The organism is Collinsella sp. AF20-14LB, assembly GCF_003459505.1.
In the GTDB taxonomy this organism is placed as follows: Bacteria; Actinomycetota; Coriobacteriia; order Coriobacteriales; family Coriobacteriaceae; genus Collinsella.
On record NZ_QRWD01000004.1, the window covers coordinates 57,672 to 115,342 of the forward strand.

Consider the following 57,671-nt stretch of genomic DNA (forward strand, 5'->3'; position numbering starts at 1 on the left):
TGGAAGCACACGGCGGCAAGCCGTGCGAGGAGTTCCGCATTAAAAAGCAAGGCGACTTTGACTGGTTTGGCAAGACGCTGGGCATTGTTTCCATCCCGCGTGCGACCGATCGCCTGTATACCGCTGCGACGCGTTTTGGGCAGTATCCCATCCATAAGGAGTATGTGCTCAAGACCATCGGCGTCATGCACGAGATTGTACGCGAAAACCCCGGCGAGCCCGATCATCCGCCGTATCGCCTGCTAACCGAGGAGTTCTTCGACGCAACGTTTACCGAGGTCATCGAGCTGACCGAGGCGGGATTTGCGGCTCGCGTTGCTGCTTCTGACGTTCCCGCAGTCCCTCTGATCGCTAGCTGCTAGCCGGCCGGCTTAACGGTGAACAATTCATCCCAATTGACCAACAGCTCCCGTCGCAGGGCATCTTCGGCGGTACGCTCCTGATCGGTCTTTGGGATGTAGGGGAGTCCCGCCTTTTTATGAATGAGCTCGGCGATGCTATCAAAGCTCTTCTTGTCCTTGATCTGGTCGTAGGTAATTTGTATGACATCGTAGCCCATGCTGGTGAGCGCGGTGGTGCGCTCCGCATCGGAGAGGCTCGCGGCTTCGCCATCGTGGGCGGAACGGCCTTGGCATTCCAAGATGGCGCCCATGCTGTCGGTGTTGCTCTCTATGAGGATATCGGCGTAGCAGCAGGTTTTGTCATACAGTGAGCGCGCGGCGTCGCTGAGTGGGATGCGCACGTTGTTTGCGATGTTGATGCCCATGCCGCCCTCGTTGCGGGGGAGCGAAACAAGCATGGAGGTCTGTACTTCGAAGGGCGAGGCGGTCTGCCCCGTCATGTGCTCGGTCGCCCAGCGCAGTTGTTTAACGCCGCGCAGGCCTGCGGCCTGCTTGGCAAACGCGGCGATATCCGCCGCGCTGAGGAGCGGTGGGCGCTTCCACAAGTTGGTGCCATTGCCGTTGACATCGTTAACTCGCTCCCAGCCGCAGTTGGGTGGAATGAGCTTAAGCGAAATAGCTTCATCAAGTTGTTGTTGCGTTCGCTCGCAGGGCTTAAACACTGCAAAGGAGCCGCACATCTCGTAGCAAGCCATGAGTAGCTGGTTGCGGGAGACCTGCTTAGCAAGGCTGAGCAGCGTGAACTCCGGTGAAGTGACATCAAACCCATGTTCAGTCTGCCTAAACGACCCAGGAGGCGGCTCTTGGGTCAGGAGGTGCGATTTAAACAGGCTTCGCGACCCGGATTGTGCTCGAGTGAATACAAGCCTGTGAAGCGGTGCATGAAGCAGGTCTTTTACAACTGCATGACTTCCGAGGCCGCAACATCTGCGATCCATATTGCCAAGGCTAATGGCGGGGTAAAGCCCTAATACCTGCGGCGGGATACGGTGATAGTAAAAAGCGGATTGACCGCATAGCGTCAGGTCCATGATATCCTCCTGGTCGAAATGTGCTTTTGGACCGTGCGATGCCAGCGTCAATTCGGAAGTATGCGGCAAAATCTGAACCCTGTGAGCAGACCTGGCTTTTGAGGCCAGTTTATCAGGCATTTTGTTGCGAAAAAACGGGGTGTGCTCGGAGGTCTCAGAATTTGCCGCATACTTCCGAAAACGCGGTCGATCTGGCTCTTGCTAAAACGATTTAGCAGCGTCGGGTAAGGTGTGGTTTCGCCATCGGGCGAACACTTTTAGCGCTTGGGACTTTATTTTTGGGCCTCGAAAGGTGGATTTCGCGCTTTTGGTAAAGAAATGGGTGCGTGTTTTGCCGTGTGCCGGCATTGACACAGAAAAAGGGCCCGGAAGGCGAAGCCTTCCGGGCCCTTTGCAATGCAAACATGCTTGCAAGTACGACTTAACGCACCTGAGCGACGTAAGCGACGTTGGTCGAGGAGACCTTGTCCTCGAGCTGGACGCTCATGCGGGGATCGCCGGCGGTAGCGACGGTCAAATCGCCAGCCTCGACGTAGCCGAGCTCCTTAGCGGTCTCGATCGCCTTGACGATCGTGCCGTTGACGGTGCCCTGGGTAATCTCGGCCTGATGCGGGATAACGCCCCAGTACATGATCATCTGCTGGACGGCCCACTCGTGGCGGGAGAACGCGCAAATCGGCATGTTGGGACGGAAGTGCGAGATCAGGCGAGCGGTACGACCGGTGGTCGTCGGCACGGTGATGCACTTGGCGCCAACGGTGGTAGCCATGTTCACAGCGGACATACCCACAACGTTGTTGACGACGCGGGTGCCGTGAGCATCGGCCGGAACCTCGAGCGGAGCGTGGGCCGGGAGGTACTTCTCGGTCTCGAGAGCAATGCTGGCCTGCATCTTGACGGCCTCGACCGGGTACTTACCGGCAGCGGACTCGCCAGAGAGCATAACGGCGTCGGTGCCGTCGTAGATGGCGTTAGCAACGTCGGCAACCTCGGCGCGCGTCGGGCGCGGGTTCTGCTGCATGGAGTCGAGCATCTGCGTAGCAGTGATGACGGGCTTGTAGGCCGCGTTGCACTTGGCGATGATCTCCTTCTGGATGTGGGGAACGAGCTCGGGCTTGATCTCGATGCCCAGGTCGCCACGGGCGACCATGATGCCGTCGGAAGCCTCGAGGATCTCGTCGAAGTTCTCGACGCCCAGGGCGCACTCGATCTTCGGGAAGATCGTCACGTGCTCGCCGCCGTTCTCGCGGCAAAGCTTGCGGATGCCACGGACGGACTCGCCGTCACGGATGAAGGAAGCGGCGATGTAGTCGATGTTCTCGGTCAGGCCAAAGAGGATGTCCTGACGATCGCGCTCGGTGATGGCGGGCAGCGAGATGTTGACGTTGGGCATGTTGACGCCCTTGCGCTCGCCGATCAGGCCGTCATTCTTGACGACGCAGGTCATGTCCTGGCCGTCGACGGACTCGACCTCGAGGGCAACCAGGCCGTCATCGATCAGGATGAGGGAGCCCTTCTCGACCTCGGAGGGCAGAGCCAGGTAGTCGAGGGAGATGTGCTCAGCGGTGCCGTGGAAATCCTCGGACGTAGGCTGAGCGGTGACGACGATCTTATCGCCGGTCTTGACGGCAACCTTCTTGCCGTCGACCAGAAGGCCGGTGCGGACCTCGGGGCCCTTGGTGTCGAGCAGGATGCCGACGGGCAGACCGAGCTCCTTGGAAATACGGCGGACGCGCTCGATGCGACCGTGGTGCTCGTCGTAGGAGCCGTGCGAGAAGTTAAAACGGGCGACGTTCATGCCCGCCTTGATCATCTCGCGGATGGTCTCGTCGCTATCGCAGGCGGGACCCATGGTGCATACAATCTTAGTGCGCTTGTACATTCAGACCTCCATCTGACATCGTCTTGCGCTGATAGATAAACCATAAGAAATAAAACCGTGTTGATTATAACGAAATGCTGACCGAATACCCCATAAAATCGACCGTATGCCGAATTAGAAGTTCATTTTTTGCGGGATAAACGGTATATGAAAAAATTTACCAACCGCTCTAACCGCTGCTATCTGGGCGATATGTCAGTTTGGCGATGTGCCGAAGAAAAAACGTTTTACCAATGTTGAGCATCACACGGTCTGCACCGTTGCGTGCGGACCATATTTCCAAACCGATTGTTTTGGCTAGACGCGTCGCTTTGGGGTACCATAGCTCCACTATCAACTGCCGCTCAGCACGGCAGCCTTGATGAGCCCTTGCCCTTCTCCTGGGAATTATGATCGGGCATCAATCTGCTGAGTGGCCCGAATCCCAGGAGGGGACTCTATATGCAAAAGGAATACCTGTCCGCCGCGGCGGAGGTGCTCAGCGACCAAGGTGTCGATGAGCACCTCGGCCTGAGCAACGACGAGGCGTCTTCGCGCCTCGCCAAGACAGGCCCTAACAAGCTCGAGGAAGCCGAGAAGACACCGCTGTGGAAGCGTTTCTTTGAGCAGATGGCCGACCCCATGGTCATCATGCTGATCGTTGCCGCCGTCATCAGTGCGCTCACGGGCATGGTCAAGGGCGAGCCCGACTTTGCCGATGTTGCCATCATCATGTTCGTCGTTATCGTCAACTCGGTGCTGGGCGTGGTCCAGGAAGCCAAGAGCGAGGAGGCCCTCGAGGCCCTGCAGGAGATGAGTGCGGCGCAGTCCAAGGTGCTACGCGACGGCAAGCTCGTGCACCTGCCGAGCGCCGAGCTCGTGCCCGGCGACGTGATCATGCTCGAGGCGGGCGACTCCGTCCCGGCCGACTGCCGCGTGCTCGAGAGCGCCACGATGAAGATCGAAGAGGCCGCGCTCACCGGCGAGTCCGTGCCCGTCGAGAAGCATGCCAACGTGATCGAGCTCGCCGCCGGCACCGACGACGTGCCGCTCGGCGACCGTAAGAACATGTGCTATATGGGCTCCACCGTCGTGTACGGCCGTGGTCGCGCCGTCGTGGTCGGCACCGGCATGAACACCGAGATGGGCAAGATCGCCGGCGCCCTGGCCGAGGCCAAGGAAGAGCTCACGCCGCTGCAGGTGAAGCTCGCCGAGCTCAGCCGCATCCTCACCATCATGGTGATCGTCATCTGCGTCGTCATCTTTGGCGTTGACATCCTCCGCCACGGCGTGGGCAACGTCCTTACCGATCCGACTGCCCTGCTCGACACCTTTATGGTTGCCGTCTCGCTCGCCGTCGCCGCCATCCCCGAGGGCCTTGTTGCCGTCGTGACCATCGTCCTTTCGCTTGGCGTGACCAAGATGGCCAAGCGCCAGGCGATTATCCGCAAGCTCTCTGCTGTCGAGACCCTTGGCTGCACGCAGACCATCTGCTCCGACAAGACCGGTACCCTTACCCAAAACAAGATGACCGTCGTCAAGCACGAGCTCGCTGCGCCTAAGGAGAAGTTCCTGGCCGGTATGGCCCTTTGCTCCGATGCCCAGTGGGACGAGGAGCTGGGCGAGGCCGTGGGCGAGCCGACCGAGTGCGCGCTCGTCAACGACGCCGGCAAGGCTGGCCTCACCGGCCTGACTGCCGAGCATCCGCGCGTGGGCGAGGCCCCGTTCGACTCGGGCCGCAAGATGATGTCCGTGATCGTCGAGACGCTGGATGGCGAGTACGAGCAGTACACCAAGGGCGCGCCCGACGTGGTGATCGGCCTGTGCACCCATATTTACGAGGGCGAAAAGGTCGTCCCGCTGACCGAGGAGCGTCGCGCCGAGCTCGTGGCCGCCAACAAGGCCATGGCCGACGAGGCTCTGCGCGTGCTGGCGCTGGCAAGCCGCACCTACACCGAGGTTCCCGACGACTGCAGCCCCGCTGCGCTCGAGCATGACCTGGTCTTCTGTGGCCTGTCCGGCATGATCGACCCGGTCCGTCCCGAGGTGGCCGACGCTATCCACGAGGCGCACGACGCCGGTATCCGCACCGTCATGATCACGGGCGACCACATCGACACCGCCGTGGCCATCGCCAAGCAGCTGGGCATCGTCGCCGATCGCAGCCAGGCCATCACCGGTGCCGACCTCGATCGCATGAGCGACGAGGAACTCGACGCGCACATCGAGGACTACGGCGTGTACGCCCGCGTCCAGCCCGAGCACAAGACACGCATCGTCGAGGCCTGGAAGTCGCGCGACCAGATCGTAGCCATGACGGGCGACGGCGTCAACGACGCCCCGTCCATCAAGCGCGCCGACATTGGCGTTGGTATGGGCATCACCGGTACCGACGTCACCAAGAACGTCGCCGACATGGTACTTGCCGATGACAACTTCGCTACCATCATCGGCGCCTGCGAAGAGGGTCGTCGCATCTACGACAACATCCGCAAGGTCATCCAGTTCCTGCTTTCGGCCAACCTTGCCGAGGTGTTCTCGGTGTTTATCGCCACGCTCATCGGCTTTACCATCTTCCAGCCGGTGCAGCTGCTGTGGGTGAACCTGGTCACCGACTGCTTCCCCGCGCTCGCGCTGGGCATGGAGGATGCCGAGGGCGACATCATGAAGCGCAAGCCGCGCAACGCCAAGGACGGTGTCTTTGCCGGACATATGGGTCTGGACTGCGTGGTCCAGGGCCTAATCATCACCGCGCTGGTGCTGGCGAGCTTCTTTGTGGGCGTGTACTTTGACATGGGCTACATCCACATCGCCGATATGATCGCCGGCAATGCCGACGAGGAAGGCGTGATGATGGCGTTCATCACGCTCAACATGGTCGAGATTTTCCACTGCTTCAATATGCGCAGCCGTCGTGCGTCGCTGTTCACCATGAAGAAGCAGAACAAGTGGCTGTGGGCTTCCGCCGCGCTGGCACTGGTGCTGACGGTGATCGTGACCGTGCAGCCGACGCTTGCCGAGATGTTCTTTGGCCCCGTGACGCTTGAGCTCAAGGGCGTTGTCGCTGCCCTGGGCCTGGCCTTCCTGATCATCCCGCTGATGGAGATCTACAAGGCGATCATGCGCGCGGTCGAAAAGGAGTAGATTAACCTGCCCGGGCCCGCCCCACGCCCTTTCTCCCTCACTGGTCCTCGCGCTTCGCGCTGCGGGATCGTTCGGGAGAAAGGGCTTCCGGGGCGGGCCCTGCGGTGACTCCGCTGCCTTTCCTCGCGCGGATGATAAGGGCTGAGGGAAAGTTTGTGAGCTGGTCGGGCTTTGCCCGGCCAGCTCTTTTTGATTTAAAATACCTGCTCAGTTGTGATTTATGGTGCTGGGAGGCGCTTGTGGGCAAGGCTAAGGCTAAGGCGAAGAAAAAGACGACGGGGGCGCGGGCTAAGCGTGATCGTCGTCGGAAGCTCGCGACCGAGGCTCCCGCATCTGCTGAGGAGCTGCTGGCAAGCGTGCCGGGACTCGACGCGCTGCAGGACGTTCCGGCGTTCGATGACCTGCCGGTCGATGAAGCTCAGCAGACTGCCTTTGATGATTTCTGCGCACATGCCGAGGAGCCCGAGCAGATGCAGCTTGGCGCCGTGGTGCGCTTGGATCGCGGGTTTCCACTGGTGGCGACCGCCGACGATACCTTTCGCGCCGAGCATGCCGTGGGGTTTGCCAAGTCGCGCGGCGAGGACGAGGTCCTTCTGCCTGCCGTGGGCGACCGTGTGGCGGTGCGCCGCGCTCCCGGGCACGATATGGGTGTGATTGAGTGCGTGCTGCCGCGCCGTACGAGCTTTGAGCGTTGGCGCGGCCGAGCCCGCGGAGAGCGCCAGGTGCTCTGCTCCAACGTGGATAGCGTGCTAATCGTGCAGGCGCTCGGTGCCGGCGAGGTTCTGCTCGACCGCGTGGCGCGTTCGCTGGTATTGGCGCTCGACTGCGATGCCGAGCCGGTGGTGGTACTCACCAAAGCTGACCGCTGCGATGCCGAGGAGCTCGAGCGCGATCTGGACCGCGTGCGCCGCCTGGTGGGTCCGGACGTGCGCGTGATCGTGACGTCCTCTGCCGAGGGCCGCGGCCTGGACGAGGTCCGTGCCTGCGTGCCTGCCGGGAGCTGCGCCATGATTCTGGGCGAGTCGGGTGCCGGCAAGTCGACGCTGCTCAATGCGCTGCTGGGCCACGATACGTTGGCGACCGGCGGTGTGCGCGAACGCGACGACCAGGGCCGTCACACTACCGTCGCGCGCGTGATGGTGGCGCTGCCGGGCGACGCCGGCGTGATCGCCGATGCCCCGGGTCTGCGCAGTTTGCCGCTCGTGGGTCACGAGCGGGGTCTGGCACGCGCCTTCCCCGAGATTGTCGAGGCATCGCGTGCGTGCCGGTTTGGCGACTGCACGCATACCCACGAACCGGGTTGCGCCGTTCGCGAGGCCGAGGACGCCGGGCAGATCGACGGCCTGCGTCTGGAAACGTTCCAAAATCTGGCGTCATCCATGCGCGTGAGCGCTCAAATGCTCGATCCCGATGTCCATCTGTAATTGAATTTATCTATGACAGCCGTCTCCCAACTGTTCGGGAGACGGCTTTTTTGCTGCGGAAAAGCCTCGAAACATGCAGTTTGCTGACGTGCTGACCAAAACCTTGTCACGAGCTTGACGGGCTGTTCAGCTTTTGGTCAGCGATTGGTTTGACATTGAAAACCAAGATTGCGATTGCGCCGCTTTGCACTCTGACCGCCCAGACAATGGTGGTACGGGCATTCGCCCGGCACTGCCATGAGAGGAGCGGCCGTGAACAAGAGCAAGCGCATCGCCATCAGTCTGGTCGCGGGCGTGCTCGCTGCTCTGCTCTGCATGGTTTACGGCTCGTCGATCCGCTCGCAAGCCGAACAGGTCCAGGCTGAGACCTTGGCCAAGTACGGTGGCGATCGCGTCGAGGTATGCGTCGCGGCGCGCGATATCGATGTGGGCGAGACCCTCGATGAGACCAATGTCATAACCCAGGAGTGGTTGACGAGTCTGCTGCCGCGTGACGCGGCGACCGAGCTACGCCAGGTGCGCGGCGACGTGACGACTTCGCGTATTCCCAAAAACGCCGTGATCTGCAATGTCTACACCAAGGCCGAGAGCCACATGCTCGAGGTGCCTAAGGGCAAGGTCGCCGTTTCGGTGGCGGTCGATGCCGAGCACTCGGTCGGCGGTGCTGCGGGCGTGGGCAGCTACGTGGACGTGTACGTGCAAAAAGACGGCGTAACCGATCGGCTGTGCGGTGCGTACGTGATCGATACCAGTGAGGATTCCGGTGCCACGCGCGAGGGCAAGATCGAATGGGTGACGCTGGCGGCTGACCCCGAAGACGTCAAGGAACTGCTGGGCGCCTCGGGCAAGGGAACGGTCAGCTTGACGATTCCCGCCACGGCGCGCGGCAAAAAGAGCGGAGGCGACGAGTGATGAAGGCGATCTGGCTTGCGTGCTGCGCGTGCGGCGATTACGGGCTGTTGCAGCGGGAAGTCGAGGGCCGTGATGCGGGTGCACAGGTGCTTCGCGTGGGTGACCTGGACGGGCTGGTTTCCATGGCGCGGGCGTTTCCGTCGCGCCGCGGGGCTGCCATCATCGCGGCGTCTCTGTTTGATACCGAAGATGTTCGCAAGGCTGTTGCGCGCCTGACGGCCGAAGGCCGCGTGAGTCGCGTGGTCGTGTTGATAGAAGCGCTCGATCCGTCGGATATCGAGGGGCTGTTTCGCGCGGGGGCGACCGAGGTCATCGCTGCGCACAGTATATGCGGCAACGGGCGCGCGGGCGAGGGAGCGGTTGATTCCGATCGGCGCATGACGATTGAGCCCGATGCTTTTGTTGATAGGGAACCCGGGGCGCCTCGCGCTACAAGAGGCCCGCGTGTTGATGATTATGGAAAAGCGGAAGCCGAGCATGGTCGGCGCCCCCGGAACCCCCTTGTATGCGATGACGCTGGAGGGCCGGCGCAGCATGCTGGCGACTCCCCGGCTGTAGATATGGGATACGTGCACGGCGTGCATCTGGTGGATGAGCTCGACGAAGTTGAGGGCTTTGCCGGGTGCGGCGAGTTGTCGCTGATGCAGCATGAGCAGATTGCGCAGAACGAGCTTGCTTCGCAGACCGAACAAGCTGCCATGCCGGCTTGGACGCAGCGTGTGGTTGCGGCGGAGGAGACGGGGACGCTGGCACCGACGCCCGCACCGCCGCCTCCGATGCCGCCGGCAGACGCTGCCGCTCCGCAGCGTCGAGCTCCGGTCATCTGCGCCATTTCGGGTTCGGGCGGTTGCGGCAAGTCGACGATCGTTGCCACCATGGCACACACATCGTCGCTGTTGGGCTTGCGTGCCGCCGTGCTCGACCTGGACCTGATGTTTGGAAACCTTTACGACTTGTTAGGTGTCGATGCTCCGCGCGATATGGCGGCGCTTATCGAGCCATCGGCGGCGGGCGCGCTCACCGAGCCGGATATCGTAGCCACATCGATGCGCGTGGCGCCGGGCGTTACGCTCTGGGGTCCCGTCGCGGCGCCCGAGCAAGCCGAGCTCATGGCACGTCCGGTGGAGCTACTGCTTGATGTCCTGCGTCGCGAATCCGACGTGGTCTTTATCGATACCTCGGTCTTTTGGGGCGACGCCGTGGCGGCTGCGGTGGCGGCGAGCGACCGTTGCCTGGTCGTTGGCGATGCTGCGGTGTCGTCCGCGACATCGGCGTCGCGCGTCATCGAACTGGCAAGTCGAGTAGGTGTGCCGCGCACGCGCATGAGCGCCGTGTTCAACCGGTTCGGTGCGCGCGGGGCAGACGAGGACGTCGCCATGCGCTTTGAGATTGCCTGTGCGTTGAGCTCCAAGATTCGTATCGCCGATGGCGGGCAGGATCTCGCCGCGCTCATGGCGTTTGGGCGCGCTGACGAGGCGGTGGGGCAGACCAGTGCTTTTGCGACTAGCATGCGCGAGGCCACGCGCGAGATGCTCGTGGAACTGGGGTGCGCCGTCGGCCCTTGGGGCGATATGGTCGCCGACCGTGCAACGCGTACCGAACGCCCGCGTATCCGCCTTCCCTGGTTGCGCGAGGGTGATCAGCGATGAGCCTGCAAACGAGGATTAAGGCTGCCGGCGCTGCAGCGGCGGCAGCGCCTGTAGATGCGGGGCGTCGCCGCGCGGTGAAACGACGCACCAAGCGCGCCGTGATGGACCGCATGGGTTACGACGAAGTGGCGCGTATCAGCGCCTATATCGACCCGGCACTTGCCCGCTCGGAATTGCGTCCTGCGGTGGAGGCGGCGCTCAATGTTGAGGAGCCGACCGATCTCGCGACGCCCGAGCGCGAAACCATCATCGACGAGATTTTGGATGACGTGGTGGGCTTGGGGCCGTTGCAGCCGCTCATCGAGGACGACACCGTTACCGAGATCATGATCAACGGCTGTCGCTCGGCTTTCTTTGAACGCGGCGGCGTCTTGTACCCCATCGAGCATGCGTTTGAGGATGATGAGCAGATCCGTGTGCTTATCGACCGCATTATCTCGCCGCTCGGCCGTCGTATCGACGAGCGTAGCCCCATCGTCAACGCCCGCCTCAAGACGGGTTATCGCGTCAACGCGGTGATTCCACCCGTGGCGATCGACGGGCCAATCCTCACCATCCGAAAGTTCTCGGACCGTATCTGCTCGCTGGACGAGCTCGTGGGGTTGGGATCGCTGCCGCTTTGGTATGCGCAGCTGCTGTCGTGTGCGGTGTCGCTGCGACAAGACCTGGCGGTTGCGGGAGGCACGGGATCTGGTAAGACCACCCTGCTCAACGCGTTGTCATGTGAGATTTCCACCGGCGAGCGCATCGTGACGATCGAGGACTCTGCCGAGCTCAAGTTTGCGCATCATCCGCACGTGGTGCGCCTAGAGGCGCGCGAGGCTTCAATTGAGGGTGAGGGCGCGGTGACGATCCGCGACCTGGTGACTAATGCCCTGCGCATGCGCCCCGACCGCATCGTGGTGGGCGAGGTGCGCGGTGCCGAGTGCTGCGACATGTTGCAGGCCATGAACACGGGCCACGACGGATCGCTCACCACACTTCATGCGGGTTCAGAACAGGAGACCGTGGTGCGTTTGACGTTGCTTGCACGTTATGGGATCGATCTGCCGAGTGAGCTTATCGAGGAGCAGATTGCCATGGCACTCGACGGTATCGTGATGTCCGAGCGCCACGCCGATGGCAGGCGCTTCGTCTCCTCGTATTCGGGGGTGCGACGCGCCGCATCGGGCGGCGTAGAGCTCGAGCGCTATGTGACGTTCGATGCCGCCGAGCGCACCTGGACGCTTGACCGCGAGCCGCCGTTTATCGCAGAAGGCCTGCGGTCGGGGACGCTCACACAAGAGGAGGTGGACGAATGGAGATCACTGTGCCCCTCGTCGTAGGGGGCTTGGCAGGGCTTTCTGTCGCGACGGCGTGCGGGGCGGAACCTCGTGTGCCGCAGGTACCGCCGGCGGAGCTGGCACGTCAGGCGCTCGAGACGGTGGCAGAGAAGCTGCCGCGTGAGCTGGTGGAAAACGATCTGCTGAAAAAGATCGCCCGTTCGTGGGCATCGCTGGCTCCGGCGCATCGCCTTGGCCTCGTGATCGAAGATGCTTCGGGACGTTTGGCGTTTCTGCTGCTATCGAGCGGTGTCTGCTGCGTTTTACTAACGATGGTGTCGTTATCGCCCCTCGGATTTGCCTTGGGACTTGTTGCTCCGTTTGCCGTTGGTGCCGCTCGGGATGGCTTTGAGAGCCGGCGCGAGCAACACGATGCAGAAGAGGCAATGCCCGAGGCGTTTACCGCACTTTCCATGTCGCTTGCCTCGGGACATTCGCTGGCCCAGGGCATGCGCTTTGTGGGCGCTCATGCGCAAGAGCCAGTGCATACCGAGTTTTTGCGGGTGGCGGCGGCGATCGATTGCGGCATCTCGGCGACCGACGCGCTCGATGACTTGCTCGTGCGTATCGACGCCCCCGGTCTTTCGCTTGTGACCTTGGCGCTTAAGGTGTCTCAGCGCACCGGCGCTCCGCTTGCCGACTTACTGTCCGAGGCGTCGAGCATGGTGGGGGAGCGCATTGAGCTCAAGCGCCGCCTGGATGTTAAGACGTCGCAGGCTCGCATGTCTGCGCATATGGTCGCGGCGATGCCGGCGGGCATGTGCGCGGTGTTGGCGCTGCTTTCGGCAGATTTTCGTCGCGGTCTTGCGACGCCTGCCGGCGCGGGCGCTGTGGTGCTGGGTCTTGCCCTCAACGCCGTTGCCCTGGTGGTTATCCGGCGCATTATGCGGGTGGAGCTATGAGCGCCCCGGTTGCAGTTGCGGCTTGCCTGTGCGCCCTGAGTGTATTTGTCGCGACGGGTTTGGATCGGGCGGATGCACGCAAGATCGCAGGGGCCTGCAAGCGCGAGGCGGTGCTGGTCGCTGCCGCGGGTCGCTCGGTGGTCGATGCTCTGACCGCGCGAGTGAAGGGCGCGGTTGGAGCGGGCGGCCCGGCGCGAGTGTCGCTCGGCGAAGTGTCCGAGATGATCGATGTTGTGCGCTTGGGTCTTTCGGCCGGCCTTTCGTTTGATGCGGCGCTTGAGATTTTCTGCGCCAACCGCCGGTCAGTGCTGGCTCTTCGCCTTGAGCGCGCCTGCATGGCGTGGCAGGTGGGCGTGGGCACGCGTGAGGACGAGTTGTTGGCCGCCGCGCGCGACCTGGACGTGCGAGCGCTCGAGACCTTTGCCATCACGGTGGGGCAGGCGCTCGCCCTGGGTGCCCCACTTGCCGAGACGCTGGCCGCTCAAAGTCGCGAGATCCGTGCGGCTCATCGCGCCGCGGTCGAGCGCGAGATCGAGCGTGCGCCCGTCAAGCTGCTGATTCCCACCGGCACGCTCATCTTGCCGGCGTTGCTTCTGTCCATATTGGGCCCGCTGCTGGGAGCAGGCGGGATGATGTAGGGAGGAATACATGAACACGATGACTGACACTGCTGGCAAGGTGCAGGGCTGGGCGTTTTGCCGGGCGGCACATGTTCGTCAGCGCGCCAAGGAACTATTGCAGGAGGAGAGTGCGCAGGGTACCACCGAGTATGCCATCTTGGTCGGCGTGCTCGTGGTGATCGCGATTATCGCCATCGTCGCATTTAAGGGCAAGGTCCAAGATCTATGGAACGCTATCAGCGAGGGCATCAACAGCCTGTAGAGGGCGAGCGCCCCGTCGGGGTGCTGCTGGTGTTTGCTTGCCTGACCGTGGCGATAGCGGCGGTGCTTTGGGGGCTTAACGCCGCGCGGCAGCAGCGTCCTGGGACCGCCTCCGATTTGGGCTCAGATTCGGCGGTGGCGTCTCAAAAAGATGAGATGCGAGATGCGGACGATTCGGATGTCGCTGTCACGGCGCAAACCTTTCTGCGGACGCTCGACAAGCGGTCTGGCACTGCGACGGATTCGCCTGGGGGCAACGCGATTGTGGTCCGGCTTGCATGGTCCGAGGACCGACCGATGACCGAAGCGGCGGCGGATATGCTGCGTTCCTATCGCGAGGTACCCACGGCGCAACTTGCTCTGAGCGGCTATCTCGACATCAAGGGAAACGTGTGGGGCGCCATCGTGCGTGACGGACGCGGCTGGGTCGATATGGTGACGGTTGCCGCGGATGCTGGTGATACTTCGTGTCGCCTGCGCGCCGTGCGCCTGGTTCCGCAAACAATAAGCTCAAAGGAGGGGTCGTGAAATGCATGGCGTTCTGCGTGAAGAGGTTGCCCAAGCGACTGTGGAATACGCCATCGTCACGGTGGCGCTGTTATCGATCGTGCTGGCGATTGCGGGGCTTTGGCGTGCTGGCACCGATGGGCGCTTGGCGGCGCTGGTCGAGCGGGCGGCGTCTCACGGCGTCACCTCGACATCGGTTGTCGACGCTGCTGCGGGTGCTGAGGACATCGCGCTGTATTGATATCGCGCGCGAGGACCGGGCGCAGTCTACGGTCGAGGCCGCTTTTTTGCTGCCGACGTTTCTGACGCTCATCCTTCTCGCACTGCAACCGGCGTGTCTGCTCTATACGCGCGCGGTCATGGAGTCTGCCGCCGCCGAGACCGCGCGGCTCATGACCACGACGACGGCGGAGGACGACGATCTTAAGGAGTTCACCCGCCGCCGACTTGCCGCAGTGCCCAACGTTTCGATCTTTCATGCCGGCGGGCCGCTGTCGTGGGATATCGAGCTTGGCCGGGTCGGTGCGGGTGGCGCCTCGTCCGTGTCCGTTTCCGGCGAGGTCAAGCCGTTGCCTGTGATCGGTGCGTTTGCGCAGGCTATGGGTGGTACCGCCGAGGGCGGCTACGTTGAGCTCAAGGTCGATGTCTCGTATCAATCGCGTCCCGAATGGCTGGAGGGAGATTATGATTCGTGGATTGCTGCATGGGATTAAGCGTTTCTGGTCTAGACGCGTTTTGACGCACCGTCCGAGCTGCCATCGCAAGCGAGGCGGCTTTATGGGTCGAGCCGGTGTCGATCTGTTTATCGAAGACGGCGCCTATACCACGCTTTCTTCTGCCGTGGTCATCCTAGTGGTGCTCACATTGTTGTTTTCGTCGACCGCGGCGATATGGAGCATGTCGCGTGCCGGGGACACCCAGGTGGCGGCCGATAGCGGCGCGCTGGCGGGTGCCAACGTAGTGTCGTCCTATCACACGGCTGCCACGGTGGTTGATGCGAGTATCTTGAGTCTGGGGCTGGCGGGGTTTGCCACGATCGGGACGGGCCTGGTCGCCATCCTCATCCCGGGTGCCGAGCCGGTTGCCGGCAATATGGTCGACACCGGGATCGAGATCATTAAAACGCGCAACAAGTTTGCCAAAAGCGCATCGGAAGGCTTACAGAAAATCGAGACGGCTCTGCCGTATCTGATCGCCGCGCGTGCCACGCAGGCGGTGTCGGCGCAGGATACCGATAGTGTGACCTATACCGGTACGGCGCTTGCCGTGCCCAGGACATCCGAGTCGGACTTTGCTGCGCTCAAAGGGTCAGAGATCTCGACCGATACCATTAAAGACACATCAGATGATTTAGAGCGTGCGGCCGAGGAGCTGCGGAAGGCCTCGGAGGAGACGGCGAAGGCAAAGGAGCGCGCTTGGCTGGCGGATTGTGGTGGGTCTGACAAGGGCTCGGTCGGCAGCTGTTCTTGCATGTGGGAGCGTGCGAAAAGCCTAACGGATCTCTCCGGTGTTCAAAATCCGCATTACTCATCGAGCGTTACGTGGGAGCCCCAAGTTGCCCTTGATCGCGCGAAGGACTACTACCATTGGCGTCTGACAAATGAGAGGCCCCGCGGCTCGAGTGTCGAGATGAAGGCAGAGTCTGCGGCGCGTAAGGCGTTTTATACCTATGCGAGCGCGGAGGTCGATCGGGCACATATAACCGAGAACGGAGACAGGGTTTCCTCTTATATTCCGCTGCTGCCGCGCAACTCTGATGAGGTTCGGGCGACGGAACTCTATACCGATGCGGTGTGGCCGACTAGCGTGAACGATGACAAGGCGTATCTGCATTACGGGACGACCTGCCCCAACTATAAGAAAGGGACGTCGAGCGGATTTGCTTCGGTTGCCGATTACGATGGACAGGATAAATGCAGCAAATGCCATTTTGGCGTTTTGTCGCTTGGTGCTGTTGCGGCGCCTTCAAGCTCTATCGAAAACGGCTTCGAGTATCACTTTGACAAGTTTAAAGACGCCCTGGAGGACTACGTCGACTGTCGCAACAAGGAGCTCGAGCTCGAGCGTCAGACCGAGGACGAAGCCGACCGTGCGGGCAATGCGTTTGACCAGGCCATTAAAGCGCTTTCGGGCGAGCGTCCGCGTATCGCTCCGCCCGGTCGCAACGGCGTGGTTGCCTTTGCGGTTTCGGGTGCCATCTCGAGCCCCGATGAGCTCAACTCTTCGTTTAACACGGCAGTCAGGCTTGGCGATCGCGGTGCCATCTCTGCCGCGGTGCTGGCGCCCGATGAGGCGACGGCGCAAAACAACGTGCTTTCGCGATTTTTCTCGACATTGAAGGAACGCTCGGGTGGCGTTGCCGGCGTACTCGATGGCGTCATGGATGTCTGGGGACGGCTGCTTGTGGGATACGGAGACATCCAAGGTTCGGCCGACGAACTTATGGACGAGATGATTAAAGGCCTAGGAGGGGGCAGCGGCGCGTTGGGCTCCATCGCATCGTGGCTCGGCGATACCGTTTCGGCGTCCGTGGCGGCGCTGGGTTTGGAACCGTGCGACTTGCGCCTGCGAAAGCCGGTGCTGACTGATTCCGCCAACGTCATTAAGAGCCCGGGGTCTGACATTGCTGGTCTCTCTCAAGCGCAAGACAAACTGCGAAGTATTCCGTTGGGCGTGACCGATCCCAAGGCGCTTTGCGAGGCGTTGGAATATCAAGTCGAACGCACCATCAGCGGTACGGTGTTCACGCTTGCGGAGATTCCTCTGCCCGGCGGCGGCTCCATCCCGCTCACCGTCGATGTCGCCACGCTGGTTGGCGCTCTGGGCGGTGGGTCGTAATGAGTATCCGCATGCGTCTGCGCGAGGAGCGCGCCCAAGCGACGGTGGAGATAACAGTGGTTACGCCCGTTTTGCTGGTGCTGGCACTCATCGTATACAACGTCATGATCTATGCCAGCGCTGTCGCGCGCTTCGACCGCGTGGTGCCCGACATCGTGTTGGCGCACGCCGTGGCGCCGAGCGGGGAGGGCGACGAAAGCTCTGTCGATGCCTCGGCGACGGTCCGGACTCAAATTCTGAATGCCATGGAAGGCTATGACTTGCAGATCGAAGTGTCGAGCGAGCAAGGCGCGGAGGCATCGGATGGTGGCCTGCTCTCCCTATCCGGTACGTTTAGGACCTACACCTGCACCATGCACTATGAGCCGTGGCCGACTTCTCTCAGCATCGCTGGCGTTCCGCTGGGGGCGCCGACAACGTTGTCGCACGAGCGCGCGGTGACGGTCGACCCATGGCGTCCGGGGGCGGTCATGTGACCGCGGTCTCGTCCTACATCGCCTACGCGCGGGCACTCAATAGGCTGGGCTGGACGCCGGCCGAGTTTGCGGTGGCGGAGTCGTTTGCCGTGCGCCTGCGCGGCATGCTGGGACGGTGTCCGGTTGCCGCCAACGGTCTGCCGCTCGTCATGGCATTTCCACGCTGCTCTTCGGTCCATACGTGTTTTATGGCCTATCCCATCGATATCGCCTTTATCGATGCACGTGGCTATGTCCTCGTATGCTACGAAAACGTACGTCCCTGGCGTATGTGCTCCTGCCCCGGCGCCTGGGCCGTACTAGAGCGTCCTTCAATCATTGTTTCGACCCCTGCTCTCCAACGCGTGCCGGCTTAAGAATTGGCGACAGCGGACTTTCGTCATACGAAATTGGGTAAGATGGAGGAGAAGATGCATGGATGTTGAGATCCATCCCAACGCTAAAAAGCACCTGACGGAAAAGCAGGTGCTTAGCGCTTGGCTTGCGGTTACTGAGTGCATTCGTCGCGAGCCGAAGGACGAGCCGCCGAGATGGCTTGCGATTGGATGGCTCCCAGACGGACGAAGCGTGGAGCTTGTCGCGGTCGAGCTTGTCCGTGGGGGCTTATCATTCATGCCTTGTCTCCAGTCCAGAAGAAATTTTGGCAGGAGATTGAACGGGCTCGGCAAAGGGGTCGATGATGGGCAAGACGTATACGGCCGCTAATGGTCAGGTTGTAACGGATGAAATGATTGACGCGTGGTGCGAGTCGTACGAGCGCGGAGAGTTTCCGGATGGCGAACACACCGTTGGTGGGATCGTGCATGGACGGCCCCCACTCTCGGGTGAGGGGACGGCAACGCTGTCGGTCAAGATTCCTCTGGGAATGAAGGAGGCCATTCGTCGACGGGCGGCTGCCGAGGGGATGACGCCAAGTGAGTTTGCCCGTGCGGCTCTGAGCGAAAAACTTCTTGCTGCCGGCTGATGCCTCTGACGTGCCGATTTAAAGAACCGAGGCTGTGCTCAAAAACTTTTTTGAAATTCTCGGTTGACCGGAACGCGTCCTTGGTTATACTAATCAAGCCTTGAAACAAGGCACACCTCAAATGGCTGGGTAGCTCAGTTGGTAGAGCAGAGGACTGAAAATCCTCGTGTCAGGGGTTCGATTCCCTTCCCCGCCACCTTGAATTGACTAGGACCTCTGCAAAGGGGTCCTTTTCTTTTATGTAGGGTTCTGCGGAAACTGCGTCCCAGAATAAGGGCTCAGAACGGGACACACTTTCCGGTGCCTGCCTCCGGCGCGCGTACACACCTCGTCGCACCATTCCGAGTCCGTCTGCTCCCAGACATTCCTCCCACTTTCGCGTCACTTTGCAGACCGTTCGGTCGCCTGTCCGCACACGCGGGTATACTCAAAACGATACTTATCCTATGCAATACGATGCGGGTTCGACCTGCATGATCCGAAGGGGGCAGTGATGGAGAGGATACTCGGCGTTAATCTCTCTGGCTGGTTTATTCCCGAGCCTTGGGTGACCCCGTCGCTGTACGCGGCGACCGGTGCATCCAACGCGGCTGAGCTACAGGAGGCCATGGGTACCGCCGCCTATAACGAGCGCATGCGCCGCCATTACGAGACGTTTGTGAGCGAGGACGATTTTCGCCGCATGGCGCAGATCGGTCTCAATGCCGTGCGTCTGCCGGTGCCCTGGTATGCCTTTGGCTCACAGGAGTCCGATGCCTCCTACATATCGGTTGTCGATTACATCGACCGCGCAATTGAGTGGGCTGCCAAGTACGACATCCGCGTGCTGCTCGATCTGGCAACCGTGCCCGGTGGCCAGGGCGATTCCAACGATTCGCCCACCACGCCGGAGGCTGTTGCCGAGTGGCATTCGTCCACCAACGGCCGTCATGTCGCACTCGACGTGCTCGAGCGCTTGGCCGATCGCTATGGCGAGGCCGAGAGCCTGCTGGGCATTGAGCTGCTGGACACGCCGCAGATGAGCGTTCGCAAGAGCCTCTTCACCATGACGGATGGCATTCCTGCTCACTACCTGCGCAATTTCTATCGCGATGCCTACGAGCTCGTCCGTTCGTATATGCCCGAGGATAAGATCGTCGTCTTCTCGTCGTCGGGGCATCCCAGCGAGTGGAAGCATTTTATGCGCGGCGCCAAGTACAAGAACGTCTACATGGACCTTCACCTGTACCATTACCGCGACGAGTATGCGCTCGACATCACGAGCCCTCGCGGGCTGACGACGGCGATTTCGCGTAACAAGCGCGAGCTTAAAGAAGCGATTTCGACTGGGTTCCCCGTGCTGGTGGGCGAATGGTCGGGCGCGGCGATCTTTGCCAACTCGTCGGTTACGCCCGAGGGCCGCAATGCCTACGAGCGCGTGTTTATCGCCAACCAGCTGGCTTCGTTTGCGCCGGCTGCCGGTTGGTTCTTCCAAACGTGGAAGACCGAGAAGCGCATTGCAGCATGGGACGCCCGCGCGGCGCTCGGTACGCTCGAGCGCGGCATGATTGAATAGGTTGATATGACGCAAAACAGCGCCCATACGGGCAAACTCTATGTGGTCGGCACGCCCATCGGCAACCTGGGTGACCTGTCCCCGCGCGTTGGCGAGGCCTTTGCCGCTGCCGATGTCATCTGCTGCGAAGACACGCGTGTGACGTCAAAGCTGCTGATGCACCTGGGCATTTCCAAGCCGCTTGTCCGTTGCGACGAGAATGTGATCGCTAGCCGCGCTGCCGGCCTGGTCGACCGTCTGCTGGCGGGGGAGACCCTCGCCTTTGCCTCGGACGCCGGCATGCCGAGCGTGTCCGATCCCGGCCAGGCGCTGATCGAGGCGGCGCGTGAGGCCGATGTGCCCGTCGAAGTTATTCCCGGGCCCTCTGCTTGCGTCACGGCGCTCGTTTCGTCCGGCATTCCCTGCGAGCATTTTTTCTTCGAGGGCTTTTTGGGCCGAAAGCACGGCGACCGTGTGCGCCGTTTGCAGCGCCTTGCCGTGGTGCCTGGCGCACTCATCTTCTACGAGTCTCCACATCGTATCGTGGCGACGCTCGAGGCCGTGGCGGAGGTCTTTCCCCAGCGTGAGGTTGCCGTCTGCCGCGAACTCACCAAGCTGCACGAGGAGGTCTTGCGCGGGCCCGCTGACCAGCTTGCCGAGGAGCTGCGTGCTCGCGGCGAGGTAAAGGGCGAGATTGCGCTGGTCATCGCGCCGCCGAGCGAGGACGAGGAGGCCGGCATCGCGCCGGTTGGCGCTGCGGTAGCGGATCCCGACGAGGCCCTGCGCGAGGATATCCGCACCGCGCTCGAGGAGGGGGAGCCCGCCTCTGCGGTGGCCAAGCGCCTGTCTCAGAAGTATTCGCGCCGCAAGCGCGATGTCTATGCCATGGTGCTCGATATGCAATAGATGGAGGATATCCAGCCCTTGCGCTAGAATCATCCCCTGTATGCAACGTTTTTCTGGAGGACAAACCCCATGGATCAAAGCAAGCCTTCGTTCTTTATCACGACGCCCATCTACTACGTCAACGCCGATCCGCACCTGGGCACGGCTTATTCCACCATCATCGCCGACGTTCAGGCTCGCTATCGCCGCTCCGCCGGCTATAACGTCAAGTTCCTGACCGGCATGGACGAGCACGGCGAGAAGGTCGCCGAGGCCGCAGCCAAGCATGGCATGACGCCGCAGGAGTGGACCGATAGCCAGGCCCCGCACTTCAAGGAGCTTTGGAGCAAGCTCGAGATTTCCAACGACGACTTCATCCGCACCACCGAGCCGCGCCAGCATCATGCCGTGCAGTATCTGTGGGAGCGCATGAAGGAGTCCGGTTACCTGTATAAGGGCAGCTACGACGGTTGGTATTGCGTGCCTGACGAGACCTACTTCACCGATACGCAGGTCCAGAAGGGCGACGAGGAGTACGGCAGCGTCGGCCAGCATCTATGCCCCGACTGCCACCGTCCGCTTGAGCGCGTGCAGGAGGAGTCCTACTTCTTTAAGCTTTCCGCCTTCCAGGACAAGCTTCTCAAGCTCTATGACGAGCACCCCGACTTTGTCGAGCCTGCGTTCCGCATGAACGAGGTACGTAGCTTTGTCGAGGGCGGCCTTAACGACCTTTCCGTGAGCCGTACGAGCTTTGACTGGGGCATCCAGGTCCCGTTTGACGAGGGTCACGTGACCTACGTGTGGTTCGATGCGCTGCTCAACTATATGACTGCCGTCGGCTACGGTGTCGACACCGACGAGGCCCGTGCCGAGCTGGCCTATCGCTGGCCCGCGCAGTTCCATATTGTGGGTAAGGACATCATTCGCTTCCACTGCGTCATTTGGCCCGCCATGCTCATGGCCATCGGCGAGGCCCTGCCCGAGCACGTCTTTGCCCACGGCTTCCTGACCGTGCGCAATGCCGAGACCGGCAAGGCCGAGAAGATGTCCAAGAGCCGCGGCAACGCCATCGCTCCGCAGGATGTTATCGACATGCTGGGCGTCGAGGGCTACCGCTATTACTTTATGACCGACGTGGTCCCCGGCACCGACGGCGCCATCAGTTTCGATCGCATGGAGCAGGTCTACAACGCCGATCTGGCCAACAGCTGGGGCAACCTCATTTCGCGCTCGCTCAACATGAGCGCAAAGTACTTTGACGGCTGCGCCCCGGCTAAACCGGCGTCTGCCGACGCGTTCGATAACCCGCTGGCAAAGATTGCCGATGGCCTGGTCGACCGCTACATGGCCAAGATGGACGTGCTCGATTACGGCGGAGCCAAGGATGAGGTCATGGAGCTCATTCACGCCGCCAACCACTACATCGAGGACTCCGAGCCCTGGGCGCTTGCCAAGGACGAGGCCAAGGCTGACGAGCTGGCATTTGTGATCTACAACCTGCTCGAGGCCATCCGCATCGCCGCCCACCTGCTGATGCCGCTCATGCCCCAGACTTCTGCCGAGGCTCTGCGCCGCCTGTCCTGTGAGGGCGAGGCCGCGAGCGACGACCTCAAGGGCATTTGCACTTGGGGCCTGCTTGCTGGTGGTCAGCCCGTCGAGAAGGGCGATCCGCTGTTCCCGCGTCTGGCGTAGAGACCGCGCGAGCGCCATATCGGCAATTTGCTGTTTAGCTGTAAGGGCATGGCCGCAACGGTCCATGCCCTTTCGTTTCAAGACGCCGCCATCATGCTAAGGAGGCAACTATGACAACTTCGCCTTTGGCAAACCCCACGGCAACAAGGGAGCTGCTGGAGGAGTTTGGCCTTGCGACCAAGCATCGCCTGGGCCAGAACTTTCTAATCGACAATCATGTGATCGAGCGTATCTGCGAGCTTGCCGAGCTTGCAGGTGACGAGCGCGTACTCGAGGTGGGTCCGGGTTGCGGTACGTTGACACTTGCGTTGCTGCAGGAAGCGGCGTGCGTTACGTCCATTGAGGCCGATCCCGAGCTTGAGCCGGTGCTCGACGCCCACGCCGCCGACTATGCCAACTTCCGCTTTATCATGGGCGACGCGCTTAAGGTGGGCCCGGAGCAGATTGAGCAGGCTGCGGGCGGTGAGCCGACGGTATTTGTCGCGAACTTGCCCTATAACGTGGCGGCGACGATCATTTTGCAATTTTTCCAGACGATGCCGGCGCTCAAGCGCGCCGTCGTCATGGTGCAAAAGGAGGTTGCCGATCGCATTGCCGCAGTGCCGGGCAACAAGACCTATGGCGGCTATACGGCAAAGCTTGGCCTGTATGCGCAGGTAACGGGTCGCTTTGAGGTGCCGCCGCGTTGCTTTATGCCGGCGCCACACGTGGACTCGGCCGTCGTGCGTATCGACCGTGTTGACGGTGTGGTGCCCGAAGGACTCGATCGCGAATTTGTGGCCCGCGTGATTGATGCTGCATTTGCTCAGCGTCGCAAGACCATCCGCAATTCCATGAGCGCCAACGGCTTTGCCAAGGACGTGCTCGATGCCGCCTTTGAGGCTTGCGGTATCGCACCCACCACGCGCGCCGAGACGCTCGATGTTGCCGACTTTGTCCGTCTGGCCCGGGAGCTTTCCCATGACGCTTAATGCCGAACGCGTGACGTTTACCAAAAAAAAGAAGACGGTTGCTTGTCCCGTGCCCTTGGCACCGCTTGCCGACACACATGCGCATCTGCTTTCGTTCTGGGGCAAGGATGTGCCCGAGACACTCGTGCGTGCCAAGGCGGCAGGCATCGACCTGTTGGTGACGGTCTTCGATCCCATTGCCGATAAGCGCAGCGTGACGGACTATAGCGACTGGCTGACGCGCGAGATTCTGCCGATGCAGGATATCCCGCAGATCAAGTATCTTGCCGGCGTGCATCCGTATGGCGCGCCGGACTATACCGACGACATTCACGCACAGGTTGTTGCTGCGCTTGATGACCCTTTGTGCGCCGGTATTGGCGAAATCGGTCTGGACTACCACATGGATTACGACGACGACATCACGCCGGCGCCCCACAGCGTGCAGATTGATTGCATGGCACGTCAGCTCGAAGTCGCCATGCGCTGCAATGTGCCGGTGGAGTTGCACCTGCGGCACGAGGACTCGGATGGGGAGCGCACCTCGCATATGGATGCGTACAACGTGCTTCGTGAGGTGGGCGTGCCCCAGGTCGGTTGCGTGCTGCACTGCTTTGGCGAGGACCGCGCCACGATGGAGCGCTTTGTGGAGCTGGGCTGCTATATCGCCTATGGTGGTGCGGCCACCTTTAAGCGCAACGACGACGTGCGCGAGGCATTTGCGGCAACCCCACTCGATCGAATTTTGTTCGAGACGGATTGCCCGTATATGGCTCCAGAGCCCATCCGCGGTCTTGAATGCGAGCCCGCAATGATCTCCATTACGGCAAACGCGCTGGTTAACGACCGTGTCGATCGCACTGGTGAGGACGCCGAAACAATCGCGCATGCCGCTTGGGAAAATGCCTGCAAACTTTTTCAAAAATAGTTCTTGCGTTCGCGGTGGCGCTCCGTTATTCTAATTCCTGCACGCGGGCGTGGCGGAATTGGCAGACGCGTACGGTTCAGGTCCGTATGGGGGCAACCCCATGAAGGTTCAAGTCCTTTCGCCCGCACCATTGATTGAAAGAGCTCCCAGCAATGGGAGCTTTTTTGTTATGGGCCCATCGCAGGGACTTGAACCTGTGAAGGAGCGAGCGTCAAGAAAACGCGGAGCGTTTTTAGCGAGCTGGCGAGTCCGCCGGCAGGCGGGCGAAGCCGGTGCGGATCCGCGCAGCGGATACGCGGACGTCCTTTCGCTCGCACCATGGATTGAAAGAGCTCCCAGCAATGGGAGCTTTTTTGTTATGCACGATCTCCTTGGACGGGTATCCTAATGGCAACGTGTGCCTATCAGAGGAGAGACCATGCTGTTTTCCGGTATCATCGCTGCCCTTACGAGCCTTTTGATTCCCATCATCATCCTGCTGCTGTTGTTTCCCAACGCCTGCTACGTCGTTGAGCAGCAGCACGCTGTGATCATCGAGCGCTTGGGTAAGTTCAATCGTATCGTCAACGCGGGCTTCCACGTGAAGGTGCCCGTGATCGACCGCAAGGCCGCCACGGTGAGCCTGCGCACCATGAAAAACGGTTTTGGCATCGACGTTAAGACCCAGGACAACGTGACCATCGGCCTTGAGGTCTCCGCTCAGTACCACGTGAGCTACGACATGGGCGCCGGCCCGGCAGATTCGGGCATCTACAAGAGCTACTACATGCTGCAGGAGCCCGTCGACCAGATGCGTGACTTCATCACCGACGCCCTGCGCTCTTCGATTCCTGTCTACACACTCGATGAGGTCTTTGCCAAGAAGGATGACATCGCCAAGGATGTCAACGCTACCGTTTCCGAGCAGATGGCCGCCTACGGCTTCACCCTCGTGTCGACGCTCATCACCAAAATCGCACTGCCGACCGAGGTTGAGAACTCCATGAACGACATCAACGCCGCCCAGCGCAAGCGCGCTGCGGCACAGGAGCTCGCCGAGGCAGACCGCATCAAGCGCGTCACCGAGGCGACCGCCGAGGCCGAGGCAATGGAAAAGGCGGGCGAGGGCATCGCCAACCAGCGCAAGGCCATCGCACTGGGTATCAAAGATTCGCTCGAGATCATCCAGGAGACGGGTGTCGGCAATGACGAGGCCAACCAACTGTTCATGTTTACGCAGTGGTCTGAGATGATGACGGAGTTCGCTCGCACGGGTAAAACCTCGACGGTCGTGCTGCCGAGCGACTTTTCGCAGTCGGCCTCGATGTTCGAGCAGATGCTGGCCGCCGGCAAAGTTCAAAACGATTCGAAGGAGTAGGCGCGCGTGAAATACACCGTCGTTTGCGTCGGTAAGCTCAAGGAGCGCTTTTGGAAGGACGCGTGCGCTGAGTACACCAAGCGCCTAGGTGCCTATGCCAAGGTGGATATCCGCGAGGTGGCCGATATCGACCCGGCTAAGGCGGGCGGCGTGGATGTCGCGCGCGACAAGGAGGGGGCGGCGATTCTTACAGCCCTGCCGCCTCGAGCACATGTGATCTTGCTGGCCATTGAGGGCAAAGAGCGCTCGAGCGAGGAACTTTCGGCGCGGCTCGATGATCTTATGCTACGTGGTAACAGCGACATCGCCTTTGTAATTGGCGGATCGGACGGCGTGAGCGATGACGTGCGCGCACGAGCCGACGAGATGCTCAGCTTTGGACGTATTACCTTGCCGCATAACTTGGCGCGCGTGGTGCTGCTGGAGCAGATCTACCGCGCCTGCAAGATTAGCCGCGGCGAGCCGTATCACAAATAGGTCAGCAATACGAAACAATGGCGTGGGACAATAGCTTTCGTTTTGAGGAATGTGTCTGAAAGGACTATGTGATATGAAGATTGGATTTGTCGGTTTTGGCAATATGGCGAGCGCTATGGCCGATGGCTGGATCGCTGCCGGTGTAGCTGCGAGCGACATGTGCGCCTGTGCGGGTCGCTACGACGCACTGGTTGAGCGCTGTGAGGCGCGCGGGATGGCCGCTTGCCACGATGCCGCCGAGGTTGTCGCCGCATCCGATATCGTGGTCGCTGCGGTCAAGCCGTACATGATCGAGAAGGTATTCGCCCCGCTCAAGGATGCTCTTGCCAAAAAGGTCGTTCTGTCGGTTGCCTGGACCTGGGACAGTGCCAAGTGGGAGCAGGTCCTGCCGGGCGTCGCGCATATCTCGACGGTGCCCAACACGCCGGTTTCGGTGGGCGAGGGCGTCATCGCTTGCGAGAAGGCTTCCACGCTTAGTGATGAGCAGAGCGCAGTGGTGCTTGATCTGCTTGGCAAGCTCGGTGCGGTGGTCGAGCTCGACACAAGCCTGCTGTTTGTGGGCGGCACGGTGGGTGGTTGCGCTCCGGCGTTTGTCGCCATGGCAATCGAGGCCCTGGGCGATGCGGCGGTCAAGCACGGTATCCCGCGTGCGGATGCTTATCGCATTGTGAGCCAGATGGTGCTGGGTACGGCAAAGCTGCAGCTTGCAACTGGCCAGCATCCTGCGGCGATGAAGGATGCCGTATGCTCGCCCGGTGGTGCCACCATCAAGGGCGTCGTTGCGCTCGAGGACGCCGGCATGCGCAGCGCCCTGGTCAAGGCAATCGACGCAACCCTCCAGTAAAACCGACCAAAAAAGGGACAGGTTTATGTTGGCAGGTTTTTCCTGCGGTTTTGTCCTTTTAGCGAAAAGTGCCCCGCAACTGGCTCAATTCCAGTTGCGGGGCACTTGCGTTTGCCCAGATAAAACCGACCAAAATAAACCTGTCCCTTTTTGGCAGGTTAGTCCCAGAAGCTGTCTTCTTCGTCCTCGGACTTGGGGCCGCGGTCGACATACATCTTATGGGTGCGCTTCTCCATTACAAAGGCAATAATCGCAAACAGCAGGATGCCGCCGGCGAAAAGGATGGCAAAACCGGTGCGGGTGCCAAACAAAAAGGAAAAAACTGCGTCCATTGGGTGCCTTCTTGCGTAGTTGAGTTGGGTCGTAAACGCTCATAAGTATATACTTGCCCATACATGTACAAGGTTGCAACCTAAATGGAATGTATATCGCCGGAGGATCTAATGCTTGATATCAAGTTTGTTCGCGAGAACCCCGATGCCATCGATGTCGCCATGGCTAACCGCCAGACGTCTTGGGATCGCGAGAAGTTCTTTGAGCTCGACGACGAGCGTCGTGCCGTCATCACCGAGGTTGAGGAACTTCAAGCCACGCGCAATGCCGAGTCCAAGAAGATCGGCGCCCTGATGAAGGAGGGCAAGAAGGACGAGGCCGAGGCCGCCAAGGAGGCCGTGCGCGCCGTCAACGAGAAGATTGACGGTCTGGCCGAGCGCCGCACCGCCCTCGAGCAGGAGCAGTACGACTTCATGGCTCACCTGCCCAACATTCCTTGCGAGGCCACGCCGTACGGCAAGGACGAGGACGAGAACATCGAGCGCCGTCGTTGGGGCACCCCGCGCGAGTTCGACTTCGACTTTAAGCCGCACTGGGATCTGGGCACCGACCTCGACATCCTTGACTTCGAGCGCGGCAACAAGCTCTCCGGCAGCCGCTTCACCGTTCTCGGTGGCGCCGGCGCCCGTCTTGAGCGCGCCCTCATCAACTTCTTCCTCGATACGCACACCAGCCGTGGTTTTAAGGAGTGGTGGCCGCCCATCGTCGTCAAGCGTCAGACCATGTTCGGCACGGGCCAGCTGCCCAAGTTCGAGGACGACGCCTATCACGTCTCGGGCGACAACTTCCTGATCCCCACCGCCGAGGTCGTGCTCACCAACCTGCACGCCGGTGAGGTCCTCGACGCCGACACCCTGCCGCGCCGCTACACCGCCTTCACCCCCTGCTTCCGCGAGGAGGCCGGTTCCGCCGGTCGCGATACCCGTGGCATCATCCGTCAGCACGAGTTCGACAAGGTCGAGATGGTCAAGTTCGCTAAGCCGGAGGAGTCCGACGAGGAGCTCGAGAGCATGACCGCCGAGGCCGAGTACCTGCTGCAGCAGCTGGGCCTTCCGTATCGCGTGATTAGCCTGTGCACCGGCGACTTGGGCTTCTCTGCCCGTCAGACCTACGACATCGAGGTCTGGCTGCCGAGCTACAACGCCTACAAGGAGATCAGCTCCTGCTCCAACTGCGGTGACTTCCAGGCTCGCCGCGCCAACATCAAGTATCGCGACCCCGAGAACTTCAAGGGTTCGCGCTACCTGCACACCCTCAACGGTTCCGGCCTGCCGGCTGGCCGTACCATGGCTGCCATTCTGGAGAACTACCAGAACGCCGACGGCACCATCACGATCCCCGAGGTCCTGCGTCCCTACATGGGCGGCCTCGAGAAGATCGAGCCGGTCGCGTAACTTGGCTGCATAGGCGATATGCAAGGGCGCTCCTTCGGGGGCGCCCTATTTCGTGCGCAGGTCCATACCATGCTGTGCGGACAGCTCAATAGAAAACACACGAACAACTGTTCTGTATGCAGCCATCTACCTGCTATGCTTTTGCTAAATAAGAGCGAGAGAAAGGGGACGCGATGGAGCTGTTTGATGATCGGGTGGTTTTGTTTGAGAGCGACGAGGGCGGGGAGTACCTGCTTGTGACGTGTGAGCCGTCTGGCATGGGTGGCCTGGTGGTTCGACAGACGAGCGAGGGGCCGTTGACGCAATGGTGCTACGAGGAGTCGCCTCATGTGGTTGAGACGTTTGTGGCGCACGAGGGGCTTGTGGCCCTAGAGCATTTCTATGGGGTCCAGACATCTAATCAGGTTGCTCGCATGTTGAGCATCTCGTTTGCCGATTATGATTGTGCCCAGCGGGTGAGATCGCTCCTGAGGGAACTTGATGCTAAGTTTGACGTGATCGAAAAGCCAATCGATCGTACGGGGAATGGCGGTATATGCGGAGCAGCATGACAAGACTGCGTTCCACAAAAAAGTTTGAAATTGTGCTTGACTCCAATAAGCTAAAGTGGTTTTATATGTCTTGCGCTGCGGCGTTACCTCAGCTGGATAGAGGGTCTGACTACGAATCAGAACGTCATAGGTTCGAATCCTATACGCCGCACCAATTGAAATTGAAAGCCTCCGGCAACGGGGGCTTTTCTTTTATGGCAACACCGCATGGATTCGAACCTCGGTCGAGGCACGAACAACTTAATTATCACTCCGTAAAATTTTTTCTAATTGTCGCTTGACCCATCGGGGGCTCGCGTGCATAATAATCCGTGCGTTGCGGCGTTACCTCAGCTGGATAGAGGGTCTGACTACGAATCAGAACGTCATAGGTTCGAATCCTATACGCCGCACCAATTGAAATTGAAAGCCTCCGGCAACGGGGGCTTTTCTTTTATGGCAACACCGCATGGATTCGAACCTCGGTCGAGGCGCGGGCGTCAAGAAAACGCGGAGCGTTTTAGCCCGCGGGCGAGCGCGCCGGCAGGCGGGCGAAGCCGGTGCGGATCCGCGCAGCGGATGCGCGGAATCCTATACGCCGCACCAATTGAAATTGAAAGCCTCCGGCAACGGGGGCTTTTCTTTTATGGCAACACCGCATGGATTCGAACCTCGGTCGAGGCGCGGGCGTCAAGAAAACGCGGAGCGTTTTAGCCCGCGGGCGAGCGCGCCGGCAGGCGGGCGAAGCCGGTGCGGATCCGCGCAGCGGATGCGCGGAATCCTATACGCCGCACCAATTGAAATTGAAAGCCTCCGGCAACGGGGGCTTTTCTTTTATGGCAACACCGCATGGATTCGAACCTCGGTCGAGGCACGAACAACTTAATTATCACTCCGTAAAATTTTTTCTAATTGTCGCTTGACCCATCGGGGGCTCGCGTGCATAATAATCCGTGCGTTGCGGCGTTACCTCAGCTGGATAGAGGGTCTGACTACGAATCAGAACGTCATAGGTTCGAATCCTATACGCCGCACCAATTGACTTTAAAGCTCCCGGCGACGGGGGCTTTTCTTATATCGCGATGCGTCGAAGATCGCGCCAAGCCCTCCAAATGATTAAAAATCAAATTCGATAACTTTTTTTGAAAAAATGCTTGACCATTATTCAGTCCCTGTGCATAATAATCAACAAGTTGCGGCGTTACCTCAGCTGGATAGAGGGTCTGACTACGAATCAGAACGTCATAGGTTCGAATCCTATACGCCGCACCATTTGAGATTAAAGCTCCCGGCAACGGGGGCTTTTCTTTTACGTAAACACCGCATTGATTCGAACCTCGGTCGAGGCGCGGGCGTAAAGCGGACGATTTCCTGTCGACTCGTGTAAGATTCCGAGTAGATGTCGCGACTTATTCGCGACCACTCCTTCTTCAAGCGACCGATCAGGGTGATACTTCGTGGCAGAGCGTCCGACATACAAGCTCAGGTTTCTCGATCCCAAAAAGCGCTTTCCGGCGATGCCCGAGCAGCCTGCGGGACGCTCATATGGCGTGGTCTGGAAACTCTTTGGTGAGGATCAGCATGAATCTTGCTATGTCGTCGAATTCGTTGGCAAAAGTCATGTGTCGCTTTTGGGCTACGTAAGCGTTTCGGGCGAGGTGTACAAGGTGGACCGCCCCGTTAGCGAGACTCCGCTGCCCAACGATCCCGACATGGAACTGGTCCTTGACGAGTCGGACTCCGGTATTGGTGAGATTGTGGTTCGGGGAGCCAACGGCACAATGCGCGCGTGCGCGCGAACCGTCGGCTCTCCCGAAGGCCCCATGCGCGAGCAGTCCGACCACGAGACATGGAATTCGACCCGCTCCCTTCCTTACGGCGAGTTCATGGCATCGATGTTCCTGCGCTACGTGATATTCGCTGACTCCGAAAATGCCATTGCGAGCACGGCGGACGCCGGCGGACTCGACGAGGGTATGCAAAATGTTATCGACAAGATCAAGCTCGTAAAGTTGCCCGAGCCGGTCGAGGTGTTTTTGGGCTTTAACACGGCACCGCTCCCTGATGCTATCGAGACGCTGCTTTACCGCGTTGACCATGCCGAGAATCCGAGCGGTATCGAGCGCTATGCCGCCGCCCTTATGAGTGAAATTGACTTGCCCCGCTTGCGCACCATCGCTGCCAAGTCCGAGATGAGCCTGGCTCGCATTGATCGTTCAAAGCTTTTCTATCTCAATTATGATCGTAGCCTGCTGGACCAGGACGAGATTGACATGCTGCTTGCCATCGAGTGCCGTCTCAACCGCCTCTCCGGCATCCTTGAGCGCATCGGGGCTGGATTGGTCCCCGCGGCCTCGTCGCCGAGCCTTGAGGGCTGCGCGCTCTTTGATGCGTGGCATATCGCTAAGACGACCAACGATGTTCCTCGACTGCTCGATACGGCCTCGAGCGATAACCCGTGGGGCGAACCGGGTACGGTGGCTTGCCAGCCGGGCGGTGAGTGGGATGTGCGTACCCGCTTCGCGCGTATTGTCGAGGCGCTTAACGTGGTCACGCGGCTCGACTATACCTATCGGGCAAACGTTGCCGAGGGGATTATGCTCGTTCGGTTTGGGCAGTCTGTCGTTGATGCCATGCCGCAACGTGAATACGACGCTCAAGATGACGCCTGGCACGAGCTGGACGAGGACACGCGCACGATCTGGGCCGCGGAGCACGATGCGCGCGTGGCACTCACGCTTGCGGCAGCGTGTTTTGCCGCGGGCACCTGCATCACGCGCTGCTATGTGCAGATTGCTGCTCCCGACAGTGAGCAGGGCGAGTGCGTTGTCGCAACGTATTTCTTTGGGCGTGCGGCCTATCTGGCCGATTGCGTGCCTGTCGCCAAGGATCTTGAGAGCATGGACATGGACGATATGCCGTGCAAGCGTGTGCTTGAGGCGTATGAGTCAACCGCTCCGGAGACGATTGAGCCGGCGGAGGTTCATGCTCGTCCGCGTGATGACCATCGCATGCTGCCGCCGGCGCTGCGCGATCTGCTGCTTGCCGATACGGCTGACGAGCTGGAGGTCATGGAAGAGGACGACGACCCATACGTGGCCCGTGTTGTTGAATTGCGCGAGCAGGCAAAAGTCGACCGTACAGGTGCTTTTGAAGGCTTTTCCCGTCTTGTTGAGGAGTTGGAGGCTAAGTGCGCCGTCGCCGAGCTTTTGGCGACAGGTCCGGTTCAAACGCAGTTTTGCGATAACCAGCTGGTGCGCATGGTGCTACCGGTGTTGGAAGAAGACCGCTCTGTGCGAATCCTTCGTGCGCCCGATGCGCTGTACTTTGCCCAGCACGAGATCTGCAGTTTTTACGCCGAGCAAGAGGACTTTGAACGAGCACTGCCCGAGGTGCGCCATCTTTACGATCTGGCGCGCTCGTCCATGCAGTCGCACTTTGCGCTCATCAACGTGCTCGCGCGTCTGGAGCGCTTTGACGAGATTATCGAGGTGGCGCGCCACGGCCTACGTATTGCCAGCGATCGTTCTGCAATCGGCTACCTGTTCTATCGCTTGGCGTTTGCCTATTGGAATTGCGATCAGCTCGACCTGGCGCTGGCTTGTTACCGTCTGGTGCCGCGCGGCGAGGAGTCGGGCAGCAGCGCGCTGGAAGAAATGCAGGGCCTTATGAACGAGATGGGTGTCAGCGAGCCTCCGACGTTCGAGGAAGCGGTCGAGACCATCCGCAGGGCTGGACTCGAATTGCCGCCCGTGCCCGCGGTGGCCAACCAGCTTGCGGATGCCGCCGTGCAGCTGGTCGATAACGGCTTCTTTTTCCTGGCGCGCGGTTGCATCTTCCAAATGTGGCGTACCATGGGCAACGACGAGCTCGGCTCCCTCAACCGCTCGCTGGGGTAGGCGAAGCTTTCAAGAAGGAAAGGCTGCTAGGCAATTAGAAAATTTCCTCTTGCCCATCCTTGGCTGTTTGGTTACTATAGAACGGCTGTTACGGAGAGCTGACCGAGAGGCCGAAGGTGCTCGCCTGCTAAGCGAGTATGCCCCAAAAGGGCATCTGGGGTTCGAATCCCCAGCTCTCCGCCAGTATGACTTGAAAGAAGGGTCCCATTTGGGGCCCTTTTTTGTGCGGAGAAAGGAGGCTGGGGATTCGAACCCGAGAGGGCACGGGCGTTAAGCAAACGCGAAAGCGTTTGTAGCCCGTGGGCGAAAAGCCGCCAGGCTTTGAAGCCGGAGGGCATGCGCAGCATGCCCGGACATCCCCAGCTCTCCGCCAGTATGACTTGAAAGAAGGGTTCCGAAAGGGGCTCTTTTTTAGTTGAACCACGTTAGCTGGGGATTCGAACCCTCAAAAAAGGAGGCATCCTTTCGGACGCCTCCTTTCAGTGGACTTATTATTCTTGCGCCCTACACCTCGGGCGCCTTGGCGACGGTCTCGCTTTCTGCCGTGAGTGGGCGGTTGTCGATGCGACGGCCCAAGCGATCGAGCTTCACGAGCAGCCATTCAATGGGATTCGGCCCTGCGCCTTCCTCGTCGGCAACCAGGTCCATGACGGCGATCTTGGTGCCGTCCTGCTTGAGCGTGACGCTGCCCACCTTGTCGCCCACATGCACCGTGCCCGAAAGATCGTCGTAGCTAACCTTTTCGGTCACCTCGCCGGCAAGGGAAAACACGGTCGCTTGCGCCGTGGGATCGGCGAGTGTGGCGTCGATCGTCTTATCCGTCCAGTCGGTTTGACCAATGCGCGCCATAAGCGGGTTGCCGTTGGCGGTCTTTTCCTGTGTGTTGGCGATTGCGACCGTCACCTTGTGACCGTAGTACCAATTGGCAAGGGTTGCGGTATCGGTAAAGCGCTGGTCGGTGGTGGTGGAGTTCAAAACGACGGTGTAGATCTCGTCGCCGTCGCGGTTGTAGGCGCTCGTAAAGCAATAGCCCGCGTCGTCGGTGGTGCCGGTCTTGCCACCGATGTTGCCATCTTGGCCCAGCAAATAGTTATGCGTGTCCATGGAATGCGAATGGTCGGTGCCGTCGGCGCCCGTGACCTCGATCCAGGAATCCTCGCTCGCTACGACCTCGCGGATCGTGTCGTTTTTCATGGCCTCCTGCATCATCAGCGCTACGTCGTGTGCGGTTGAGTGCATATCGCCAGCCCACTCATCAAAGTCCAGACCATGCGGGTTTTCAAAAAGCGTACCGGTGCAGCCGAGCTTCTTAGCGCGCTCGTTCATGGCCTTCACAAAGGTTGCCTCGGCGTCTTTGGTCTTAGGGTCGATCTTCTTGCCCACATATTCGGCGAGCACGACGGCGGCGTCGTTGCCCGAGGGAATCATCAGGCCGCGCAGTGCCTGCTCCACGGTAAGCTCGTCACCTTCGAGCAAGCCGGCGGTCGAATTACCCACGGTGGCTGCGGCGTTGCTCACCGTGACCTTCTCGTCCATCTTGCAATTCTCGACGGTTAGGATTGTGGTCATGACCTTGGTGATCGAGGCGATTTTGACCTGCTCATCGGCGCCGCGCCCGTAGTAGATGGTGCCGTCTTTGCCCATGACGAGCGCATTGGTCGCATCGATATCGGGCAGATTATCGGCCGTGATGCCGCGCGCATCGGCGGTTTTGCCGCAGACATTGTCGGTCGTGAGCACTTGGGCGCCGGCGACGGTGGGCACGCCAGCGGCAAGGGCGATAGCGCAGACAAAGCCGGCGGCAAGCTGGGCTGAGCGCTTTGCAAAAGAGGTGAGGGACTTCACAGATTTCGCTTTCGACGGGATGGTCTCTTCTGGAACTAGAGTATATCGTTTGCCGGTGTCGGCGATCATCGCGTGCGTGCGTGGCCCACATCCGCGCCCGAACGGACACATTGGTGCTTAAGGTCGACTTAATCGCCCGCGCTTGTTGTGTGTGGCACGCGCCGCCTCGGGCATAATGGAGCGCGAGAGGAGCACGCATGAACGAGCACATTTTGGTAGTTGATGACGAGAAAGCCATCGCCGACCTGGTTGGTATCTACCTTACAAAAGAGGGCTTTGATGTCCAGATTGCCTACAGCGGGGCCGATGCGGCCAAGGCGATTCTGGAGCAGGAGTTTGATCTGGCGCTGCTGGATGTCATGCTGCCTGATATCGACGGCTTTGAGCTGTTGCGTACGATCCGTTCCAGCCATACCTATCCCGTGATCATGCTGACGGCACGCGATGCCCAGCAGGATAAGATCGAGGGGCTCTCGCTTGGCGCAGACGATTATGTGGTCAAGCCGTTCCGTCCGCTGGAGCTCATCGCGCGCGTGCACGCTCAGCTTCGTCGTTATACCAGCTACGGCAGCCGCGCACAGGCGGCCGAGTCGCCGATCATCCAGCTCGACGGCCTCGAGATCAACCGCGACGCCCGCTCTGTGACGGTGGACGGTGCGCCGGTGCGCCTCACGCCCATCGAGTATTCCATCTTGCTGTATCTGGTTGAGCATCGCGGCAGCGTGGTAGCCGTGGAGGACCTGTTCCGCGCGGTGTGGAACGAGGACTTTATGCCCGGCTCCAACAATACGGTTATGGTGCACATTCGCCATCTGCGCGAAAAGATCGGCGACGACGCTCAAAAGCCGCGCTTTATCAAAAACGTCTGGGGCGTCGGCTACATAATCGAATAACGCCTTTGATGGCGGGGGAGTAGATATGACAAAAGACGATAGGCGGGCATTCGAGGTACCCGATCGACTCTTTGAATACGTAAGGGCGGTCGTTGACAACCGTGCGTTAGCGACGGTGCTGCTCTTTTTGCTGAGTCTGCTGCTCATCGGCATTGACAATATCGTTGGCATCCTGGCAGTTCTACTCATTGGCTTTTTGCTGATTGATCGATTCGAAATCGTTCGCCGCTGTGTGGTGATCGGCGGCGTCGCGTGGACAATTACGTTGGCGATCGGGTCCATGGCGCTTGGCGGTATTGGCGAGCCCGTATTCTTTGACGCCGGCTTTGTGTTCAACATGCTTGGATTTGTGCTGGCGCTTGCCGTGTGCGTCTTGTTCTTCTGCGGACGCGCCCTGTACTACCAGGGTTACGAGCAGGGCGAGCTGCACGCCGACCGCGTGATTGCCGCCCGCATTCAGGACCGTCTGATCGATAACCCCGACACATGGGACAACATTGACGGCGACTTCCTCGAGGTCGAGGGCGCGCTCAACCGGGCGCGCGATTGCGAGCGTAGGGTTCAACAAGCCCTGCGTGACGAATCCCACCGCAAAGATGACCTGGTGACGTACCTGGCGCACGACCTGCGCACGCCGCTCGCCAGCGTGGTGGGCTACCTTTCGCTCTTGCAGGAGGCCCCCGATTTGCCGCTTGAGCAGCGCACACGTTTTACGGGCGTGGCACTCGACAAGGCCCACCGGCTCGATGCGCTCATCGAGGAGTTCTTCGACATCACGCGCTTTGATTTCCACGATATCGTGCTCACCCGCAGCTACGTCGATTTGGGGCTCTTACTGGCACAGGTGGCCGACGAGTTCTATCCCATTCTCAACGAACAGCATAAAGAAGCCCAGGTTGATATCTGCGAGGATCTGACGGTGCTCGTGGACGGCGACAAGATGGCTCGCGTATTCAACAACATCATGAAAAACGCCGTTGCCTATAGCTATGAAGGCTCGATGATCACGATTGAGGCCAGACGTTTGGGTAACGGCGGCGTGCGCGTACGATTTATAAACCAGGGCGATCCGATCCCTGAGCCAAAGCTCAAGGTGATCTTTGAGAAGTTCTATCGCCTGGATGCGGCGCGTGCGACCAATCGCGGCGGCGCTGGGCTGGGTCTCGCCATCGCCAAGGAGATTGTATGCGCGCATGGCGGCACCATCGCGTGCGAATCGACGCCCGAGCATACCGTTTTTACCATCGAGCTGCCCGCCGCGTAGCGTAGGCGCCCTTACAAACACCTGACAATGCGCTCACGTGCGTATGAGCCGCGGTTTCTACTATCGATACTGCTGAATTGATATCGACGTGGAGGTATGCGGTATGACGGCTGGTGTGGCTATGGAGCCCACGGAGCTCGAGGAGCTAATGGAGGCGCGAGCCGAGGCTGCGCACGAGCGCGAAGTCGGAGACGCGACGCGCCCCACGGCGCAGGACCTTGCCGCCTCGCCGACGCGCATCGACGTCGAGGGCCTCGATTTGTTCTATGGCGACCACCGTGCACTCAAGGACGTGTCCATCAAGATCCGCGACAAGCAGATCACCTCGTTTATCGGTCCTTCGGGCTGCGGAAAGTCCACGTTGCTGCGCTGCTTTAACCGCATGAACGACGACATCAAGGATTGCCGCATCAAGGGCAAGATCGCGCTCGATGGCCAGGATATCCTGGGCGACTACGACGTCTGCCGTCTGCGCCAGCGCGTGGGCATGGTGTTCCAGCGTCCTAACCCGTTTCCCATGAGCATTTATGACAACGTCGCGTACGGCCCCCGTGGCATGGGCGTGCGCGATCGCGCCGTGCTGGATGAGCTGGTCGAGGATTCCCTTCGTCGAGCCGCTCTGTGGGATGAGGTCAAGGACAAGCTCAAGGAGTCGGGCCTGGGCCTTTCGGGCGGGCAGCAGCAGCGCCTGTGCATCGCCCGCGCGCTTGCCGTGCAACCCGACATCCTGCTGATGGATGAGCCCACGAGCGCCCTCGACCCCGTGTCGACGCTGGTGGTGGAGCAGCTTGCCTGCGAGCTCAAGGAGACCTGCACGTTGGTGGTCGTTACGCACAATATGCAGCAGGCGGCGCGCATCTCCGACTCGGTCGCGTTTTTCTTGCTGGGCGAGCTGGTGGAGCACGCGCCCACCGCTCAGCTCTTCAAAAAACCGACCGATTCGCGCACAGCGGATTATTTGACGGGACGTTTTGGCTGATACCATCTCGTAAAGGTACCTTTAGGGTTAAGATGCGGTCATGCCGGCCGCAAAGGGGTTCAACATGATCTATTACGTCGAGGACGATGACAACATCAGGGATTTGACGGTCTATGCGCTGCGCAAGCAGGGGATCGAGGCCGAGGGCTTTTCGTGCGATGGTGAGTTTAAGGCTGCTGTGGCGCGACGGGTGCCCGATGCTGTCCTGCTCGACATCATGTTGCCCGATACCGATGGCCTGGCAATTATGCGTCGCCTGCGTGCCGACCGCCTGACGGCGACGGTGCCCATCATGATGCTTACTGCCAAGGACACCGAGCTCGACAAGGTGATGGCGCTCGATGGCGGTGCCGACGATTACCTGACTAAGCCGTTTTCGCTCATGGAGCTTGCGAGCCGTTGCCGCGCACTGCTGCGTCGCGGCGGCATGGTCAAGCAGGCGAGCGATGTGCTCAGTGTGGGCGACATCGTGCTCTCGCCCAGCCATCGCGAGGTGACCGTTGCCGGCGAGCCGCTTAAGCTCACCCTGCGCGAGTTCGACCTGCTTGAGTATCTCATGCGCAAGCCCGGCGTGGTCTTTACCCGCGAGTCGTTGCTGCAGAGCGTGTGGGGCTGGGACTTCGACGGCGGTTCGCGCACCGTTGACGTGCATGTGCAGACGCTTCGCCAAAAACTGGGCGAGCATGCCAGCGCCATCGAGACCGTGCGCGGCGTGGGCTACCGCTTGGCTGAGCCTTCTGCCGGTGATGGTGCCGAAGGTGACGACACCGCGTCCACCGCATCGGAGGAGTAACCCGTGGTCTTCGCCCCGCAGGGAAAACAAACGCTGTCGCACCGCGTTTTTGTGACGATCTTTGTTTGCGCCATGGCGGTTATCGTGGCGTTTACGGTGCTGGGTGCGTTCTTTGTGCAAAACACCTTGGCGGATGCCACGAGTGCCAATCTGGCGCAGGAAACCGAGCTCATTGCTGCCGCCCTCGACGAGCAGCAGGAGCCCATCCCGTTCTTGCGTAGCCTCGATCGCGAGGACTTACGCATCACGCTGATTAACAAGGATGGATCGGTTGCCTACGACAACGAGGCGTCGCCTTCCACACTGCCCAACCATGGCGATCGCCCCGAGGTCATCGAGGCCTTTGAGAGTGGTTCGGGTTCCGCGGAGCGCGCAAGCTCTACACTCGACGAGATTATGCTGTATCGCGCCGTCACCCTTGATAACGGCCAGGTCGTTCGCTTGGCGCAGGCCCAGCCTGGCGTTGCGGCGATTTTGCTGTCGATGCTGGCGCCGATGCTGCTTATCGCAGCAGCGGGTGCAGTACTCTCGTTTTTTATGGCGCGCCGTGAGTCCCGTGCCATCATCGCGCCGTTACAAGAGGTGGATTTGGATCACCCACGCCGTAGCTATGAGCACGCCTATGCCGAGATGGTTCCCATGCTTGAGCGCATCGAGTCGCAGCGCCAGGAACTCAAGCGCCAAATGGCGGTGCTAGCGGACAACGACCGTATGCGCCGCGAGTTCACGGCGAATATCACCCATGAGCTCAAGACGCCGCTTACGGCGATTTCGGGCTATGCCGAGCTCATCGCAAATGGCATGGTCGAGGGCGAGGACGACCTGCGCAACTTTGGCGGTCGCATCTATCGTGAGGCGGGCCGCTTGGCAGCGCTTGTCAACGACATCCTTACGCTGTCTAACTTGGACGAGGCCGAACGTGCGACTGAAGGCGAGACAGTGCCCATTGGGTCCACGGAGCCTATTGAGCTCTCGCGTGCGATCTACGCGGTTGAGCAGCGTCTTGAACAGGTCGCCCGTCAAGCGAATGTGACGATAAGTCATGAGACCAAGCCTGTGGTCATCGAAGGCGTGTCGCGCTTGATCGACGAGCTCATCTATAATCTGGCAAGCAACGCCATCCGCTACAATCGACCCGGCGGTACGGTTACGTTGCAGTGCGGCACCAACGACGAAGACCATCCGTTCCTCGCTGTCGCCGACACGGGAATCGGTATCGCGCCTGAAGAACAGGGCAAGGTATTTGAGCGGTTCTATCGCGTGGACAAGAGTAGGTCCAAGGCACGCGGCGGAACCGGCCTGGGGCTTGCCATTGTCAAGCATGCGGCCCTGTATCATCACGCCACGCTCGATCTGTCGAGTGAGTTGGGCGTGGGAACCACCATTACGGTGACGTTTCCCATACAGCAGGACGAGCCATTCGCATAGCGATACAACATAGATATTGATGTAGACGCCGCATTTGACTTTCGGGTGCGGCGTTGTTGCGCAATTTTACGATTGCTTCCGACATTTTTACAGGAGAGCCTGTTTCTTATGTATAGAGTTTGGTCTCGGTAAAAAGATGCGATAACATACGGACAGTTTTGTCAATCCGAACTGGGGAAATGAAAGGCAAGCTGCATGACCCTTCTCGAACTGTTCCAGCTGCTGAAGAAGCACCTCAAGCTGGTCATCACCCTTCCGGTGGTCTGCGCGATCGCCATGGGCATCGTGTCCTTCGTTGCGATGGACAACACCTATACCGCGACGACGAGCATGTACATTCTCGCCAAGACCGACGATAGCGGTCAGATGAGCTACAACGATCTCTCGGCGAGCCAGATGCTTTCCAACGATATCGCCACGCTGCTGGATAGTGATAGCGTTAAGAGCGGCGCCGCCAAAGAACTGGGCCTCACCGATCTGGATGACTACAAGGTGTCTGTTTCCTCCGAGACCACCACGCGTGTCATTACGCTTTCGGTTACCGGCACCGATGCCAAGGAGACGGCTGAGGTCGCAAAGGCCATTGCCAGCTCGGTGAGTACGGTCGCTCAGAACGTCGGCGCTGCCCAGAGCATCAACGTTATCGACGAGGCTAAGACCCCCGAAGCCCCCAGCGGCCCCAAGCGCACGCTGTATATTGCCGTCGCGTTCCTCGCCGGTATCTTTATCGCAGTTGCCTATGTCGTTTTGGCAGACATGCTCAATACCCGCATCCGCGGTGCCGAAGAGGCAGAAGAGCTCCTGGGTATTCCCGTTGTTGGCCGAATTCCGGCTATGAAAGGTGGTAAATAGGCATGGCTAAGGCAAAGAACACCGATAAGCTCGTTGTGCAGAATGCCGCCAAGACCCTTCTGGCCAACATCCGCTTTGCGAGCGTGGACGACCCCATTCGCACCATCACCGTTACCTCCTCGATTCCCAACGAGGGCAAGTCTACGGTTTCCATTAACCTTGCTCAGGCAATCGCCACGAGCGGCAAGTCCGTGCTCCTGGTCGAGGCCGATATGCGCCGCAGGTCCCTTTCCGATATGCTCGGCGTTCGTTCGCGCGGCGGACTCTATGCAGTCCTGTCCGAGCAGGTTTCTATCGACCAGGCGATTGTCGAGACAGGTCAGAAGAATTTCTACTTCCTCGATGCCGAGCCGCATATTCCCAATCCTGCCGACATCATCGTCTCCCATCGCTTTGCCAAGCTGGTCAAGGCACTGTCTGCTAAGTTCCAGTACGTCATCTTCGATGCTCCTCCGGTCGGCACCTTCATCGATGCTGCCGAGATTGCCAGCCTGACCGACGGCGCGCTGTTCGTGGTGCGCGAGGACTTTACCAAGCGCGAAGAGGCGCTCAACGCTATCGCCCAGCTTAAGAAGTCCGAGAAGGTCAAGCTCATCGGTACCGTCATGAATTACTGTGAGACCGAGACCAGCGAGTACTACTATTCTTACTACACCAAGGACGGTAAGAAGGTTAAGAAGGGCTCCGACGATCAGGGCACTTCCAAAAAGGGCATCTTCACCAACCGAGCAAACGTTTAGTTGATTAAGGCTGACCTATGCGTGACATTCATTGCCATATCTTGCCGGGTGTAGACGACGGCGCCGCCGATCTCGAAGAGAGCTTGGCGATGCTCGAGGCTGCCAAGCGGGCCGGTGTAACCAGAATCGTTTGCACTCCTCACTGCCGTGATCCCTATTTTGATTACGACAAGATGTGGGATGCCTTTGAGCTGCTGCGCGATAACGCTGACGGTTTTCCGCTCCAGATGGGCTTCGAGGTCAACCATCGAAAGCTCGTTGAGCTTGGTATCGATGCCGCGGATCACTTGCATTTCGATGGGACCAACGAGTTTCTGCTCGAGCTTTCGACGCATGCCGATGCGTATGCGTTTAGAGAGTACGAGAACACGATTTACGATTTGCAGTGCCGTGGCTACCAGGTGATCATCGCTCATCCTGAGCGCTATCGTGCGGTTCAAAAGGATGTAAGCGTGGCGGAGCGCCTGGTCGATATGGGCTGCAAGCTGCAGGCTTCGGCGGACTTTATTGCCGGCGGTCGCTTTGGTCGCGAGAAAAAGCCGGCACAGCGCCTGTTCGATCAGAACCTGTACAGCTTCATCGCGAGCGATGCCCATAACGTGGGTCATTACGACTGCCTGGCGAAGGCTCGCGCGAAGTTTAGCGTGCGCGGAGCTCATTTTCGCTAAAATCTGTCCCTAACGTTCGCATTGAATGAAAGGGCAGCCATGGATATCCAACTTAAGACGGGATGCTTTGATGACGCGGCGTTGGTGCGCCGCGTCGTTTTTATGGACGAGCAGGGCTACGAGAACGAGTTTGACGCTATCGACGAGGATCCGAACTGCATTCATGTGACGCTCTATGTAGACGGCGAGCTTGCCGGTTGCTCGCGCGTGTTTCCCGAAGAGCTTGAGCGTGCGGCTGACGCGGAGGCTCCGGTGTCGCCGGCGTGCGACTTGGACGAAGGCGTCGCGGCGGGGGAGACCTACATTATGGGGCGCGTGGCTGTGCTGCCGAGCATGCGCCGTCGCGGTCTGGCGAGCAAGATTGTCGAGGCCAGTGATACGTGCGCGCGTGATGCCGGCGCCAAGCTCATTAAGCTGCATGCGCAGGAATACGTGCTGCCGCTCTATGCCAAGGCGGGCTACACGCAGATTGCCCCGGTGGACTACGAAGACGAGGGCCAGCCCCATGCTTGGATGGCCAAGCGCGTAGATGGCAGATAGGGACGTTCCTTTCCTGCCGGCAGTCGGGGACACTCCTTGGCAATTGGCGTATCAGAGCGTTTGGACATACAGTTTTTCGATTCCGTATGTATATATGCGCGCTAATGGGTTATAAAATCTAAGTCTGGACATAGCAGGTCTGCGATGCGGCTCGGGCAACCGGGCCGTTTTTGCGGACGGGGGTAGCGCGAAAGGACTGCACATGCGTCAATTTAAGACCGAGAGCAAAAAACTGCTCGACCTCATGATCAACTCCATCTACACCAATAAGGAAATCTTCCTGCGCGAGCTTATCTCTAATGCGAGTGACGCCGTCGACAAGCTCAACTTTAAGAGCCTGCAGGACCCGAGTGTCAAGCTCGACCAGGGCGACCTGGCTATTCGCGTCTCTTTTGATAAAGACGCCCGCACCATTACCATCTCGGATAACGGCATTGGCATGACCGCCGAGGAGCTCGAGCGCAATCTGGGCACCATCGCCCATTCCGGCTCCGAGGAGTTTAAGACCGAGAACGCCGAGCAACAGGGCTCCGATGTCGACATCATCGGCCAGTTTGGCGTGGGCTTCTACTCCGCCTTTATGGTCGCCAGCCACGTGAAGGTCGTCAGCCGCGCTTATGGCGAGGACACCGCCCACGTTTGGGAGTCCGACGGTCTTGAGGGCTACACCATCGAGGATGGCGAGCGTGCTGAGCACGGTACCGATGTCATCCTGACGCTGCGCGAGAACGAGAAGCTCGACGCCGATGGCGAGGCCGAGACCTACGATCGCTTCCTGACCGAGTGGGGCCTCAAGAGCCTGATTCAGCAGTACAGCAACTATGTGCGCTACCCGATTCAGATGATGGTGACCAAGAGCCGCCAGAAGCCCAAGCCCGAGGACGCTGGTGACGACTACAAGCCCGAGTACGAGGACTATCAGGGGCTCGAGACCGTCAACTCCATGACGCCGATCTGGAAAAAGCGTAGCTCCGACGTTGAGCAGAAGGACTACGACGAGTTCTACAAGTCCACGTTCCACGACTTTGATGACCCCGCGCGCACCATTAGCTTCCATGCCGAGGGCACGCTCGAGTACGACGCCCTGCTGTTTGTGCCGGGCCGCGCCCCGTTCGATCTGTACAGCAAGGACTACGAGAAGGGCCTGGCGCTCTACAGCTCCAACGTGTTGATTATGGAGAAGTGCGACGACCTGCTGCCCGATTACTACAACTTCGTGCGCGGTGTCGTTGATTCCGCCGACGTGTCGCTCAACATCTCGCGCGAGACGCTGCAGCAGAACCGACAGCTCAAGGCAATCGCCAAGCGCGTGGAGAAGAAAATTACCGCCGATCTTGAGGATATGCGCGACAACGACCGCGAGGCATATGAGAAGTTCTTTGAGAACTTTGGTCGCGGTCTTAAGTACGGTATCTACTCGAGCTACGGCATGAAGGCCGACGAGCTCGCCGACTTGCTGCTGTTCTGGTCTGCCAAGGAGCAGAAGATGATCACGCTGGCCGAGTATGCCAAGGGCATGCCCGAGGGCCAGAAGGCCATCTACTACGCCGCCGGCGATTCGCGCGAGCGCCTGGCCAAGATGCCCGTCGTGAAGAGCGTGCTCGACCGCGGCTACGATGTACTGCTGCTGACGCAGGACGTGGATGAGTTCACCTTCCAGGCCATGCGTGAGTACGTGGCTGCCGATATGCCTAAGGTCTACGAGGATGACGCTGCTCGCGAGGCTGCTGAGAAGGCAGTTGCCGATGGCGCTGAGCCTGAGGTCGAGGATCGTCACCTGGAGCTTAAGAACGTCGCGACCGGCGATCTTGACTTGGCGACCGATGACGAGAAGAAGGAGGCCGAGGACGCCACCAAGGAGAACGAGGACTTCTTTAACGCCATGAAGGAGGCGCTCGGCGACAAGGTCGAGAAGGTTGCCGTCTCTGCGCGTCTGACTGACGCTCCCGCCTGCATCACCACCGAGGGTCCGCTTTCGCTCGAGATGGAGAAAGTGCTTCAGAAGGGCCCCGAGGGCGCGCCCGACGGCATGCCTAAGAGCCAGCGCGTGCTCGAGCTCAACGCCAAGCACCCGGTCTTCGCCAAGCTCGTCGCTGCCCAGAAGGCGGGCGACGCCGACAAGATCAAGCAGTACTCCGGCTTGCTCTACGACCAGGCCCTGCTCGTCGAGGGCATCCTCCCCGAGGACCCCGTAGCCTTCGCCGCGGCTATTTGCGAGCTTATGTAACTAGGGGGTTACGCGGTTCTACGAACCGCGTAACCACTCGACGCTGCAAACGCCCCTAAGCGGCAGTCTGACGTTCAATCGTCGGTCGCGTACCGAAGTACGCTTCCCTCCTCTTTCACGTCACCTTGCTCGCTTAGGGGCGTTTTCGCTGACTTATGCTCAACCTGCGACGCTTTCGTGGCCCAAAGTAGTCATTGGGGACGTTCTTGTTCGACTAGTCGTTTAAGAACGTCCCCAATGACTACCCGATGACTATTCGGATTGCTAATTTGTGCGGGTTGTGGTTTTGTGACCTGCTGAAATTTAAGATACTGTACAACTGTACGTTAACTCATCTTCGTAGTATATTGCTACCCGCAAAACTCAGCACCATTGTGCCGTGAGGCACTAAAGCGCCTACGTACAATGGTTATCGATAGTACGATTCGATTCAACGACAGGATGGATGGTCCAAGCGTGAGTCTCGGCAGCAAACTATCCAACGCAAAGGTCTCCTTTGCGATATTTAAGCGCGACATTAAGCGACTGCTTATGAACCCCGTCGCCCTGGTGGTTACCTTGGGCGTGTGCGTCATTCCCTCGCTGTATGCCTGGTACAACATCGTTGCCAACTGGGATCCGTACGGAAATACCCAGGGCATTAAAATCGCCATCGCCAACAACGATCAGGGCACCCAGAATGACTTGGTGGGCGAGCTCAATGCAGGCGATAAGGTGGTCGACCAGCTCAAGGAAAACGATCAGCTGGGCTGGACCTTCGTCGACTCGGCTGCCGATGCCAAAGAGGGCGTCGAGAGCGGGGAATACTACGCGGCGATCGTAATCCCCAAGAACTTCTCCGACAATCTTGTCTCGATGCTCGATGGCAATTACCATCAGCCGAAGCTCACCTATTACGTCAATGAGAAGAAGAGCGCCATTGCGCCCAAGGTCACCGATACCGGTGCCAACACCATCGAGGAGCAGATCAACTCGGAGTTTGTCTCCACGGTGGGCGAGACTGTTGCCAGTATCGCCAAGGATGCCGGTGTCGATTTAAAGGACAAGGCAACCCAGACTCAGGACTCGCTGACAAGTTCGGTGTCCGAGGCATCCGACACCTTGGGTGAGGTGCGCGATTCGATTGGCGATATGAATGCCGCCATCGATAAGACGAGTGGCGCTATCGCCTCGGCTGATGCCGCGTTGGCGGGCCTGCAGGGTCAGACGCCCTCTCTAACGCAGGCAATCGCTCAGGGCAATGACCTGCTGGGCGAGGCTCGCGCTACGGCGGGCAACTCTGTCGCCTCGCTCTCCAAGGCGCTCTCGGAAGGCAGCCTTGCGCTCACCAAGACGTCAGCCTCTGCGAACGCTGCGATTGGCAAGCTGACGGGCACAGTCACATCTACGACCACCCGCATCGACAACTCACTCGAGTCTCTCCAAGCGACGATCGATCACAATAAGGCCGTTATCGGGCATTTGGAGATTCTCGTCAATGACACGTCGACAGGTTCCGAGGAAATTGACGCGCGCATTGTATCGACCATCGATTTGCTCCGCGAGCAGAATGAAAAGCTTCAGAGCATCAAGGACGGTCTGTCTGCGCAGTCGAGCGCCATGGCGAATGACGCCGCGGCCGTCTCGGGTGCAAGCGACGCTATCAATAACGCAATTCAGACCGGTGCGACCAACCTTGGCCAGGCCCAGACGAACCTGGGTCAAAACGCGCTGCCGAAAGCCTCGAGCGCGCTCGATTCCTTTGCCGCCGTTTCGGGCGATTTGACCGGCATTGTGTCGGGTATGACCCCCACGATAGCGAGCGCGCGCGGCACGCTGGCGCAGCTCGACGCCACGCTCAAGCAGGCAAAGACCACGCTGTCCCAAACCGACGCCTCCCTTGCCAAGGTTCAGGACAAGCTCGCGACCGCCGCCAATGACATTGCGGCGCTGCAGACCTCTGAGTCTATGGGCGAGTTAGCCGACCTCATGGACGTCGACGTCAATGACGTGGCAGATTTCATGGCATCTCCGGTTGAGCTCGCGTCCAAGTCGATCTATCCAGTCAAGAGCTTCGGCTCGGGCATTGCCCCGTTCTATACCAACCTAGCGCTTTGGGTGGGCGGCTACGTGCTTATCGCCATCTACAAGCTCGAGGTCGACCGCGAAGGCATCGGCAGCTTTACCGCGCGTCAGGGTTACTTTGGCCGCTGGTTGCTACTGGTGATCCTGGGCGCGTTGCAGGCCATCATCGTTACGGTAGGCGATCTGGTGATTGGCGTGCAGTGCGTCAGCCCGCTGCTGTTCGTGCTGGGCGGCATCGCCATTTCGTTCACCTACGTCAATATCATCTATGCGCTGTCCACCACGTTTAAGCATATCGGCAAGGCTATCGGCGTCATTCTCGTCATCGTGCAGATCCCCGGTTCGTCGGGCATGTACCCCATCGAGATGATGCCCGGCTTCTTCCAGTGGCTGCACCCGCTGCTGCCCTTTACCTACGGCATCAATCTGCTGCGCGAGACGGTCGGCGGCATGTATTCGTTCAACTACCTGTTTAACCTGTGCATTCTGGGCGTGTTCTTGATCGTGGCGCTCTTTATCGGCCTGCAGCTGCGTCCGCTGCTGCTCAATCTCAACCTTCTCTTTGATAAACAGCTTTCCACGACCGGTATGATGATTTGCGAGTCCAACGACCTGCCGCGCCAGCGCTACTCGCTGCGCACGGCCATGCGTGTCATGCTCGATTCCGATTCGTACCGTCGCGAGCTGCTCGATCATGCCGTGGCGTTTGAGCATCGCTACCCGTACTACATCAAGGGCGGTTTTGCCGCCGTGGTAGGCGTGCAGGTTCTGCTCTTTGTGCTTTCGACGGTGCTCGATATCGACAATAACGGCAAGATCATCCTGCTCGTTATCTGGATCATTTCGGTTATCGCCATCTGCGGCTGGCTCATCAACATCGAATACATCCGTGCGAGCCTCAATACCCAGATGCGTATCTCGGCGCTTTCGGACGAGGACCTTCGCCGCGAGATGCGCGAGCACACGGCTGCCATCCCTGCCGCCCGTCGCATGTTTGGTCTCAACGCCAGCGAGCGTGGCGCCAAGGGAGGCGAACAGCCTACGAGCCGTCTGCCGCATATCGGTGCGCATCGTAAGGCTCAAGATGCCGACGGCGCTAACAACGTAAACGGAAACGACGGGGACACCACCCTGTTTGGCAAGCACTCTAAAGGAGGTGAGGCATAAATGAAAAACATCCTGCACCTGTTTAAGCGTGATGTCCAAAACGTGTCTCGCTCCGTGATCGGCATGGTCGTCGTGATGGGCCTGATCATCGTTCCGTGTCTCTATGCATGGTTTAACATCGCCGGCAGCTGGGATCCGTACGGCAACACCGGCAATCTTAAGATCGCCGTGGTCAACACCGATGAGGGTTACGAGAGTGATCTGATTCCCGTCGAGGTTAACGTGGGCGAAAACGTGACCGCCACCCTACGCGGCAACGAGAGCTTCGATTGGGTTGTGCTTAACGATCGCGAAAAGGCTATCGAGGGCGTTAAGTCGGGCGCATACTACGCTGCCGTCGTTATCCCTAAGACGTTTAGCGCCGACATGATGACGCTCTTTTCGACCGACGTGAAGCACGCCGATATCGAGTTCTACGAGAACCAGAAGGCCAACGCCATCGCGCAGATCGTGACCGAGAAAGGCTCGAGCGCCGTCCAGAGTCAGGTCAACGAGACCTTTACCGAAACCATTACGAGCATCGGTCTTAAAACCGTGTCCAGCCTGCTCGACTATATGAGCACCGACCAGGTGAGCAACTTTATCGCCAATCTTTCCTCTGCGCTGGGCGATTCGGTCCAGGACCTGCAGGACATTCAGACCAGCGCAACGTCGCTGGCGGGCGTTTTGAGCTCCACGTCCGATTCGCTGACGTCGGCGGGCGGTATGCTCAAGCAGACGGGCACCGTCGATGAGTCGACGAAGCAGCTGATGGAGCATGCCAAGAGCGGTGTGAGCGATTCCGAGGAAGCGCTCAAGGTAGCCAACGACGCCATCAACACCGCGATCGACGGAAGCGCGGGCTCATTCGACAACGTGTCCACCGAGCTTGCGAAGGCATTCGATGCCGCGAATCAGCATGTTTACCTTACGGTGTCTCAGCTCAACGAAGCCGCAGCGGCGCTCAATACGCGTGCTGACGATATCGATGCGATGGCCGATCAGCTCCGCAACCTTGCCGACCAGGTGAGTGATGACAAGCTCAAAGACGGTCTCGAGTCCGCTGCGACGTCGCTGGGCAGAATTGCCGTGGAGTACCGCAACAATGCGAAGGACCTGACGGCGACCGCAAAGTTCCTTTCGGACGGCATGGCGGAGGTCAACAACTCGCGTGCCGAGGTCGACCAGGCCATCGCCGATGCCAAGGCGGGTATCTCGGGAGCCAAGTCCGACTACGATTCCACGTTCTCGGTTAAGGCCAAGGAGCTCAAGAAGACCATTTCGGGCGTTCTGGATTCCCTGAACGGTATCTCGGGTGACTTGGATAGCGCCGTGAGCGGTCTGACCGACGCATCCGGTTCGCTGGCAAAGGGCCTCTCCAAGGCTGCAAAGCTGGTCAACAAGGCTTCTGACCAACTGGGTGAGGCGTCGGACAAGATTAGCGCTTTCAAGGACGAGCTCGACGGTGCTCTTATGTCGGACGATCTGGCCACGATCAAGACGATGATCGGCAACGATCCCGAGGGTTTGGCCGTGTCGCTTTCCGGCCCCGTCGCGCTCGACCGCAAGCCGGTCTATCCGATCCGCAATTACGGTTCGGCCATGGCGCCGTTCTATACGATCCTGTCGCTGTGGGTCGGCTCGATCGTGCTGGCGGCCATGATGAAGGTATCGGTTGACGATGAGCTCATCAACGAGCTGATCCCCGTGCGCCTGCACGAGATCTACCTGGGCCGCTACCTGTTCTTTGGAGGTCTGGCCCTGCTGCAGGCGACACTCGTGTGCGCGGGCGACATCCTGTTCTTTGGCATCCAATGCGACAACCCGCTGCAGTTTGTGCTGGCGGGCTGGGTCGCGAGTCTCGTGTTCTCCAATATCGTCTACACGCTCACGGTTTCGTTTGGCGATATCGGCAAGGCGCTCGCTGTCGTGCTGTTGGTCATGCAGGTCGGCGGTTCAGGCGGTACGTTCCCCATCGAGATGACCGGCCCCGTGTTCCAGGCGATCTACCCGTTCCTGCCGTTTACCCACGGCATCAACGCCATGCACGCTGCCATGGCCGGTGCCTACCATATGGAGTACTGGATTGAGCTGGGCATTCTGGCGAGCTACCTGATTCCGTCGCTGGCCCTTGGCGTCGTCTTCCGCCGCCCGGTCATCAAAGCCAACGACTGGATCATCGAAAAGCTGGAGTCGACTAAGTTGATCTAGTTCAGCCAGGTAAACGCCGTCGGAACATCGAGATCTTCCAGTTTGATACTTTATTATGCTGGATTGCGATGCAACACCGGTTGTTGCTACAGTAGCGGGGCGTGCCGGGGGTCCGGCGCGTCCCGTTTTTATTTGACCATGAGGCGGCACGCAGCCATACGCGTGCGGACACCACGCCCAGATTGAGTGTGAGGATGTTCCATGGCCCAATACGCTGCCAACGAAATCGAAAACTTGCCCGATAGCCCAGTAGCCCGTGAGGATTTGGGCGCGGGCGGTATTCCCCGGGGCGCCGGCGCACGCTCTCCGCTGTTCTGGAAGGTTCTGCTCCTTTCGGTGGCGGTCATCTGGGGCTACTCCTTTACCACTATGAAGGACGCACTCGGCACCATTCCGGTGTTCGCGCTGCTCTATGTACGTTTTCTGCCCGCAGCGTTGGTCATGTTTGCCGTCTTCCACAAGCGCATCATCGCGCACCTCAACGCTCGCAACCTGATCGTTGGCCTGAGTATGGGCGTGCTCATGTGGGCGGCCTATGCGTTGCAGACGGTCGGTCTGGCACATACTACGGCGGGCAAGAATGCTTTTTTGACGGGCACGTATTGCATCCTTGTGCCGTTCGCGAGCTATTTCCTGAGCGGCGAAAAGCTCACGCGCTACAACTTGGGTGCCGCGCTGCTGTGCCTAGCGGGCATTGGCCTCGTCGCACTCGATAGCGTTGAATTCAACATTGGTGACGTCATTACGCTGGCGGGTGCGGCCTTTTTCGCCATCCAGATGGCGGTGACTGCCAAGTACGGTCGCAAAATGGACATCAACGTCATCACGTTTTGGATGTTTGTGGGCAACGGCGTGCTGAGCCTGGCAACGTCGCTGCTATTCGAGACCCAAGCGCCTCTGTCCGTGTGGACGCCGAGCTTTATCAGTGCGATGGCGTTTCTCTCGGTGGGCTGCACATGCGCGGCTCTGCTCATCCAAAACGTCGGCCTGGCGCATGTCCCGGCCTCGACGGGCTCGCTGCTCCTTTCGATGGAGTCGCCTTCGGGTGTGCTGTTCTCGGTGCTGCTGATGGGGGAGGCGCTCACCTCGCGCCTGCTCGCCGGCTTTGCGCTCATCTTCCTGTCGATTATCTTGAGCGAGACTCACTTCGATTTTTTGCGTCGAAAGCCGCGCCCGCAATTGTAAACAACTTGTTGCGCCGCCCTCCCGGGGCGGCATTTTTTATGCCTCGCCCTTAAAGTAGTACCTTGCACTTTACGCTATCAAAGTGCTTGCTGCAAAAACGATACTGGAGGGCATCTATGGCACCAGCTTTGTCCGATCTTCAACCGCAATCAGCGCCCAAGGCCACCGCAGCGGCGCAGACCGCTATCGGTGACGGTCTCGTTGCAGAAGCTCAGGCTTTTGCAGACGAGCTCGCTGCGTGGCGACACGATCTCCACCAGATGCCCGAGCTGGGTAATAGCCTCCCACAGACCTCTGCGTATATCCAAGCGCGCCTGACTGAGATGGACATCCCATTTGCCACGCTCGTTGATGGTTCCTGCGTTGTGGGCCTTGTCGGCGCCGGTGCCGCCGCGGCCCAAGGCAATGGCGTCTGCACGGACGAGCAGGCCGGTACGGTCATCATGCTCCGTGGCGACATGGATGCCCTGCCCGTTGCCGAAGAGTCAGGTGAGCCTTTCGCCTCTACGAACGGCTGCGTGCACGCATGCGGACACGATATGCACGCAACGGCGTTGCTTGGAGCGGCGCGCCTGCTCAAGGCCCGCGAGTCCGCGCTTGTTGATGCCAACGCCACGGTTAAGCTGCTGTTCCAGCCGGGCGAGGAAACCTTTGAGGGTGCCCGCGCCGCCATCGCCGACGGTCTGCTGCAGAACCCGCGCCCCCAGGTCGCCTTTGCCATGCATGTCAATAGCCAGTCGCCGCTTGGCCTGGTGCTCTACGGCAGCCCGGCGCTCTCGGGCGTGTACGGTTTTCGCATCACGCTTCAGGGCAAGGGCGGCCATGGCTCGAGCCCCGAGATCTGCATCGACCCCATCACGGCCGGCGTCCATGTGCATCTGGCGCTTCAGGAGCTCATCTCCCGCGAGGTGCCGGCGGCCAAGGAGGTCGCGCTTACCGTTGGCAAGTTCGCCGGCGGTCAGGCCGCAAATGTCATCCCCGACACTTGTGTGCTCGAGGGAACGCTGCGTGGCTTCGACGTCGAGCTCATGGAGCGCCTCAAGACCCGCATCGCGGAGGTCGTCAAAGGCGTTGCCACGACCTATCGTACGCCGGCGACTATCGAGACACTCTCGGATGTTCCCCCGCTCGTACTCGACGACGGCATGACGCAGGCGTCGCTTGGCTACGTGGGCGCGGTGCTGCCCAAGTCCGCCTTCCTGCCGCTGTTCCACGCCATGGCGAGCGAGGACTTCGCGTTGATCTCGAGCGAGATCCCGAGCGCGTACTTTACCGTGGGCGCTGCTGTGACTGATACGGACGAGCATTTTGCTCAGCATCATCCCAAGGCACGTTTTAGCGATGCCGAGCTTCCCCTTGGCGCCGCGGCTTATGCCGCCGTCGCTTTGGGCTACATCGCCGACCACCGGTAGCACCCAATCTTGCTACTCGTTTGCTTAAAAAGGAACAGTATGTCTCAGCAACGTAAGTTCTTCCCCGGCTGGCTCGTGGTGGCCTCCGGCTTTGTGATCATGGCCACGTGCTACACCATTTTCGTCAACTGCATGAGCCTGTTCCAGCCGTTGATCGTCAGCGACCTGGGCATTTCCCTTGCGCAGTACACCATCTCCAACGCCCACTATCGCTGCGTCTAAGCAGTTTGGCATGGCCGACCTGGGTAAGGTCACGGGCACCATTACCTCGCTCGAGATGGTTGGCGGCACGGTGGGCGCCATCGTCTCGGGAATACTGTTCGATGCCACGGGCTCCTTTACGAGCACATGGATCGTGTGTCTGGCGTGCTCGGTGGCAATGCTGGTGTTCCTGCTGGCGTCTGAGCCCATCGCGGCTAAGCTGCGCGCGAGCGTGGCGGGGGAGTAGGGACGACGTCGCTCGTAGCTCTTTGCCCCGTTTTGTCCGTGGCTGCCTTGGAAGCCGAATGGATGCTCGTACCGTCATTCGGTTTCCCATGTAGCCACGGGCTCAAGAGATGACCCGAAGTCTTTCCGTCCAACGGATTTTGTGATCCGAAGAGGCGGAAGGATTGCAGATTGCACACCGCGGCGGCGCATCTGGCCGAACGAGTCCCCATACCCTCGTTCGGTCAGATGCACCGCCGCTGTTTGTGTTTGTGCCGTATAATGACCACTACCTATGACGCGATACAAAAGAAAGGTGTTTGCCCATGCAGGCACAGAAGGCGGAGGGAACCCGCGACCTTATCGGCGCTGAGATGCGCGCTTGGCAAAAGATGCAGCAGATCGCTGCCGGCGTGTTCGAGCCGTTTGGCTTTAAGCCCATCGAGACGCCCGCCATCGAGCAGGTGGACGTGTTTGTCCACGGCATCGGCCAGTCGACCGACGTCGTGCGCAAGGAGATGTTCCGCGTGTTTAGCGGCGCCAACCTGGAGCGCGTCTTTACCGAGGGCACCGATACCAAGCTCAAGCCCAAGCAGCGCCTGGCGCTTCGTCCCGAGGGCACGGCTGGCGTGGTGCGCGCCGTCGTGGAGAACAACTTGGTGCCCCAGGGCTCCACGCCGTTTAAGGCTTACTACGCCGAGGCCATGTTCCGTGGCGAGCGTCCCCAGAAGGGTCGCCTGCGCCAGTTCCACCAGGTGGGCATCGAGTGGCTCGGTGCTCCCGATCCGGCGGCAGACGCCGAGTGCATCATTATGCTCATGGAGTTTTACAAGCGCCTGGGCTTCGATCTGTCCAAGCTCCGTCTGCTCATTAACTCGATGGGCGATGCCCAATGCCGTCCGGCCTATCGCGAGCAGGTTAAGCAGTTCATTCTCGACCATGCCGATGAGATGTGCGACGAGTGCCGCGAGCGCGCCGAGCTTAACCCGCTGCGCGCCTTCGACTGCAAGAACGACCACTGCCGCGAGATCATGGCCGACGCCCCGCTGATGGGCGACAACCTGTGCGATGAGTGCCGCGAGCACTACGAGCAGGTCAAGCGCTATCTGGACGCCGCCGGTATCGAGTACGTCGAGGATCCCACCCTGGTGCGCGGCCTGGACTACTACACCCGTACCGTCTTTGAGGTCGAGGCTCCCGGCGCCGGTGTCGGCTCCATCGGTGGCGGCGGTCGCTATGACGGTCTGGTCGAGCTCGAGGGTGGCAAGCCCACGGCGGGCGTCGGCTTCGCTGTCGGTTTTGAGCGCGCCCTGCTGGCCCTGCAGGCCTTTGGTAACGACTTGGGTGCCGAGGAGGCCCCGTGCGTCTACGTCGCCAACGCCGGCAAGGAGCTGCGCCAGAACGTCTTTGCCATCACGCAGGAGCTTCGCGCCGCTGGCATCGTGACCGAGGCCGACTACCAGGGTCGTTCGCTCAAAGCTCAGTTTAAGCAGGCCGACAAGGTTGGCGCCAAGCTCATTTTGGTCCTGGGTGGCGACGAGCTTGCCGCCGGCAAGGTCAAGGTGCGCGACATGGAGAGCCATGAAGAGGTCCTTGCCGATCTGGCCAACGTCGTCGAGGCGGTTCGCGAGCGCCTGTAGCGCATCATTTTGAGCTGCGGGTCCGCTTGAGTGTCTCGTCCATTGCGAGCGATTGTTACGGGGGTGTTTCGCATTTATGCGGAATGCCCCCGTTTGTGTATGCCGTCCACCGAGAAATACGACCATTTAGAGCAAAAACCCTTGCAATGCAGAAAATACTTTTGTGTGGTAAAGCGCAATCAGTGTCGAAAGTATTTCGCAAGCGCCTATAATGAATACCGCATGTTACGTGCATAGAAGGAGGAATGGGAGGAAACGTGGCTGAGAACCTAAGCAACCAGTCTGTACCCGAAGCCGCGGCGCGCGTCGCTGCCGTGGTCAACCGCCTCGTTAACCGAATCGGCTCGAATGCCGAGTCCAGGGAGCGTCTCGCCGAGATCGAGATTCCCGAGGAGCTGCGCGACAATCTGGCGTTGTTCCTGCGCCTGGAGCGTCGTGTGCTTAGCGAGTATGATCCTGAGATCGCGGACCTGTTCGACAAAATCCTGTCGGCCGAGATTGTGGCCAATGCCGGCAACCCCGGTACCCGCGCTGCCGACGAGGCCGTCGACGAGCAGGGCGTGCCCACCGCCGACGAGCCCACCGCCGTGGCGTTTCGCGAGGTCGTCGATCTGATCGACAGTCTGCCGCTCGATAAGCAGCAGGTCATCGTTCGCGCCTTTACGAGCTTCTTCCACCTGGCAAACCTGTCGGAGGAGAACTACCGTGTGGCGCAGCTGCGCGAGCGCGAGGCCGGTGCGTCGACCGATACCGAGGTCGATCCCGCCAACGAGCTCACCGTCGCCTATCACCAACTGGTGAATGAGCTGGGCGTCGAGGGCGCCAACGAGCTGCTCGGCAAGCTTGAGTTCCATCCCGTCTTTACCGCGCATCCCACCGAGGCCCGTCGCAAGGCCGTCGAGGGCAAGATTCGCCGTATCTCCAACCTGCTGGAGGAGCGTCCGCGTCTGGGCGGCTCCGACCTGGTGGAGAACGAGCGCCATATGCTGCAGGAGATCGACGCCCTGGTGCGTACGAGCCCCATCGCGCTCAAGAAGCCCACGCCGGTCGAGGAAGCCGATACCATCATCGACATCTTCGATAACACGCTGTTCGACGTCATCCCCGTCATCTATCGTCGCTTTGACGACTGGGTGCTGGGCGACAAGGCCGGTACCGTGCCGCCGCTGTGCCCGGCGTTCTTCCATCCCGGCAGCTGGATCGGTTCCGACCGCGACGGTAACCCCAACGTCACCGCCAAGGTGAGCCGTGAGGTCGCCGCCAAATACTTCACCCACATGGTGCTCAAGCTCGAGGACAAGTGCCGTCGCATTGGCCGCAACCTTACGCTCGAGGCCACCTACAGCAAGCCGTCTGCCGAGCTCATCAACCTGTGGAACCATCAGGTCGAGATGAGCACCCAGTACACGGCTCGCGCCGAGCTGATTTCCGAGCACGAGCCGCATCGCGCCGTCATGCTCGTCATGGCCGACCGTCTGAACGCCACCGTGCGTCGCATCACCGACACCATGTACCACAGCGCCGATGAGTTCCTGGAGGACCTGCGCGTCGTCCAGCGCTCGCTGGCCGCCTGCGGTGCCGTCCGCGCTGCCTACGGCCCGGTCCAGACCATCATCTGGCAGGTCGAGTCCTTCGGCTTCCACATGGTCGAGATGGAGTTCCGTCAGCACTCCGTGGTGCACGCCCGCGCCCTCAAGGATATCCACGAGAACGGCATCCACGGCGACCTGCAGCCCATGACGCGCGAGGTCATCGACACCTTCCGCGCTATCGGCTCCATCCAGAAGCGCTACGGCAAGAAGATGGCGCACCGCTACATCATCTCGTTCACCAAGAGCGCCCAGCATGTGGCCGACGTCTTTGAGCTTGCCCACCTGTCCTTTGCACACGAGGAAGACGTTCCCGAGCTCGATGTGATCCCGCTGTTTGAGCAGCTCGAGGACCTCGAGGGCTGCGTCGACGTGCTCGACCAGATGCTTACGCTGCCCGTGGTGCAAAAGCGTCTTGCCCAGACCAACCGCCGCATGGAGGTCATGCTGGGCTATTCCGACTCCTCCAAGGATGCCGGTCCTACTACGGCCATGCTCGCGCTGCACTCCGCGCAGGAGCGCATCGCCAGGTGGGCCGAGAAGAACGATATCGACCTGGTGCTCATGCACGGTCGCGGCGGTGCCGTGGGCCGTGGCGGCGGTCCGGCCAACAAGGCCGTGCTGGCGCAGCCCA

50 protein-coding genes and 7 tRNA genes (2 of these 57 cut by a window edge) are annotated in these 57,671 nt (G+C 60.1%); 53 read left to right on the forward strand and 4 right to left on the reverse strand.

Annotation, left to right across the window (positions count from 1 at the left end; genetic code table 11):
* On the forward strand, positions 1–362 hold the end of the coding sequence (locus tag DWX63_RS02995; protein WP_117842781.1) for a hypothetical protein. The gene continues 487 nt to the left of window position 1, outside the view; the window shows 362 of its 849 coding nt (coding positions 488–849); the start codon falls outside the window, past its left edge; it ends in the stop codon at positions 360–362.
* Here DWX63_RS02995 and DWX63_RS03000 read toward each other — a convergent pair.
* Together DWX63_RS03000 and pyk are read right to left on the reverse strand one after the other, a co-directional pair.
* Complete coding sequence (locus tag DWX63_RS03000) at positions 359–1,432, reverse strand: hypothetical protein (protein WP_147336053.1); 1,074 nt, start codon at positions 1,430–1,432, stop codon at positions 359–361. The genes DWX63_RS02995 and DWX63_RS03000 overlap by 4 nt on opposite strands.
* A gap of 421 nt (positions 1,433–1,853) precedes the next feature.
* Positions 1,854–3,314, reverse strand: a complete 1,461-nt coding sequence (gene pyk, locus DWX63_RS03005) for a pyruvate kinase (protein WP_089572705.1) — start codon at positions 3,312–3,314, stop codon at positions 1,854–1,856.
* Between the two features lie 441 nt (positions 3,315–3,755).
* Between pyk and DWX63_RS03010 the strand changes: the two genes are divergently transcribed.
* From DWX63_RS03010 to proC, 26 genes are all read left to right on the forward strand, one after another.
* The gene (locus DWX63_RS03010; RefSeq protein ID WP_117842783.1) at positions 3,756–6,437 is read left to right on the forward strand and encodes a cation-translocating P-type ATPase; all 2,682 of its coding nucleotides are present in this window, start codon (positions 3,756–3,758) and stop codon (positions 6,435–6,437) included.
* A 470-nt stretch (positions 6,438–6,907) separates the two neighbouring features.
* On the forward strand, positions 6,908–7,861 hold the full coding sequence (gene rsgA, locus DWX63_RS03015; protein WP_199411077.1) for a ribosome small subunit-dependent GTPase A: 954 nt from the start codon (positions 6,908–6,910) through the stop codon (positions 7,859–7,861).
* Between the two features lie 252 nt (positions 7,862–8,113).
* Positions 8,114–8,773, forward strand: a complete 660-nt coding sequence (cpaB, locus tag DWX63_RS03020; protein WP_233514444.1) for a Flp pilus assembly protein CpaB — start codon at positions 8,114–8,116, stop codon at positions 8,771–8,773.
* Entirely contained in the window at positions 8,773–10,422 is a 1,650-nt protein-coding gene (locus DWX63_RS03025; RefSeq protein WP_117842785.1) for a P-loop NTPase, read from the forward strand. The genes cpaB and DWX63_RS03025 overlap by 1 nt, the downstream gene beginning before the upstream one ends.
* Positions 10,419–11,747, forward strand: coding sequence for a CpaF family protein (locus tag DWX63_RS03030; RefSeq protein ID WP_006235095.1), 1,329 nt, complete (start codon positions 10,419–10,421; stop codon positions 11,745–11,747). Before DWX63_RS03025 ends, DWX63_RS03030 begins: the two co-directional genes overlap by 4 nt.
* Positions 11,720–12,646, forward strand: coding sequence for a type II secretion system F family protein (locus DWX63_RS03035; RefSeq protein ID WP_117563706.1), 927 nt, complete (start codon positions 11,720–11,722; stop codon positions 12,644–12,646). The genes DWX63_RS03030 and DWX63_RS03035 overlap by 28 nt, the downstream gene beginning before the upstream one ends.
* Positions 12,643–13,284: a type II secretion system F family protein gene (locus DWX63_RS03040; protein ID WP_055250542.1), complete on the forward strand. Its 642-nt coding sequence runs from the start codon at positions 12,643–12,645 to the stop codon at positions 13,282–13,284. The genes DWX63_RS03035 and DWX63_RS03040 overlap by 4 nt, the downstream gene beginning before the upstream one ends.
* Positions 13,285–13,294: 10 nt before the next feature.
* Positions 13,295–13,528, forward strand: a complete 234-nt coding sequence (locus tag DWX63_RS03045) for a hypothetical protein (protein WP_117628991.1) — start codon at positions 13,295–13,297, stop codon at positions 13,526–13,528.
* Positions 13,492–14,055, forward strand: a complete 564-nt coding sequence (locus tag DWX63_RS11105) for a hypothetical protein (RefSeq protein WP_147329317.1) — start codon at positions 13,492–13,494, stop codon at positions 14,053–14,055. The genes DWX63_RS03045 and DWX63_RS11105 overlap by 37 nt, the downstream gene beginning before the upstream one ends.
* Position 14,056: 1 nt before the next feature.
* Positions 14,057–14,275, forward strand: a complete 219-nt coding sequence (locus tag DWX63_RS11110) for a hypothetical protein (protein ID WP_055250538.1) — start codon at positions 14,057–14,059, stop codon at positions 14,273–14,275.
* Entirely contained in the window at positions 14,250–14,747 is a 498-nt protein-coding gene (locus DWX63_RS03055; RefSeq protein ID WP_233505636.1) for a TadE/TadG family type IV pilus assembly protein, read from the forward strand. Before DWX63_RS11110 ends, DWX63_RS03055 begins: the two co-directional genes overlap by 26 nt.
* Positions 14,748–14,811: 64 nt before the next feature.
* The gene (locus DWX63_RS03060; protein WP_117842786.1) at positions 14,812–16,872 is read left to right on the forward strand and encodes a hypothetical protein; all 2,061 of its coding nucleotides are present in this window, start codon (positions 14,812–14,814) and stop codon (positions 16,870–16,872) included.
* The gene (locus tag DWX63_RS03065; protein WP_117842787.1) at positions 16,872–17,348 is read left to right on the forward strand and encodes a hypothetical protein; all 477 of its coding nucleotides are present in this window, start codon (positions 16,872–16,874) and stop codon (positions 17,346–17,348) included. The genes DWX63_RS03060 and DWX63_RS03065 overlap by 1 nt, the downstream gene beginning before the upstream one ends.
* Complete coding sequence (locus DWX63_RS03070; protein ID WP_226790440.1) at positions 17,345–17,704, forward strand: DUF192 domain-containing protein; 360 nt, start codon at positions 17,345–17,347, stop codon at positions 17,702–17,704. The genes DWX63_RS03065 and DWX63_RS03070 overlap by 4 nt, the downstream gene beginning before the upstream one ends.
* Positions 17,705–17,762: 58 nt before the next feature.
* A complete protein-coding gene (locus DWX63_RS03075; protein WP_117583813.1) occupies positions 17,763–18,053 on the forward strand; it encodes a hypothetical protein in 291 nt (96 codons plus the stop codon).
* Positions 18,028–18,312 (forward strand): ribbon-helix-helix domain-containing protein, encoded by a 285-nt coding sequence (locus tag DWX63_RS03080; protein WP_035137167.1) that lies wholly within the window; start codon positions 18,028–18,030, stop codon positions 18,310–18,312. Before DWX63_RS03075 ends, DWX63_RS03080 begins: the two co-directional genes overlap by 26 nt.
* A gap of 123 nt (positions 18,313–18,435) precedes the next feature.
* A tRNA-Phe gene (locus DWX63_RS03085) sits at positions 18,436–18,508 on the forward strand.
* A 297-nt stretch (positions 18,509–18,805) separates the two neighbouring features.
* Positions 18,806–19,867, forward strand: a complete 1,062-nt coding sequence (locus DWX63_RS03090; protein WP_055309641.1) for a glycoside hydrolase family 5 protein — start codon at positions 18,806–18,808, stop codon at positions 19,865–19,867.
* Between the two features lie 6 nt (positions 19,868–19,873).
* Positions 19,874–20,752 (forward strand): 16S rRNA (cytidine(1402)-2'-O)-methyltransferase, encoded by an 879-nt coding sequence (rsmI, locus tag DWX63_RS03095; RefSeq protein ID WP_117842788.1) that lies wholly within the window; start codon positions 19,874–19,876, stop codon positions 20,750–20,752.
* A 69-nt stretch (positions 20,753–20,821) separates the two neighbouring features.
* Entirely contained in the window at positions 20,822–22,423 is a 1,602-nt protein-coding gene (metG, locus tag DWX63_RS03100; protein ID WP_117640791.1) for a methionine--tRNA ligase, read from the forward strand.
* A gap of 110 nt (positions 22,424–22,533) precedes the next feature.
* Positions 22,534–23,394, forward strand: a complete 861-nt coding sequence (rsmA, locus tag DWX63_RS03105; RefSeq protein ID WP_117628985.1) for a 16S rRNA (adenine(1518)-N(6)/adenine(1519)-N(6))-dimethyltransferase RsmA — start codon at positions 22,534–22,536, stop codon at positions 23,392–23,394.
* On the forward strand, positions 23,384–24,301 hold the full coding sequence (locus DWX63_RS03110; protein ID WP_117628984.1) for a TatD family hydrolase: 918 nt from the start codon (positions 23,384–23,386) through the stop codon (positions 24,299–24,301). Before rsmA ends, DWX63_RS03110 begins: the two co-directional genes overlap by 11 nt.
* A gap of 43 nt (positions 24,302–24,344) precedes the next feature.
* Positions 24,345–24,431 (forward strand) — tRNA-Leu (locus tag DWX63_RS03115).
* A 288-nt stretch (positions 24,432–24,719) separates the two neighbouring features.
* Positions 24,720–25,658 carry an SPFH domain-containing protein gene (locus DWX63_RS03120; RefSeq protein WP_117628983.1) on the forward strand — a complete coding sequence of 313 codons (939 nt, stop codon included), beginning with the start codon at positions 24,720–24,722 and terminating at the stop codon, positions 25,656–25,658.
* 6 nt (positions 25,659–25,664) lie between these two features.
* Positions 25,665–26,135: a 23S rRNA (pseudouridine(1915)-N(3))-methyltransferase RlmH gene (rlmH, locus tag DWX63_RS03125; protein ID WP_089572673.1), complete on the forward strand. Its 471-nt coding sequence runs from the start codon at positions 25,665–25,667 to the stop codon at positions 26,133–26,135.
* 73 nt (positions 26,136–26,208) lie between these two features.
* Positions 26,209–26,979, forward strand: a complete 771-nt coding sequence (gene proC / locus DWX63_RS03130) for a pyrroline-5-carboxylate reductase (RefSeq protein WP_117628982.1) — start codon at positions 26,209–26,211, stop codon at positions 26,977–26,979.
* 158 nt (positions 26,980–27,137) lie between these two features.
* Here the strand turns inward: proC and DWX63_RS11380 are convergent, their stop codons facing one another.
* Positions 27,138–27,311: a DUF6724 family protein gene (locus DWX63_RS11380; protein WP_168170424.1), complete on the reverse strand. Its 174-nt coding sequence runs from the start codon at positions 27,309–27,311 to the stop codon at positions 27,138–27,140.
* Positions 27,312–27,422: 111 nt separating this feature from the next.
* On the opposite strand from DWX63_RS11380, the gene serS reads away from it, so the two are divergent.
* The 8 genes from serS to DWX63_RS03170 all read left to right on the forward strand — a co-directional run bounded on the left by serS (position 27,423) and on the right by DWX63_RS03170 (position 33,318).
* The gene (gene serS / locus DWX63_RS03135; RefSeq protein ID WP_055285929.1) at positions 27,423–28,706 is read left to right on the forward strand and encodes a serine--tRNA ligase; all 1,284 of its coding nucleotides are present in this window, start codon (positions 27,423–27,425) and stop codon (positions 28,704–28,706) included.
* Between the two features lie 173 nt (positions 28,707–28,879).
* Positions 28,880–29,257 (forward strand): hypothetical protein, encoded by a 378-nt coding sequence (locus DWX63_RS03140; RefSeq protein WP_117645937.1) that lies wholly within the window; start codon positions 28,880–28,882, stop codon positions 29,255–29,257.
* Positions 29,258–29,334: 77 nt separating this feature from the next.
* Positions 29,335–29,411 (forward strand) — tRNA-Arg (locus tag DWX63_RS03145).
* A gap of 164 nt (positions 29,412–29,575) precedes the next feature.
* Positions 29,576–29,652 (forward strand) — tRNA-Arg (locus tag DWX63_RS03150).
* A 544-nt stretch (positions 29,653–30,196) separates the two neighbouring features.
* Positions 30,197–30,273: transfer RNA gene (locus tag DWX63_RS03155), tRNA-Arg, on the forward strand.
* Positions 30,274–30,431: 158 nt separating this feature from the next.
* Positions 30,432–30,508 (forward strand) — tRNA-Arg (locus DWX63_RS03160).
* A 185-nt stretch (positions 30,509–30,693) separates the two neighbouring features.
* On the forward strand, positions 30,694–33,135 hold the full coding sequence (locus DWX63_RS03165; protein ID WP_117842789.1) for a lipopolysaccharide assembly protein LapB: 2,442 nt from the start codon (positions 30,694–30,696) through the stop codon (positions 33,133–33,135).
* A gap of 92 nt (positions 33,136–33,227) precedes the next feature.
* Positions 33,228–33,318: transfer RNA gene (locus DWX63_RS03170), tRNA-Ser, on the forward strand.
* Between the two features lie 321 nt (positions 33,319–33,639).
* On the opposite strand, the gene DWX63_RS03175 is transcribed toward DWX63_RS03170, so the two are convergent.
* A complete protein-coding gene (locus DWX63_RS03175) occupies positions 33,640–34,980 on the reverse strand; it encodes a D-alanyl-D-alanine carboxypeptidase family protein (RefSeq protein WP_158559601.1) in 1,341 nt (446 codons plus the stop codon).
* Positions 34,981–35,177: 197 nt separating this feature from the next.
* Here DWX63_RS03175 and DWX63_RS03180 point away from each other — a divergent pair, with 197 nt between their 5' ends.
* The 18 genes from DWX63_RS03180 to DWX63_RS03265 form a co-directional block, all read left to right on the forward strand.
* A complete protein-coding gene (locus DWX63_RS03180; RefSeq protein WP_117842791.1) occupies positions 35,178–35,873 on the forward strand; it encodes a response regulator transcription factor in 696 nt (231 codons plus the stop codon).
* Between the two features lie 25 nt (positions 35,874–35,898).
* Complete coding sequence (locus DWX63_RS03185; RefSeq protein ID WP_117842792.1) at positions 35,899–37,137, forward strand: sensor histidine kinase KdpD; 1,239 nt, start codon at positions 35,899–35,901, stop codon at positions 37,135–37,137.
* Positions 37,138–37,240: 103 nt separating this feature from the next.
* Positions 37,241–38,116 carry a phosphate ABC transporter ATP-binding protein PstB gene (gene pstB, locus DWX63_RS03190; RefSeq protein WP_117842793.1) on the forward strand — a complete coding sequence of 292 codons (876 nt, stop codon included), beginning with the start codon at positions 37,241–37,243 and terminating at the stop codon, positions 38,114–38,116.
* A gap of 64 nt (positions 38,117–38,180) precedes the next feature.
* Positions 38,181–38,909: a response regulator transcription factor gene (locus DWX63_RS03195; RefSeq protein WP_055250507.1), complete on the forward strand. Its 729-nt coding sequence runs from the start codon at positions 38,181–38,183 to the stop codon at positions 38,907–38,909.
* Between the two features lie 3 nt (positions 38,910–38,912).
* Positions 38,913–40,337 (forward strand): cell wall metabolism sensor histidine kinase WalK, encoded by a 1,425-nt coding sequence (locus tag DWX63_RS03200; RefSeq protein WP_117842794.1) that lies wholly within the window; start codon positions 38,913–38,915, stop codon positions 40,335–40,337.
* A 195-nt stretch (positions 40,338–40,532) separates the two neighbouring features.
* Positions 40,533–41,189 carry a YveK family protein gene (locus DWX63_RS03205; protein WP_055250503.1) on the forward strand — a complete coding sequence of 219 codons (657 nt, stop codon included), beginning with the start codon at positions 40,533–40,535 and terminating at the stop codon, positions 41,187–41,189.
* A 2-nt stretch (positions 41,190–41,191) separates the two neighbouring features.
* Positions 41,192–41,929 (forward strand): CpsD/CapB family tyrosine-protein kinase, encoded by a 738-nt coding sequence (locus DWX63_RS03210; protein WP_117758243.1) that lies wholly within the window; start codon positions 41,192–41,194, stop codon positions 41,927–41,929.
* Between the two features lie 17 nt (positions 41,930–41,946).
* Positions 41,947–42,597 (forward strand): tyrosine-protein phosphatase, encoded by a 651-nt coding sequence (locus DWX63_RS03215; RefSeq protein WP_055250497.1) that lies wholly within the window; start codon positions 41,947–41,949, stop codon positions 42,595–42,597.
* Between the two features lie 39 nt (positions 42,598–42,636).
* Complete coding sequence (locus DWX63_RS03220) at positions 42,637–43,137, forward strand: GNAT family N-acetyltransferase (protein ID WP_117637372.1); 501 nt, start codon at positions 42,637–42,639, stop codon at positions 43,135–43,137.
* A 202-nt stretch (positions 43,138–43,339) separates the two neighbouring features.
* On the forward strand, positions 43,340–45,364 hold the full coding sequence (gene htpG / locus DWX63_RS03225) for a molecular chaperone HtpG (protein ID WP_117842795.1): 2,025 nt from the start codon (positions 43,340–43,342) through the stop codon (positions 45,362–45,364).
* A 456-nt stretch (positions 45,365–45,820) separates the two neighbouring features.
* Complete coding sequence (locus DWX63_RS03230) at positions 45,821–48,595, forward strand: YhgE/Pip domain-containing protein (protein WP_233514445.1); 2,775 nt, start codon at positions 45,821–45,823, stop codon at positions 48,593–48,595.
* Positions 48,596–50,785, forward strand: coding sequence for a YhgE/Pip domain-containing protein (locus DWX63_RS03235; RefSeq protein WP_117842797.1), 2,190 nt, complete (start codon positions 48,596–48,598; stop codon positions 50,783–50,785).
* Positions 50,786–50,986: 201 nt separating this feature from the next.
* Entirely contained in the window at positions 50,987–51,970 is a 984-nt protein-coding gene (locus DWX63_RS03240; protein WP_117634248.1) for a DMT family transporter, read from the forward strand.
* A 128-nt stretch (positions 51,971–52,098) separates the two neighbouring features.
* The gene (locus DWX63_RS03245) at positions 52,099–53,382 is read left to right on the forward strand and encodes a M20 family metallopeptidase (RefSeq protein ID WP_233514446.1); all 1,284 of its coding nucleotides are present in this window, start codon (positions 52,099–52,101) and stop codon (positions 53,380–53,382) included.
* Positions 53,383–53,421: 39 nt separating this feature from the next.
* Positions 53,422–53,604 carry a hypothetical protein gene (locus tag DWX63_RS03250; protein WP_117842799.1) on the forward strand — a complete coding sequence of 61 codons (183 nt, stop codon included), beginning with the start codon at positions 53,422–53,424 and terminating at the stop codon, positions 53,602–53,604.
* A 10-nt stretch (positions 53,605–53,614) separates the two neighbouring features.
* On the forward strand, positions 53,615–53,830 hold the full coding sequence (locus tag DWX63_RS03255) for a hypothetical protein (RefSeq protein WP_117842800.1): 216 nt from the start codon (positions 53,615–53,617) through the stop codon (positions 53,828–53,830).
* 304 nt (positions 53,831–54,134) lie between these two features.
* Complete coding sequence (hisS, locus tag DWX63_RS03260; protein WP_117757833.1) at positions 54,135–55,448, forward strand: histidine--tRNA ligase; 1,314 nt, start codon at positions 54,135–54,137, stop codon at positions 55,446–55,448.
* A 257-nt stretch (positions 55,449–55,705) separates the two neighbouring features.
* Positions 55,706–57,671: the 5' portion of a phosphoenolpyruvate carboxylase gene (locus tag DWX63_RS03265; protein ID WP_370445868.1), read on the forward strand. 848 nt of this gene lie beyond the right edge of the window; only the first 1,966 of its 2,814 coding nucleotides appear in the window; it begins with the start codon at positions 55,706–55,708; its stop codon lies off the right edge, out of view.

What these genes read in the sequence shown, in the direction of transcription:
- DWX63_RS03000 (WP_147336053.1), bottom strand. Translation starts at nt 1,432, where the DNA reads ATGGACCTGACGCTATGCGGTCAATCCGCTTTTTACTATCACCGTATC.
- pyk (WP_089572705.1), bottom strand. Translation starts at nt 3,314, where the DNA reads ATGTACAAGCGCACTAAGATTGTATGCACCATGGGTCCCGCCTGCGAT.
- DWX63_RS03010 (WP_117842783.1), top strand. Translation starts at nt 3,756, where the DNA reads ATGCAAAAGGAATACCTGTCCGCCGCGGCGGAGGTGCTCAGCGACCAA.
- rsgA (WP_199411077.1), top strand. Translation starts at nt 6,908, where the DNA reads ATGCAGCTTGGCGCCGTGGTGCGCTTGGATCGCGGGTTTCCACTGGTG.
- DWX63_RS03025 (WP_117842785.1), top strand. Translation starts at nt 8,773, where the DNA reads ATGAAGGCGATCTGGCTTGCGTGCTGCGCGTGCGGCGATTACGGGCTG.
- DWX63_RS03030 (WP_006235095.1), top strand. Translation starts at nt 10,419, where the DNA reads ATGAGCCTGCAAACGAGGATTAAGGCTGCCGGCGCTGCAGCGGCGGCA.
- DWX63_RS03035 (WP_117563706.1), top strand. Translation starts at nt 11,720, where the DNA reads ATGGAGATCACTGTGCCCCTCGTCGTAGGGGGCTTGGCAGGGCTTTCT.
- DWX63_RS03040 (WP_055250542.1), top strand. Translation starts at nt 12,643, where the DNA reads ATGAGCGCCCCGGTTGCAGTTGCGGCTTGCCTGTGCGCCCTGAGTGTA.
- DWX63_RS03045 (WP_117628991.1), top strand. Translation starts at nt 13,295, where the DNA reads ATGAACACGATGACTGACACTGCTGGCAAGGTGCAGGGCTGGGCGTTT.
- DWX63_RS11105 (WP_147329317.1), top strand. Translation starts at nt 13,492, where the DNA reads ATGGAACGCTATCAGCGAGGGCATCAACAGCCTGTAGAGGGCGAGCGC.
- DWX63_RS11110 (WP_055250538.1), top strand. Translation starts at nt 14,057, where the DNA reads ATGCATGGCGTTCTGCGTGAAGAGGTTGCCCAAGCGACTGTGGAATAC.
- DWX63_RS03060 (WP_117842786.1), top strand. Translation starts at nt 14,812, where the DNA reads ATGGGTCGAGCCGGTGTCGATCTGTTTATCGAAGACGGCGCCTATACC.
- DWX63_RS03065 (WP_117842787.1), top strand. Translation starts at nt 16,872, where the DNA reads ATGAGTATCCGCATGCGTCTGCGCGAGGAGCGCGCCCAAGCGACGGTG.
- DWX63_RS03075 (WP_117583813.1), top strand. Translation starts at nt 17,763, where the DNA reads ATGGATGTTGAGATCCATCCCAACGCTAAAAAGCACCTGACGGAAAAG.
- DWX63_RS03080 (WP_035137167.1), top strand. Translation starts at nt 18,028, where the DNA reads ATGGGCAAGACGTATACGGCCGCTAATGGTCAGGTTGTAACGGATGAA.
- DWX63_RS03090 (WP_055309641.1), top strand. Translation starts at nt 18,806, where the DNA reads ATGGAGAGGATACTCGGCGTTAATCTCTCTGGCTGGTTTATTCCCGAG.
- rsmI (WP_117842788.1), top strand. Translation starts at nt 19,874, where the DNA reads ATGACGCAAAACAGCGCCCATACGGGCAAACTCTATGTGGTCGGCACG.
- metG (WP_117640791.1), top strand. Translation starts at nt 20,822, where the DNA reads ATGGATCAAAGCAAGCCTTCGTTCTTTATCACGACGCCCATCTACTAC.
- rsmA (WP_117628985.1), top strand. Translation starts at nt 22,534, where the DNA reads ATGACAACTTCGCCTTTGGCAAACCCCACGGCAACAAGGGAGCTGCTG.
- DWX63_RS03110 (WP_117628984.1), top strand. Translation starts at nt 23,384, where the DNA reads ATGACGCTTAATGCCGAACGCGTGACGTTTACCAAAAAAAAGAAGACG.
- DWX63_RS03120 (WP_117628983.1), top strand. Translation starts at nt 24,720, where the DNA reads ATGCTGTTTTCCGGTATCATCGCTGCCCTTACGAGCCTTTTGATTCCC.
- proC (WP_117628982.1), top strand. Translation starts at nt 26,209, where the DNA reads ATGAAGATTGGATTTGTCGGTTTTGGCAATATGGCGAGCGCTATGGCC.
- DWX63_RS11380 (WP_168170424.1), bottom strand. Translation starts at nt 27,311, where the DNA reads ATGGACGCAGTTTTTTCCTTTTTGTTTGGCACCCGCACCGGTTTTGCC.
- serS (WP_055285929.1), top strand. Translation starts at nt 27,423, where the DNA reads ATGCTTGATATCAAGTTTGTTCGCGAGAACCCCGATGCCATCGATGTC.
- DWX63_RS03140 (WP_117645937.1), top strand. Translation starts at nt 28,880, where the DNA reads ATGGAGCTGTTTGATGATCGGGTGGTTTTGTTTGAGAGCGACGAGGGC.
- DWX63_RS03180 (WP_117842791.1), top strand. Translation starts at nt 35,178, where the DNA reads ATGAACGAGCACATTTTGGTAGTTGATGACGAGAAAGCCATCGCCGAC.
- DWX63_RS03185 (WP_117842792.1), top strand. Translation starts at nt 35,899, where the DNA reads ATGACAAAAGACGATAGGCGGGCATTCGAGGTACCCGATCGACTCTTT.
- pstB (WP_117842793.1), top strand. Translation starts at nt 37,241, where the DNA reads ATGACGGCTGGTGTGGCTATGGAGCCCACGGAGCTCGAGGAGCTAATG.
- DWX63_RS03195 (WP_055250507.1), top strand. Translation starts at nt 38,181, where the DNA reads ATGATCTATTACGTCGAGGACGATGACAACATCAGGGATTTGACGGTC.
- DWX63_RS03205 (WP_055250503.1), top strand. Translation starts at nt 40,533, where the DNA reads ATGACCCTTCTCGAACTGTTCCAGCTGCTGAAGAAGCACCTCAAGCTG.
- DWX63_RS03210 (WP_117758243.1), top strand. Translation starts at nt 41,192, where the DNA reads ATGGCTAAGGCAAAGAACACCGATAAGCTCGTTGTGCAGAATGCCGCC.
- DWX63_RS03215 (WP_055250497.1), top strand. Translation starts at nt 41,947, where the DNA reads ATGCGTGACATTCATTGCCATATCTTGCCGGGTGTAGACGACGGCGCC.
- DWX63_RS03220 (WP_117637372.1), top strand. Translation starts at nt 42,637, where the DNA reads ATGGATATCCAACTTAAGACGGGATGCTTTGATGACGCGGCGTTGGTG.
- htpG (WP_117842795.1), top strand. Translation starts at nt 43,340, where the DNA reads ATGCGTCAATTTAAGACCGAGAGCAAAAAACTGCTCGACCTCATGATC.
- DWX63_RS03235 (WP_117842797.1), top strand. Translation starts at nt 48,596, where the DNA reads ATGAAAAACATCCTGCACCTGTTTAAGCGTGATGTCCAAAACGTGTCT.
- DWX63_RS03240 (WP_117634248.1), top strand. Translation starts at nt 50,987, where the DNA reads ATGGCCCAATACGCTGCCAACGAAATCGAAAACTTGCCCGATAGCCCA.
- DWX63_RS03250 (WP_117842799.1), top strand. Translation starts at nt 53,422, where the DNA reads ATGTCTCAGCAACGTAAGTTCTTCCCCGGCTGGCTCGTGGTGGCCTCC.
- DWX63_RS03255 (WP_117842800.1), top strand. Translation starts at nt 53,615, where the DNA reads ATGGCCGACCTGGGTAAGGTCACGGGCACCATTACCTCGCTCGAGATG.
- hisS (WP_117757833.1), top strand. Translation starts at nt 54,135, where the DNA reads ATGCAGGCACAGAAGGCGGAGGGAACCCGCGACCTTATCGGCGCTGAG.